Source organism: Shinella fusca (assembly GCF_014203155.1).
Lineage (GTDB): Bacteria > Pseudomonadota > Alphaproteobacteria > Rhizobiales > Rhizobiaceae > Shinella > Shinella fusca.
The window spans coordinates 387468-442056 of record NZ_JACHIK010000003.1; the positions used below are offsets into that span (position 1 = coordinate 387468).

Annotated in this window: 65 protein-coding genes and 1 tRNA gene (2 of these 66 only partly in view); 18 read left to right on the plus strand and 48 right to left on the minus strand. The window is 62.1% G+C overall.

Annotated features, from left to right (window positions below; all coding sequences use genetic code 11):
• The 12 genes from HNQ66_RS06490 to HNQ66_RS06545 form a co-directional block, all read right to left on the minus strand.
• Positions 1-193 carry the 5' portion of a hypothetical protein gene (locus HNQ66_RS06490; protein WP_184142027.1) on the minus strand. The gene continues 152 nt to the left of window position 1, outside the view, so the window shows 193 of its 345 coding nt (coding positions 1-193); the start codon lies at positions 191-193; its stop codon lies beyond the left edge, outside the window.
• The gene (locus HNQ66_RS06495) at positions 190-600 is read right to left on the minus strand and encodes a hypothetical protein (RefSeq protein WP_184142265.1); all 411 of its coding nucleotides are present in this window, start codon (positions 598-600) and stop codon (positions 190-192) included. Before HNQ66_RS06495 ends, HNQ66_RS06490 begins: the two co-directional genes overlap by 4 nt.
• A complete protein-coding gene (locus HNQ66_RS06500; RefSeq protein ID WP_184142029.1) occupies positions 597-1535 on the minus strand; it encodes a glycoside hydrolase family protein in 939 nt (312 codons plus the stop codon). The genes HNQ66_RS06495 and HNQ66_RS06500 overlap by 4 nt, the downstream gene beginning before the upstream one ends.
• 202 nt (positions 1536-1737) lie before the next feature.
• Entirely contained in the window at positions 1738-2163 is a 426-nt protein-coding gene (locus HNQ66_RS06505) for a hypothetical protein (RefSeq protein ID WP_184142031.1), read from the minus strand.
• A 2-nt stretch (positions 2164-2165) separates the two neighbouring features.
• Positions 2166-3416, minus strand: a complete 1251-nt coding sequence (locus tag HNQ66_RS06510; RefSeq protein WP_184142032.1) for a hypothetical protein — start codon at positions 3414-3416, stop codon at positions 2166-2168.
• Complete coding sequence (locus tag HNQ66_RS06515) at positions 3413-4453, minus strand: hypothetical protein (RefSeq protein ID WP_184142034.1); 1041 nt, start codon at positions 4451-4453, stop codon at positions 3413-3415. Before HNQ66_RS06515 ends, HNQ66_RS06510 begins: the two co-directional genes overlap by 4 nt.
• A gap of 27 nt (positions 4454-4480) precedes the next feature.
• A complete protein-coding gene (locus HNQ66_RS06520) occupies positions 4481-6022 on the minus strand; it encodes a hypothetical protein (RefSeq protein WP_184142036.1) in 1542 nt (513 codons plus the stop codon).
• Positions 6019-8448: a phage tail protein gene (locus HNQ66_RS06525; RefSeq protein WP_184142038.1), complete on the minus strand. Its 2430-nt coding sequence runs from the start codon at positions 8446-8448 to the stop codon at positions 6019-6021. Before HNQ66_RS06525 ends, HNQ66_RS06520 begins: the two co-directional genes overlap by 4 nt.
• Positions 8448-8852, minus strand: a complete 405-nt coding sequence (locus tag HNQ66_RS06530) for a DUF6950 family protein (RefSeq protein WP_184142040.1) — start codon at positions 8850-8852, stop codon at positions 8448-8450. The genes HNQ66_RS06525 and HNQ66_RS06530 overlap by 1 nt, the downstream gene beginning before the upstream one ends.
• Positions 8853-8857: 5 nt before the next feature.
• Entirely contained in the window at positions 8858-9508 is a 651-nt protein-coding gene (locus tag HNQ66_RS06535; RefSeq protein ID WP_184142042.1) for a DUF2163 domain-containing protein, read from the minus strand.
• Entirely contained in the window at positions 9508-10125 is a 618-nt protein-coding gene (locus tag HNQ66_RS06540) for a hypothetical protein (RefSeq protein ID WP_184142044.1), read from the minus strand. The genes HNQ66_RS06535 and HNQ66_RS06540 overlap by 1 nt, the downstream gene beginning before the upstream one ends.
• A 21-nt stretch (positions 10126-10146) precedes the next feature.
• Positions 10147-12885 carry a tape measure protein gene (locus tag HNQ66_RS06545; protein ID WP_184142046.1) on the minus strand — a complete coding sequence of 913 codons (2739 nt, stop codon included), beginning with the start codon at positions 12883-12885 and terminating at the stop codon, positions 10147-10149.
• A gap of 64 nt (positions 12886-12949) precedes the next feature.
• On the opposite strand from HNQ66_RS06545, the gene HNQ66_RS06550 reads away from it, so the two are divergent.
• Positions 12950-13303 (plus strand): zinc ribbon domain-containing protein, encoded by a 354-nt coding sequence (locus HNQ66_RS06550; protein ID WP_184142047.1) that lies wholly within the window; start codon positions 12950-12952, stop codon positions 13301-13303.
• Positions 13304-13309: 6 nt separating this feature from the next.
• Here the strand turns inward: HNQ66_RS06550 and HNQ66_RS23695 are convergent, their stop codons facing one another.
• From HNQ66_RS23695 to HNQ66_RS06630, 17 genes are all read right to left on the minus strand, one after another.
• Complete coding sequence (locus HNQ66_RS23695; protein ID WP_281396975.1) at positions 13310-13435, minus strand: hypothetical protein; 126 nt, start codon at positions 13433-13435, stop codon at positions 13310-13312.
• A 56-nt stretch (positions 13436-13491) separates the two neighbouring features.
• A complete protein-coding gene (locus HNQ66_RS06555; RefSeq protein WP_184142048.1) occupies positions 13492-13875 on the minus strand; it encodes a gene transfer agent family protein in 384 nt (127 codons plus the stop codon).
• Entirely contained in the window at positions 13875-14318 is a 444-nt protein-coding gene (locus tag HNQ66_RS06560; protein ID WP_184142049.1) for a phage tail tube protein, read from the minus strand. Before HNQ66_RS06560 ends, HNQ66_RS06555 begins: the two co-directional genes overlap by 1 nt.
• Positions 14319-14388: 70 nt before the next feature.
• Positions 14389-14790, minus strand: a complete 402-nt coding sequence (locus HNQ66_RS06565; protein ID WP_184142050.1) for a DUF3168 domain-containing protein — start codon at positions 14788-14790, stop codon at positions 14389-14391.
• A gap of 8 nt (positions 14791-14798) precedes the next feature.
• Complete coding sequence (locus HNQ66_RS06570; RefSeq protein ID WP_184142051.1) at positions 14799-15260, minus strand: HK97 gp10 family phage protein; 462 nt, start codon at positions 15258-15260, stop codon at positions 14799-14801.
• The gene (locus tag HNQ66_RS06575; protein ID WP_184142052.1) at positions 15257-15607 is read right to left on the minus strand and encodes a head-tail adaptor protein; all 351 of its coding nucleotides are present in this window, start codon (positions 15605-15607) and stop codon (positions 15257-15259) included. Before HNQ66_RS06575 ends, HNQ66_RS06570 begins: the two co-directional genes overlap by 4 nt.
• A gap of 147 nt (positions 15608-15754) precedes the next feature.
• A complete protein-coding gene (locus HNQ66_RS06580; protein ID WP_184142054.1) occupies positions 15755-16183 on the minus strand; it encodes a hypothetical protein in 429 nt (142 codons plus the stop codon).
• A gap of 15 nt (positions 16184-16198) precedes the next feature.
• Positions 16199-16771 (minus strand): head-tail connector protein, encoded by a 573-nt coding sequence (locus HNQ66_RS06585; RefSeq protein WP_210308691.1) that lies wholly within the window; start codon positions 16769-16771, stop codon positions 16199-16201.
• A 150-nt stretch (positions 16772-16921) separates the two neighbouring features.
• Positions 16922-17128 carry a hypothetical protein gene (locus HNQ66_RS06590; protein ID WP_184142056.1) on the minus strand — a complete coding sequence of 69 codons (207 nt, stop codon included), beginning with the start codon at positions 17126-17128 and terminating at the stop codon, positions 16922-16924.
• A 45-nt stretch (positions 17129-17173) separates the two neighbouring features.
• Positions 17174-18451, minus strand: a complete 1278-nt coding sequence (locus HNQ66_RS06595) for a phage major capsid protein (protein ID WP_184142058.1) — start codon at positions 18449-18451, stop codon at positions 17174-17176.
• A 73-nt stretch (positions 18452-18524) separates the two neighbouring features.
• Positions 18525-19169 (minus strand): HK97 family phage prohead protease, encoded by a 645-nt coding sequence (locus HNQ66_RS06600; RefSeq protein WP_184142060.1) that lies wholly within the window; start codon positions 19167-19169, stop codon positions 18525-18527.
• The gene (locus tag HNQ66_RS06605; RefSeq protein WP_184142062.1) at positions 19166-20437 is read right to left on the minus strand and encodes a phage portal protein; all 1272 of its coding nucleotides are present in this window, start codon (positions 20435-20437) and stop codon (positions 19166-19168) included. The genes HNQ66_RS06600 and HNQ66_RS06605 overlap by 4 nt, the downstream gene beginning before the upstream one ends.
• A complete protein-coding gene (locus tag HNQ66_RS06610; RefSeq protein WP_184142064.1) occupies positions 20437-22098 on the minus strand; it encodes a terminase large subunit in 1662 nt (553 codons plus the stop codon). The genes HNQ66_RS06605 and HNQ66_RS06610 overlap by 1 nt, the downstream gene beginning before the upstream one ends.
• Before the next feature lie 12 nt (positions 22099-22110).
• Complete coding sequence (locus tag HNQ66_RS06615) at positions 22111-22563, minus strand: terminase small subunit (RefSeq protein WP_184142066.1); 453 nt, start codon at positions 22561-22563, stop codon at positions 22111-22113.
• A gap of 116 nt (positions 22564-22679) precedes the next feature.
• Complete coding sequence (locus HNQ66_RS06620) at positions 22680-22991, minus strand: HNH endonuclease (protein ID WP_184142068.1); 312 nt, start codon at positions 22989-22991, stop codon at positions 22680-22682.
• A 91-nt stretch (positions 22992-23082) separates the two neighbouring features.
• The gene (locus HNQ66_RS06625) at positions 23083-23574 is read right to left on the minus strand and encodes a hypothetical protein (protein WP_184142070.1); all 492 of its coding nucleotides are present in this window, start codon (positions 23572-23574) and stop codon (positions 23083-23085) included.
• A complete protein-coding gene (locus HNQ66_RS06630; RefSeq protein WP_184142072.1) occupies positions 23571-24491 on the minus strand; it encodes a hypothetical protein in 921 nt (306 codons plus the stop codon). Before HNQ66_RS06630 ends, HNQ66_RS06625 begins: the two co-directional genes overlap by 4 nt.
• A 719-nt stretch (positions 24492-25210) precedes the next feature.
• On the opposite strand from HNQ66_RS06630, the gene HNQ66_RS06635 reads away from it, so the two are divergent.
• Positions 25211-25510, plus strand: coding sequence for a hypothetical protein (locus tag HNQ66_RS06635; protein ID WP_184142074.1), 300 nt, complete (start codon positions 25211-25213; stop codon positions 25508-25510).
• 145 nt (positions 25511-25655) lie between these two features.
• On the opposite strand, the gene HNQ66_RS06640 is transcribed toward HNQ66_RS06635, so the two are convergent.
• The 7 genes from HNQ66_RS06640 to HNQ66_RS23700 form a co-directional block, all read right to left on the minus strand.
• Positions 25656-26819: a hypothetical protein gene (locus tag HNQ66_RS06640; RefSeq protein ID WP_184142077.1), complete on the minus strand. Its 1164-nt coding sequence runs from the start codon at positions 26817-26819 to the stop codon at positions 25656-25658.
• Positions 26794-27192, minus strand: a complete 399-nt coding sequence (locus HNQ66_RS06645; RefSeq protein ID WP_184142079.1) for a hypothetical protein — start codon at positions 27190-27192, stop codon at positions 26794-26796. The genes HNQ66_RS06640 and HNQ66_RS06645 overlap by 26 nt, the downstream gene beginning before the upstream one ends.
• 162 nt (positions 27193-27354) lie before the next feature.
• Positions 27355-29859, minus strand: a complete 2505-nt coding sequence (locus HNQ66_RS06650) for a DUF3987 domain-containing protein (protein ID WP_184142081.1) — start codon at positions 29857-29859, stop codon at positions 27355-27357.
• 240 nt (positions 29860-30099) lie between these two features.
• Positions 30100-30546, minus strand: coding sequence for a hypothetical protein (locus HNQ66_RS06655; RefSeq protein ID WP_184142083.1), 447 nt, complete (start codon positions 30544-30546; stop codon positions 30100-30102).
• A gap of 112 nt (positions 30547-30658) precedes the next feature.
• Positions 30659-30847, minus strand: a complete 189-nt coding sequence (locus HNQ66_RS06660) for a hypothetical protein (protein ID WP_184142085.1) — start codon at positions 30845-30847, stop codon at positions 30659-30661.
• Positions 30844-31026, minus strand: coding sequence for a hypothetical protein (locus HNQ66_RS06665; protein ID WP_184142087.1), 183 nt, complete (start codon positions 31024-31026; stop codon positions 30844-30846). The genes HNQ66_RS06660 and HNQ66_RS06665 overlap by 4 nt, the downstream gene beginning before the upstream one ends.
• 429 nt (positions 31027-31455) lie before the next feature.
• Complete coding sequence (locus tag HNQ66_RS23700) at positions 31456-31680, minus strand: helix-turn-helix transcriptional regulator (RefSeq protein ID WP_343059445.1); 225 nt, start codon at positions 31678-31680, stop codon at positions 31456-31458.
• Positions 31681-31803: 123 nt separating this feature from the next.
• Here HNQ66_RS23700 and HNQ66_RS06675 point away from each other — a divergent pair, with 123 nt between their 5' ends.
• Positions 31804-32370, plus strand: coding sequence for a hypothetical protein (locus HNQ66_RS06675; RefSeq protein WP_184142091.1), 567 nt, complete (start codon positions 31804-31806; stop codon positions 32368-32370).
• Here the strand turns inward: HNQ66_RS06675 and HNQ66_RS06680 are convergent.
• Positions 32316-33503, minus strand: coding sequence for a tyrosine-type recombinase/integrase (locus HNQ66_RS06680; protein WP_343059447.1), 1188 nt, complete (start codon positions 33501-33503; stop codon positions 32316-32318). The genes HNQ66_RS06675 and HNQ66_RS06680 overlap by 55 nt on opposite strands.
• 442 nt (positions 33504-33945) lie before the next feature.
• Here HNQ66_RS06680 and HNQ66_RS06685 point away from each other — a divergent pair, with 442 nt between their 5' ends.
• On the plus strand, positions 33946-34320 hold the full coding sequence (locus HNQ66_RS06685; protein ID WP_184142095.1) for a hypothetical protein: 375 nt from the start codon (positions 33946-33948) through the stop codon (positions 34318-34320).
• 4 nt (positions 34321-34324) lie between these two features.
• Here HNQ66_RS06685 and HNQ66_RS06690 read toward each other — a convergent pair whose 3' ends face one another.
• The 4 genes from HNQ66_RS06690 to HNQ66_RS06705 form a co-directional block, all read right to left on the minus strand.
• A complete protein-coding gene (locus HNQ66_RS06690; protein ID WP_184142097.1) occupies positions 34325-34501 on the minus strand; it encodes a DUF2934 domain-containing protein in 177 nt (58 codons plus the stop codon).
• A 9-nt stretch (positions 34502-34510) separates the two neighbouring features.
• Positions 34511-34777, minus strand: coding sequence for a PepSY domain-containing protein (locus HNQ66_RS06695; RefSeq protein ID WP_184142099.1), 267 nt, complete (start codon positions 34775-34777; stop codon positions 34511-34513).
• A 128-nt stretch (positions 34778-34905) separates the two neighbouring features.
• Positions 34906-35100 (minus strand): hypothetical protein, encoded by a 195-nt coding sequence (locus tag HNQ66_RS06700; RefSeq protein ID WP_184142101.1) that lies wholly within the window; start codon positions 35098-35100, stop codon positions 34906-34908.
• A 68-nt stretch (positions 35101-35168) separates the two neighbouring features.
• Entirely contained in the window at positions 35169-35378 is a 210-nt protein-coding gene (locus tag HNQ66_RS06705) for a hypothetical protein (protein WP_184142103.1), read from the minus strand.
• Positions 35379-35650: 272 nt separating this feature from the next.
• Here HNQ66_RS06705 and HNQ66_RS06710 point away from each other — a divergent pair, with 272 nt between their 5' ends.
• From HNQ66_RS06710 to HNQ66_RS06730, 5 genes are all read left to right on the plus strand, one after another.
• Entirely contained in the window at positions 35651-36691 is a 1041-nt protein-coding gene (locus tag HNQ66_RS06710; protein WP_184142105.1) for a cysteine synthase A, read from the plus strand.
• 5 nt (positions 36692-36696) lie between these two features.
• Positions 36697-37440, plus strand: a complete 744-nt coding sequence (locus HNQ66_RS06715) for an alanyl-tRNA editing protein (RefSeq protein ID WP_184142107.1) — start codon at positions 36697-36699, stop codon at positions 37438-37440.
• Between the two features lie 12 nt (positions 37441-37452).
• Positions 37453-38307, plus strand: coding sequence for a 3-mercaptopyruvate sulfurtransferase (gene sseA / locus HNQ66_RS06720; protein ID WP_184142109.1), 855 nt, complete (start codon positions 37453-37455; stop codon positions 38305-38307).
• Between the two features lie 5 nt (positions 38308-38312).
• The gene (locus HNQ66_RS06725) at positions 38313-38903 is read left to right on the plus strand and encodes a GNAT family N-acetyltransferase (protein WP_184142111.1); all 591 of its coding nucleotides are present in this window, start codon (positions 38313-38315) and stop codon (positions 38901-38903) included.
• A 92-nt stretch (positions 38904-38995) separates the two neighbouring features.
• Positions 38996-39559, plus strand: coding sequence for an OmpA family protein (locus HNQ66_RS06730; RefSeq protein ID WP_184142113.1), 564 nt, complete (start codon positions 38996-38998; stop codon positions 39557-39559).
• A gap of 216 nt (positions 39560-39775) precedes the next feature.
• On the opposite strand, the gene ald is transcribed toward HNQ66_RS06730, so the two are convergent.
• Positions 39776-40894, minus strand: a complete 1119-nt coding sequence (gene ald, locus HNQ66_RS06735) for an alanine dehydrogenase (RefSeq protein WP_184142115.1) — start codon at positions 40892-40894, stop codon at positions 39776-39778.
• Between the two features lie 163 nt (positions 40895-41057).
• Between ald and HNQ66_RS06740 the strand changes: the two genes are divergently transcribed.
• Positions 41058-41519, plus strand: coding sequence for an Lrp/AsnC family transcriptional regulator (locus HNQ66_RS06740; RefSeq protein ID WP_184142117.1), 462 nt, complete (start codon positions 41058-41060; stop codon positions 41517-41519).
• Here the strand turns inward: HNQ66_RS06740 and HNQ66_RS06745 are convergent.
• From HNQ66_RS06745 to ilvA, 3 genes are all read right to left on the minus strand, one after another.
• Positions 41516-42763, minus strand: a complete 1248-nt coding sequence (locus tag HNQ66_RS06745) for a GGDEF domain-containing protein (protein ID WP_184142119.1) — start codon at positions 42761-42763, stop codon at positions 41516-41518. The two genes, HNQ66_RS06740 and HNQ66_RS06745, sit on opposite strands and share 4 nt — an antisense overlap.
• Before the next feature lie 157 nt (positions 42764-42920).
• Entirely contained in the window at positions 42921-43235 is a 315-nt protein-coding gene (locus HNQ66_RS06750; RefSeq protein ID WP_184142121.1) for an HlyU family transcriptional regulator, read from the minus strand.
• Positions 43236-43478: 243 nt separating this feature from the next.
• Positions 43479-44723 (minus strand): threonine ammonia-lyase, encoded by a 1245-nt coding sequence (gene ilvA, locus HNQ66_RS06755; RefSeq protein ID WP_184142123.1) that lies wholly within the window; start codon positions 44721-44723, stop codon positions 43479-43481.
• 149 nt (positions 44724-44872) lie between these two features.
• On the opposite strand from ilvA, the gene HNQ66_RS06760 reads away from it, so the two are divergent.
• The 4 genes from HNQ66_RS06760 (at position 44873) to HNQ66_RS06775 (ending at position 48750) form a co-directional block, all read left to right on the plus strand.
• Positions 44873-46327 carry a TrkH family potassium uptake protein gene (locus tag HNQ66_RS06760; protein ID WP_184142125.1) on the plus strand — a complete coding sequence of 485 codons (1455 nt, stop codon included), beginning with the start codon at positions 44873-44875 and terminating at the stop codon, positions 46325-46327.
• Between the two features lie 74 nt (positions 46328-46401).
• Positions 46402-46974 (plus strand): hypothetical protein, encoded by a 573-nt coding sequence (locus tag HNQ66_RS06765; RefSeq protein WP_184142261.1) that lies wholly within the window; start codon positions 46402-46404, stop codon positions 46972-46974.
• A gap of 124 nt (positions 46975-47098) precedes the next feature.
• Entirely contained in the window at positions 47099-47743 is a 645-nt protein-coding gene (locus tag HNQ66_RS06770; protein ID WP_184142127.1) for a DUF47 domain-containing protein, read from the plus strand.
• The gene (locus HNQ66_RS06775) at positions 47743-48750 is read left to right on the plus strand and encodes an inorganic phosphate transporter (protein ID WP_184142130.1); all 1008 of its coding nucleotides are present in this window, start codon (positions 47743-47745) and stop codon (positions 48748-48750) included. Before HNQ66_RS06770 ends, HNQ66_RS06775 begins: the two co-directional genes overlap by 1 nt.
• Positions 48751-48754: 4 nt before the next feature.
• Here HNQ66_RS06775 and HNQ66_RS06780 read toward each other — a convergent pair whose 3' ends face one another.
• The 3 genes from HNQ66_RS06780 to wrbA form a co-directional block, all read right to left on the minus strand.
• Positions 48755-49441: a YoaK family protein gene (locus HNQ66_RS06780; protein ID WP_184142132.1), complete on the minus strand. Its 687-nt coding sequence runs from the start codon at positions 49439-49441 to the stop codon at positions 48755-48757.
• 115 nt (positions 49442-49556) lie between these two features.
• Positions 49557-49641 (minus strand) — tRNA-Leu (locus HNQ66_RS06785).
• A 122-nt stretch (positions 49642-49763) separates the two neighbouring features.
• On the minus strand, positions 49764-50363 hold the full coding sequence (gene wrbA, locus HNQ66_RS06790; protein ID WP_184142134.1) for an NAD(P)H:quinone oxidoreductase: 600 nt from the start codon (positions 50361-50363) through the stop codon (positions 49764-49766).
• A 169-nt stretch (positions 50364-50532) separates the two neighbouring features.
• On the opposite strand from wrbA, the gene HNQ66_RS06795 reads away from it, so the two are divergent.
• The 4 genes from HNQ66_RS06795 to HNQ66_RS06810 form a co-directional block, all read left to right on the plus strand.
• The gene (locus HNQ66_RS06795) at positions 50533-51291 is read left to right on the plus strand and encodes a competence/damage-inducible protein A (protein WP_184142136.1); all 759 of its coding nucleotides are present in this window, start codon (positions 50533-50535) and stop codon (positions 51289-51291) included.
• A gap of 64 nt (positions 51292-51355) precedes the next feature.
• Positions 51356-52198 carry a universal stress protein gene (locus HNQ66_RS06800; RefSeq protein WP_184142138.1) on the plus strand — a complete coding sequence of 281 codons (843 nt, stop codon included), beginning with the start codon at positions 51356-51358 and terminating at the stop codon, positions 52196-52198.
• Positions 52199-52309: 111 nt separating this feature from the next.
• Positions 52310-52807: a xanthine phosphoribosyltransferase gene (gene gpt, locus HNQ66_RS06805; RefSeq protein WP_184142140.1), complete on the plus strand. Its 498-nt coding sequence runs from the start codon at positions 52310-52312 to the stop codon at positions 52805-52807.
• A gap of 769 nt (positions 52808-53576) precedes the next feature.
• On the plus strand, positions 53577-54589 hold the 5' portion of the coding sequence (locus HNQ66_RS06810) for a vitamin B12-dependent ribonucleotide reductase (RefSeq protein ID WP_184142143.1). 2806 nt of this gene lie beyond the right edge of the window; the window shows 1013 of its 3819 coding nt (coding positions 1-1013); its start codon is at positions 53577-53579; its stop codon lies beyond the right edge, outside the window.

Genomic DNA, 54589 nt, shown 5'->3' on the forward strand with positions numbered 1-54589 from the left:
GCAGCTTGTGGTCGGCGAGCTCCTGTCGCGTCAGCGCGGCAAGAGCGTTTGCAGCGGCGGCCATGCCGGAGGCTTCCGTTTTGGCCTTATCCACCTTGCCCTCGATCCGCCACCAGATGCCCCAGAGCGTACCGGACACGATAATGAAGAAACCGATGCCGCCGACCAGTTGCGCCCATAGTTCTGAGGTCATTTCTTGCCCCCAATCGCCTTCGCGATCAACTGTGCGCCGGCAACGCCACCGCCTACATAGAAGATGTTCGCGAACACGATGTCCGCATATTCCTTGAGTTGCGGCGGGAGGGCCGAAACGTCCGGCAGGGTGCCGTTGAACAGCGAGTCCGTCATGCCCCAGCCGAACCACGCCGCGGTCGGCACGGCGGCAATGAGCCACGGAATCCAGAACGCCTTGTGCTGCATGCCCTCGCGCACGACCACCGCGTTGTTCGCCTGCGCCGCCATCTGCGCCTCGATGGCCTTGATGGACACGTCCGCCTTGATGCGGTCGGCATCATTCGCGGCATTGAGCTTGAGCTCGTAGGCACGCGTGAGGGCGGTGGCGAGATCGCCACCGAGCCATTTCAGGATAAGCTGGATCAAACCGCCACCTCCTTACCACGCCAGGTGTTGACCCACCGTGCAATGATGTCCCGCTTGCGGTAGACGACGTAGCCGACCACGGCGACAGTCACGCCCGCGGCGATCCAGCCCCAAGGCAAGCCAGCGGCGAGCGCAAGGGCGCCGGAACCAAGGGCGGAGCCCGCACCCTTGGTGACGACCTCGCGCACCGTGGCGGCGTCGCGCCGCAGCTGAGAAAGCGTTGCCGGCCCGATAACGCCGTCCGCCACAAGATGCGGGTGCGCTTTCTGGTAGGCTATCACCGCAGCGCGCGTCTTCTCTCCCATCCAGCCGTCGATGGCGCCAGGATTGAAGCCCTTGCTGGTCAGGATTTCCTGCGCTTCCTTGACGATCGGGTCGGGCTTGGTCTTGGTGGGTGTCGCCGTGCGCGGCTCGCCTTCCGGCTTGCTCGACGTGACGCCGGCATAGTTGCCGTTCAGGAAGAGATTGGCCTCCTCCTTGCGACGACGAACGAGACCGGCAGGCTTCTTGCCGCCAGCCGTGTTGTAGTGGCTGCCGAGGTATGCGGCGGCTTCCTTGATCTTGCCTGCCCGCCAGAGCGTCGCCCACTGCCAATCCATGGCCCCTGTGCCGAGATTGTAGATCGCGCTGACCGATGCATCCATCTGATGCTGCTTGCGGTCGGCTGGACTGTTGGCGACGACGGCGGGCTCGAATTCGGCGGCGAGAACCTCGAGCAGGATTTCGTCGGACTGCTCCGCGGTAATCTTCGTCTTGCCGGGCACGAGCTTGGTGATGCCGCGTTTGCCCAGAGCAGCGCGCACGGCCTTAGAGCGCATGGTGAAGCCCTGCCCGATCGTCGGCTCGTTGACCGAATCCAGATAGCAGGTCAGCGGATTGCCTTCGTGGCCACGCAGAAACGCGCGGCCACGCTGGGACGTGGTCGTGATGGTCATTGGGGTGTCCTAAATTAAACGCCCAAGATCGCCGCGCCATTCGGGATGGTGCGGTTCATGGTTCTGTCCTTGGTTGGTGACGCTAGGCCTGCCGGGCGGATTGCCCGCTTAACTATTGCTGGTACAAGGTGGGCTGCTCACGGTGGGTACTGCGTAAGATCGTGAGGGGACCCGGTTGAGCGATACGAGGCGTTCCCGGGTCTCAATCGGGCCAGACGATGGGCGGCAGTTCTGTCAGGAAGTCTTCTGCTGTTGGCTGATCCCGCTGGCCGGCCTGCACCTTGGCAAGCTCTGAATAGGCATAGGCCCATACTTCATCGCGCCATGCGATGAAGGCGACAGATTCAGCCGCCCACCGTGGGTTCGTGGACGCGGTGTAGGAGGCGAGCGTCACGCCGTCGCGGAAGAGCTTCTCCTTCGCGGTGGCGTCGATCATGCCTTGGATGGCGTTCTCGTAGTCGGTGAGGCTTGGCGCTGGCGGCTGATATGGCGGGATGGTGTTGCCTTCCGCCTCCCATTCGGCGATCATCTGCCGATGGCGGTTGGTCAGGTCATCTGGGACGCTCCATCGCTCACCGTCAATCGTGATTTCAACACCGCCAGTAGAATTAAATCCGTGAACAATCATAATTAAAGCCTCGCGTCTGCGGATGAACCTTCTAATATTACCGCGACGGCACTCGCGTTGTTTGTCACTCTGGCACCATCCACTGTGGCTTGCCGCAACTGAGTAGAAGATGCTCCTGCCCAAAACATGCTTGGTGTTGCGCGCTTCCTCACCTTGAATAGCCATGTTGCACCGGAGTTGTCTGCCGCAGCCACAACGGTGCCCAGAACTCTTATTTCAAGCACCTCAAAAAATCTCTGGCAGCACACCAATTCCTGCGAGAAGTCCCGCTCTCCATAAGGCCACTTTTCAGCTGTCGCGTCTCCCTGGACCAGCCCCCAAACCATATCCAGTGTGACGTTCTGTGCGGCCGTGCCTTCGGTCCACAAGAATACGATCAGGTTGTTGCATGACCCGCTGATGTTCGCAGTCAGCGACCAGTCGGTGAGCGTATTCGCAGCCGGCGTGATGGTGCCGACTGCTGCAACGGTCAGGTTCGAGCCAAGAAAGAAGTTGCCCGCCGTGAAGGAGCCGGACGTCCAATTCGCAACCACGTCGGAGGTGACGACGTCTGCCGTGCCCGTCCATTCGAGAACAGCATAACGGATCGCCTGAGAGGACGAGCACCGCAGCTTTCCGCCGAGCGTAACCTGCTCGCCGCGAAGACGCTTCGAAACCTGCGCCTCTACGATCTGAGCGTTACCCATGCGTTGCGCCGTGGCCTGAGACTGCGAGAGCCGCATCATGAACGGCAGGCCGTTGGCGACGTCCGTCAGGATCGTCGGCGTGATTGCTGCCGCCTGCGTCAACACATAGTGCATATCACACCAGTAGGTGTCGTCATTAACCGTCGTATAGGTTGCCTGGCTTATCCGTCCATCGCCGTTGATGAGTCTGTCCCGATCGCCAGACAGACTGCCTGCGCCTAAGTTGGCGAGACCCTGACCCTTTTCCGCATCGGAAAAATTCTGCGCTTCGTCCACGCGGACACATTTCTCAACATCAGAATTACTGGCCTTTTCTCCGGCAAGTTCGTCTATTGCGTCCTGTACGTTTTCTGCGCCCAGGCCAGAACCAGAATTGTCATAGTCGATTTCTCCGGCAGTGCCGCCTCCCACCTCATCAAGACGCGCCATCTCTATGCCGCCTGGGGTGGCGCCGTCACCCAACACAATACGACCGGTTTCGTCGTCGCTACCGATCTGCCCCAGCGCGGGCGTCGTCGCCATGCGCTGCGCGGTGGTCCCATGAATAAGTATGCGCTCGGTGCTCATGCGCCCCATACTCCGTCGTTTGCAGTTTCAGAAATTGTTTCGCCCCAGACTCCATCGTTGATGGCCGCGGGGATGGAGCCGGGGAAGAACGCCCAGTCGGAAGGGTTGTCCCTCGGCTTGCTGTTCGTGTTCGTCGTATTGGAGATGTACGAGGCCGGGGCACCTTCGGCGTCTTCGTCAACCACGAGATCGCCAAGTGTGTAGTTCTCCGATGAGGACCAGTTACCGCGGAACTGGACCCCGCGCGGCCCCAAAGGACCCTGCATGCCGCGGATGTTGACGGCATCGGCAATGTTCGCGACCAGGCCGCCGTGTCCGACGTAGTGGCCGATGCCCGAGGGCTTCGCACCCTCGCCACCGATGAAGTCAGCAACCCGCATGACGGAGCGAAGTTCGTCGGCGACGATCTCTGTCTCAATAGTCCAGCCCTTGAAGCCCTGGATGCCGGCCGGGACGGTGAAAGCGAGATCGTAGGGTCCGGCGCCGGTCACTTCGAGACTTGCCGGCGTTCCCGGTGCGCCCGTGACGACAGGAGAGAAGGTGAGATTTGGCGCCGGGCCCTGCGGCCCCACCCCATACGAAAACGGCCCCACCCAGTCCGCCTCGTCATTGGACGCCTTGATCCAGAGTGCCGGCTGCTCGCCTGACACATCCAGATACGAAAACCCCTTCGGCCGCGTATCGTAAAATGCGCGACCCGCCGTATCGCCGGACGCGTCGTATTTCCAAATCGTGCCAGCCTCAAGCTCGGCAACGAGCCGGGCGAAGATCTCGGCGTTCTTCGCAACCTGCTCGTCATAGGTCGTGCTGCGGCGAAGGACGTAATTATATGTGCCCGTCGCGCCAGCCCATGCGATAGCGGCCGTGATTTGCGTGTCGCTATCGACGCTGTCGATGGGCAAGGGATTGCCGGCGGCCTCGACGTAGATCGTGCCGCCAACGATGAGGGCGATTTGCCACGCGGTGCCAACGCCCGTGACCACGGCGCTGCCGTTCGTCAGGGAGACGGTCCCCGCCGTATAGTTGAGTGCAGTCATGTGCTGGATTTCCCTTTGGCCGCGGCGTCAGGCCGGAATACCGAGGATGTAGTAGCGAATGCCGACGATGGGCGACGGGTCATAGTCGTAGGACACGACGTTGTTGTTGTAGTCCTCAAAGTCATCGTAATAACGCCGGATCGGCTGCCCCCGGAACGTGTAGAATGTCGCTTGAGAGTTTGTCAGAGTGCAGTACGTACTGTCTCCACCCTGCCCCCCGCTCCATCCGACTTTGTAGACGCCACAAAGATTGAGGAATGGCGCGCGGACGCGGCTGCTCCACGAGGGAACGAAATATTCCGGGCCGCCTGAGCCGGAGCCACCTCCGTGGACGGTCATATATTTGACCATCGGAAAGCAGCCGGCGCCGTCGAAATTGACCGTATGCGTGAGGATGCCGGTCCCGACGGAAATATACCCTTCCTTCAGGATCTGGATGCAGGGCCACCGGCTATCCACGACGATATCGGCAAAGGTCGGATTTGCGCCCGCACCAGGCCGCAGGATCTGGACAACGTTCTCTCCGCCCGACGTAAACTGTCGAATGACGTCATTGTCGCCGCTGGTCGTGCCCTGCGTGCTGACGGCGTAGATTATGAAGCGTGCGCGGCAGGCCGTGTACGGATTATTGAATTGGATCGTGGACCCGCTGAACCAGTATTCCGCGCCGTATTTTACCTCGAAGCCCACGGGCTCCATTGGGTAATAGATCGTGCTCCCCTGGTAGAAATGGACGTCCGCAACCGCGTTCGGCGGGATCGTCACACCTATGTCGTAGGAGGACGCCCCCGGCGGGCAGTAAATATCCGCCGCCCCGATGATCTTGGTGGGGTGATTGGCGGTATCGAAAGCCAGTTGCGTCGGACGCGAGATAGAGTTGAGGTTGAAGCCCGGCTTTGCCACCCGCATTCCGGCACTGTCCAACTGTATCACCGTGGCACCGCCCACCGGGGGCGGCGGGGTGCCATCGAGGATGGCGGTGGAGTCCCCCGGCAGATTCCAGACGACAATGTTGTTGTAAAACGGCTCGTTCAACTGGCCGGACGGCCAAACGAAGTCGTTGGTGACAACCGTACCCGTGCCGAGGTATCCACTGCCGGCGTTGTAGTAGACGGTCATACCTGTACCCCAGCCAAACCATTCCCTGGCCGGGGTTCTCCAGTTGCCCGCACGTCGATCATATCCGGTCAGAACCTCGGTTATAACTGAGCCGAAAAACCTGCCGTTACTGATGCGCTTTGTCTTCACTTCGCAGAGCGGAAGATCGTACGCAAGGTTTGGAAAGTACGAGTTCCTAAAGTAGGAGTTCTGGCGGTTGATGTTGAAGCTTCCGACAGGCTCGGTGTACTTCGTATAGTTGGAAAGCCCTGACCCAGAAGGCGTGAACGTCGCCGCGCCAACCTGCGGCATCAGGTCGATGCCGGCGATCTTGTAGTCCTTCGTCCACTTGCTGTTATACAAGAAGGAGCCGACATTATCGTCCGGCTCCTCCGCAGGATCAATGGAACCCTTTGTGATCTTTACCGCCGGCACGCCTTCGTAGTCGAGCCCGATGAGCGTCTGCGTCATGACTTGATGATGATCCGCCCGTTGTTGAGGTCGATGTCCATTTTCTCGTTCTGCGAGAGCATGCGTCCAGCCCGCACGAGACCGATATTGGCAATCTGAAGCTTCAACTCGCCGTCCTCGAAGACGAGCGGCAGGAAATTGCTGTTGAGGTCGCCCGGGTTGATGACGACGAACCGATCCGCCATGACGGCGAATTCGGATCGCACGTCTTCGCCGTCATCGACGACCTGGAGGTAGAAGCCGGAATCAGTCCAGGCATCCTCCTCGCCGACGCGAAGCTGCACGGCGAACCGTGCGAGCGCCCCGGTCTGGTCAGCCGCTGCGGTAAACCGGACACGACCCTGCGCAAAGCGGTCATCCACAGCGACCGTGACGTCGGTGATCTGCTCGGCCAAGGCCTCCAGTTCGCTGGCGACGACCACGATCTGCTCATCGAAGGCCGCCCGGTTGCGTCCGACCTCCACCGCCAGGCGGCGGCGCGCCGATTCCGAGACCGCGCCATGAAGCTGCTGGTTCGTCAGGATTTGTTCCAGCAGCGGGCGGGTGTCGTCGAGCCCCTGTTGCAGTTGCTTGAAGACGTCGGTGACCTCGTCTTTCAGGTTACCGAGCCCAACTTCAAGGTCCGCATTGCCGCCGTCGAGCGACGTTATGCTGACCCATGCGACATAGCCAGGTGCTGGCCGTCCTTCGACGATGACGCGATAGCGGAACTCGTATTCCGTCAGGCTGAGAATGCCCTCCTGAACGAAGGCGATCTGCGCGTCAGCCGGAACCGTCCGGGTGAAGATGTTCGTCGGCTCGGTCTTGATGCGCCACTGGAATTCAACGGAAACCACGGTCGGGTCGACAATCGACGACCACGACAACCGGAACGCGGCATAGGAGCGGCCATCGGCGCCGGTCGCGATAACCGGGATGATGGCATAATCCGGCAGTTCGTTGACATAGGTCGGCTCGCCAGGCGGAATCGGAACGACAGGCGGCAAGACGCCGACGCTGTCGTAGATGGCCCCGTCGCGCTCGACGAGCGAAAGCGCCACGTTGCGCGGCCCGTCACTGGTGAGCGCCTTGATGGAGCGGCTGGAGACCATCCATACGCGGTCGCCGTAGCGTGCCGAATTCCACCGAATCCAGTCGCCCGCCTTGATCGTCTGGAAGCGCGGCCGCACGACGATCTCCGCCGTCGCCTCGTATCGGTTCTCCTTATAGTAGATCGACGCAAGCTGATTGGCCTGCGCCTTGTAAGGCACCGTCGGCAGGTCAAGCTTGAAATCACGCGTGCGGCGGTCGAGCGACACCTGGGATGTGTTCGTCTGCGTGTCGTAGCCGACCGGAGACCAGATGTTCGATGGCTCCGGATAGGTGCCCTGCACCGAGTTCACGATGTCGGCCTGCGACTTGTACTTCTGGAAGCGTATCGGCTCCGTGCTGATCAGGTCCGCGTCGGTGATTGTCTCCACGATGGGCTGGTTCGTTCCGATCAGCGGCCAGGAGCCGTCCACGCTGTCGACCACGATACCGCCGCAGGACTGCATGACGGCGTCGATATTGTCGCCGTGCTCCAGGTCCGCGTCGAAGATCACCGAGCAGCGGTAGCGCTTGCCGTAGCTGGCGATCTCGTCACAAATATTGGCGGCGATGGCGTACCGATCAACTGGCAGATCAGCCGGCGACATGCCCATGCCGAGGAAAACGTCGCCGTTGACCGAAAAGCCCCGGCGATAATTGTAGTCCATCACGACAGGATTTTCGGTCCACTCATAGGTCGAGTAATCGCCCCAGCGATGCGGGCCGACGCCGCCGGCCGTGGAATCCTTGCGAACGTCGTAGAGGCGAGCGCCACGTATCTCGAAAAAGAATTGCGGCGGCTGCGCAAGCCTCTCCTGATCATAGGTCAGGTAGGCGACCAGATAGCAGATTCCCGTGCCGACGTGGTTTGCCGTCCATCGGCCGGATGGATTCGAGCCGCTGATAAGCGTGGCGTCAGCGCTAACCTGGGTGCCGTCGTAAAAACGAAAGGACATGAGCCCGGCATAATCACCACTGTCGACGGTGTAGTATCCGCCGCCCTGGTGCGTCAGCGGCAGTTCCTTGCCGCCAGCCCAGATGCGCGAAAGGCCATCGCACGGGAAGTCCGAGAGGGCATAGACCTGCTGCAGGCGTTTGTTGGCATCGCCGTAAGTGTTGACGTAGCAGTCGTGACCGGCAATGCCGACACGCCCGCAAGCCACCTGGCGCGAGACGTTCTCGCCGTATTGGCGCTCGAACTGCACCCCGCCGGCCTGCTGCTCAACCTTCTTGGCGCGGTTCTTTTGCAGCTTGGCGCTGATGAGCTGCAAGCCGATGCCGAGCACAAGCTTGCCAACGATGCCAAGGCTGCCAATAAACGTAGATACGGCGCCAAATACCGGAGCGAGAAAAGGCATTATTCCACCCTGAAGGCGGCGAGGGCTGCGGTGGGCGGCAGGAAGACAATCCCCTGCTCACCGCGAACCATGAAACCGACCGACGTGAAGATGCCGCCGGAAATCTCGCCATTGTTGTCGTAGACGCCGATGTCGCCGCGCTGGGCGAGTAGGACAGGAATTTCCGTGAACCGGGCAGCGAAGGCATCCCGCACGCTTTTGAAGCCGCGCTTGCGCAGCTGCTTTGCCGCTCCGGCCGGCGAGGTGTAGCGGCGGGCTGCCTCGCCATGCATAAAGCTGCCGGTGACAGCCTCTACTGCGTCGTCGGCGATGAGATAGCAGTCGGACACGCCATACTGCGCGGGCAATGCCTGATGCTTCGCCACAACGTCGTTGAGGCGTTTCAACCAATCTGGGTGTCGCATAACACCTACCTGAACAACCCAAGGAAGCCGCGCGAGACCGCTCCGGCCCACGCGCCTCGATTAGGGGACGTTTGCGCGCCAGACGGCCCCGCCCTGCCCCAGATCAACTCAACCCGGCCGGCAGTCGCGGCGTGCTCGAAGAACATGTCGCCCTCGTCGCGCCGCTTCTGATCTGCAATCGACCGATACCGGCCGTTCTTTCGGCTGTAGTCGAGTTGTCGGCCTTCACATGTCGCCTCGATGTAGGCGCCACCGTCCGTGCCGAAGTGATGCTGGATCGTGTCGACATAGCCGCGCGCAACCGTCTCGACCTGAATCAGCGCGCCCGTATCGGGATGGAAATGCGCATCCATCACGCGTACCGGCCGGTCGCGATAGTCCTCGTCCTCGATCGCGGTCAGCATCGCGGGAGTGAGACCGAAATCCTTACTCTCCGCCAAGCGAAGCGTGAAATTGCCGTCGGCCGATGTGCCAAGCCCGCCGCCCAAGTCTGAAACCTCTATGAGGCCGAACGGCTGATAGGTCACTCCGCTGTAAGTCAGAGCGTCCTTGTCGGCGATGAAGCCATAGGTGCCCGTTCCGAAGTCGAACCGGATCATCTGCCGGGTGGCAATCCGGCCGGCGTCGTAGAGGTCTTTGACGTCATTCGAGAGCATTACGCACTCTCCACCAACTTGAACGAAACGGTATAGAACCGCCCACTACGCGGCGCCTGGAAGCTATCCGGCACGGGACGCATGAGAATGGCCGGCTTGGCGAAACGCACCACAGCGCCAGCCTGTGCAACCGTGGCGAACGGCGGCGGCTCGACCGTGATCGTGCGTGTCGTGTCTGTGCCCGCCACCTCAGTGACGCGGCCGACGTAGTAGCGGCTCGATCGCTCAAGGCCGATACGATCGCCCGGGGTCAGGACCAAGGCAGCATCGACGCTACTGACGGACAGGACGTTGCCGTCGGTGACGCTCACCAGGTTGCCAGGATCATCGGCCGGACCGTGGTCCTGCCAATGTGCCTTCGGATAGCAAACGTGCGGATGCCGAAACAGCACCGAGCGCAGGCCACCACGCAGGGAAAGCCACCATGCTTCGACCTCGGCGAACTGCGACAGAAGCAGAGGCCGGGTCGTAAGCGTGGCTTCCCATGCCGTCGGCGCGACCTGCGTATAGTTGATCAGGCCGCTTGCCGCCGGGGAAGCCGTGACGCCTTCGCGCAGCACTACGTCTGCCGTGACGTAGCCGACGTCCGGCAACTCGCGGGGGAATGTGATTGGCATCTGGAATCCTTGCTGCTGGCGCTAGAGGCCGCGCCGCTGCTGCGCATCCTTGACCGTCTTGACGATCGTGCCGGGGAGCTCGCGCTGGAGAGCGGCGAGCCGTTGCTCCACGCGGGCAAGACCGGCGGCGTCTGCGCCCGTGGCATCAATGTTGATGCTGATGGGGGCGGTGATGGCGGATTGGGCCGTTCGAGGCGCTACTCTCGGCAGGGTCGGTGCCCGAACGCCAACCGGGCCGCCATCCGCATATCCACGCCGCAGCGCCTCCACAGCAGCCACGCCGCCCATACGGGCAACGTCGGCCTGCGAGAAGACGACTTCACCCTTATGGACGATGCCGGCCGGCTGGTTTTTACCGCCTGGTCCGGTGTAGCCGCCGGAGGCGTAAAGCCCTATGCCGCCGCCGCTAGCGATACCGAACTGGCCTCCACCAAAAAGGCTGAACAGGCCACCTAACAGGCCGCCACTACCGCCTGCGTTCTGCACCTTGAAGATGCTGGATAAAACGTCGTCGATCAGCGCCTTGCCGATCTTTTTGAGCGAATTGGCGAAGATGTCCGCGGCCTTCTCACCCTCGATGAAGCCATCGATCATACCGCTGACGACGTCTTTGGCGGTATTGAGCGCGTCCTCGGCCTTCTTCTTGATCTCTTCCTGCTTTTCCTCGAAGCGCTGGGAGGCTTCAGTCGCCACGCCGTAATTGGTCGCCAGCTGCAACATGGACTCTGCCTGCTTCCGTGCAGCCGGAGATAAGCCGTCGAACTCACCGCGCAGCAACTGCTGAACGTCCTTCAGCTCCTTGCCGGCAGCGGTGCCCGCCTTCTGAGCGGCGCTGAGCAAATCTTGCGCCGCCTTTGCGCGGGCCGTCGAATAGCCGTAGTCATTGATCAGCGGGTTCAGGCCTGCCTGCGCAGCCGTCTCCGCCTGCAAAGCGGCAGTCCGGTCCTTGATTTGCTGGACTTCGCGCTCGTACTCGTTCTTGCGCTTCTTCTTGCCTGAGCCGCCGTCTGCGCCGGCTATGCCGCCGCCGAAGCCATCCGTGTTACGGGTTGGCTTTTTCCTGCCAGAGGCAACATCTTCGAAGTCCTTCTGGACCTTCTCGAGATCAGCAACCTGCTTCTCAATGGTGTCGATGAGGTCCTGGCGATCCTTGACAGCCGGACTGTTATCGACCGTGTTCTGCACATCCGTCGCGTCTGGCGACGGATAGAGTTTCATCTCAGGTTCTACCGCGTCCTTAACGATAGACGCCGCAAGCTCCCGTTCGGCCTTGGCACGAGCAAGTGCGACTTTCGCCGCATCGATATCAGCGGCGATCTTCTGCCGCGTCGAGTCAACCGCTGTCTTGTTCGCCCAGTCCAAAGTCTCAATCTGGAAAGTAAGCTCCTTGAGCGACTTCCCATGGACCTCCGCAGCCTCCTGAGCGTCAGTTTGGCTGGACGAAAACTGGTATATTGCATAAGCAGCAAGAAGCGCTGCGCCACCTGGACCGCCAACGAGAGCAAGGGCTCCATTCAAAACCGAAACAGCGCCAGCAGTCGCCGTGGCCACCACGCCAACTCGCGCCATTGCAGCGGTCGTCGCCGTGGACGCTGCCGTCACGGCAGTGGTTGACCTCGCCATGGCAGTTTGCGCGACAACCATGTCACGCGAAGCCTTTGCAACGCTCAGACCAAGAGCTGTGCCGTTCCGCGCCGCAACGAGTGCGGTCTCGGCGTAACGGAGATTTGCCGCTGCGGCAGCTTGCTTTGTCTGCGCAGCTTCCAGCGCAGCCCGCGCACTAGCGACGGTAGCCGCGCGCTCTGCAACATTCGCCGCAATCAGGCCGTAGGTTGCAGAGATGGCCCCGCCTACCGCTCTGCCGGCGTAGTTGACCAGAAGGGCGCCGGAAAGGACCAGAACGGCGTCCGCAACGATCCCGATATTGTCGGCGAGGAGCCCAAGCGCCTGCCCGAGGCGAACAGAGACGCCGCTCGAAGAGTCCGCCGTGCCAACGTACTGAATGACATTGTTACGGAGGCGCGTGAAGCTGTCAGCTATGGTGGCGTTCGTCTTGGCGAACTGCGCCTCAATCGGCTTCTGCGCGTTGATGATCGCCCGGAAGACGCGATCAGAGGTGAGCTTGCCTTCTGAGCCCAGTTGTTTCAGGCCTGCAATCGTCACTCCGAACTCATCGGCAATGGCTTTGGCGACAATCGGCGCATTTTCGCGCAGGGACCGAAGTTCATCGCCCTGAAGGACACCGGAGCCAAGAGCCTGACCGAGCTGTAGAATGCTCGCAGCCTGTTCCTGCGTGCTTGCGCCACCAGCCTTCATCGCCTTGGAGACCAGCGACGTGGCGAGCGCAATCTCCTCTTCGGACTTCGCCACGCCAGATGCCGACCGGATAAGTCGAGCATACAGGTCGACGTAGGTTTCAAGCGAGGTCCGCGCTTCGTCTGCGCCCTTACGCAGATCCTCTAGAGAGCGCGTCTGTACGCCAGCCGACTGTGCGGCGGCAGCAATCATGTTGCCGGCCTGCGTCCAGGCGTCGGCGTACTGCATCACCTCTCGGGCGCTGAAGGCCCCAGCACCGACAGCCGCACCAGCCTTCAGCGTGTTCGCGAAACTCGCGTTGATGTTCTTGTTCATACGCTCGAACCGAGACTCGATAGCCTTCGTTCTCTGGTTCGTCACGCCCATTGCGCGGTTCAGGGCGTTCTCGTAGCTCTTGATGTTGGCGGACAGCTGGACGACCAGCCGCTCGATGTCGGTTGCCATGGCTACATGTTCCCTGTTGACTTTGGCGTGCGCGCTGCCACTCTGCGTTGTCGCGGAGGGCTAAATGGATAAATTTCTTGAAATCGCAGGGATTCTTACGGTCCTGCTCGCATTGCTCGCAGCACTCATCATCGTTGGATCGAGCGGCAATGCCACGACCCTGCTCTTCATATTGCCGTGGGTAGTCACGTCCGTTATTGGCGGCGTTGTTTTGGCTGCCTTCGGTTCAATGCTCACGCAATTGAAGGCAATACGGATCGCTGTGGAAACTCAGGTTCTCCGAAACGGCGCGGCTAGCTACCGCCCGAACGAAACTAGCAGCACACTGCTGGCCCACATGAAAAAATGCAGGGAATGCGCCAGCCCAATTCGCGCTGACGCAAATGTTTGCTCATACTGCGGCGCGAAACAGACGTAAGCACCACTACCCCTTCCCCTGCAGCCACTCCCAGATTTCATCGACCTCGCCGCCGTCAAGCTTTCCGGGTTCGTCAGTGCTGTTGGCCTTGATGTAGCCGTCGACCGCAGCCATAAACTGCCACATGGTCATGTCATTGACCTGCTGCGGCGTGAAGCCAATAGCCGCTCCGGTGCCGTAGATAGAGGCTAGCCTGATTTTTCCGTTGGGGAGGTCGTCGATGCGTTCTCCGCCTCCCCTTCGTCCTCCCCCACTTTTTCCTCTGGCGCGCCCTGCAGACCAGCGGCCAAGACCGCCTGCGCGATGAGTACGTTGTCCAGCGGCGGATAGGTCTCAACATAAGCGCGGGTCAGGCGCAACGCGTCGGCCGGCTTCGTGCCGCCACCGATGAGGCCGAGGCGGATGACGTTCGCGATGTCTTCCATTTTCCACTGCCCGCCATAGAGACGGTTCAGCACAACATACGGCCCAGCGTCACATTTCTCCTGGAGCTCGACCAGTTGCCCCCACGCCAGGCGGAAGGCATAGGTGCCGTCCGCCCAGTCGAGTTCAATTCGTGCATCACGAGCCATTACGTGGCCTCGCTAGTCCGGACCATTTCGCCGTCGGACTGCATGCTGATGGAGATGGTCGCGCGCTCGCCGTTGTTGGCACCGATTTCAAGCGACTCCACCTGCATCTTGCCGGTGTAGATGTAGGTAGTCGCGGGGAACTCGATCTCGACTTTCACATCAACGGAGTCGATGCTCTCGGCAGCGTCAAGCCACGCCACAATCGATTCCGAAGCAAGCACGCCCTCGCCACTGATCGACATGGAGAGCGATGCGGCGTCGCGACCGATCCAGTCCACCTTGTCCGGGTCCAAGCAGTCCGGAATCGAGACTTCGTTCAGGTTCTTGCTGAGCGTCACACTGCGCTGCGTGAGGCCGCACGGCGCGGTATAGACGGCAGGGGATGCGCCGTCGGAAAGCATGACGCGGATTTTTCCGCCCTTGATCGTGGTGGCCGATGCCATTCATAACTCCATATGAAAAAGGCCGCTCAAGGCGGCCAGATGTTCGGATTTTGTGGGTGGTGGAGACGCGCTAGATGGCGTCGATGATCGCTGTGAAGCGGACCGACGCCTGATTGATTGGGGGATTGCGAATGTAGTCCGTTCGCCAATGGGAGAACGACACAACACGATTTGTCGCGAGCGCCGGCACCCAATCTCGCGTTGCAACGCGCAAAGCGTCCGCGATAGCTCGCACCGTAGCGAGGCCCGTCACCGACCAGCAATCGAACTGGATCATTACCTCGCCGCCATCTACGCAATCGTAGTCGTCAGGCATGAAGTTAGACGGGCCAACGCTGATGTAGTCGACGTTCGTCCATGTTGCGTTCGGTATATCGCGGATGCGTTCGGCTGGAACCAAAGCCGTTACGGCAGGCGTCGCCCGTAGGCGCGTGATAATCGCGCCCTGAAGCTCAAAAACAGGATCGGCCATACGCGCTCCTACCGGCCCGCAGCAACAGCCTTGGCCGACTTCGTAATTGCTCGTGTGATGCGGGATTTCGTGCGCCGACGCAGGGCCCGCCAAGAGACGAAGAAGAACGGTTGCGCCTTCGTTCCGGGGTGCATGGTGCCGGCATAGATGCCGCCATTCTCGTGCGCCGCGGTGGCGAACTCGACGAGATGGGCGTAACGAACCTTGCTGTTGCCAGCGAAGATAGTCAGCGCCAACTTTCCGTCCGCAGACTTCACGCTGGCAATGGCTTGGCTGTATTTCGGGCGCTCTCCCCACGTCCAGCCTATGCTGTCACGTAGATCGCCACTATCAACGGCGACCAACGACTTCATGAGCGCGACGATCTCGTTGGCGCCCTGCTCCATTGCGGCACGGATGGCCGCTTCAGCAGCGGCAGGCAGTTTCTGTAGCTTCTTGTTCAAGCGGGCGAGGCCCAAGACTTTGGTCACCCCGCCTCCCCCTCAACAACCAGCATCTCCAGATAAGCGTTCCGCTCATCAACATTGACCGACGTCTTGATGTTGTACTCGCGGCCCGTCCGAACATTCCGCACACGCCAGGCCGGCGTTACTGAACGCGTCCTCGCGCTAGACCGCACGGTCAGCAGATACGGCTGGATGCCCTGTAGACGGCCAGCCACGACGGGTTCGCTGCCAAGCTTGGGGGAAAGCCGTGCAGGTTCTTGGAACTGCTCCTGCCAGCCGACCACAACGCCGCCGTAGCCGTCGTCGCCCTCAACCTGCTGGAGGAAGGCTACGCGTTCGCTGAGGGAGCCTGATCCACTACGCTTTACCATCGCGCTCCTCCTTGCTTGCAGCTACTGCCTTGTCGCCAGCGGCAGCAGCGCAGGCACGGGTTACGTTGAGGACCATCCCAGCCTTATAGGCCACGGTGAACCCTGGCTGACGCCAGTCGAAGTCCTCAACGAACTGGACCCACGGCATTACTCAGAAGCCGCCACGCCTGGGAACTGGATATTGATGTCCAGCACCGTTGCCGACTTCGCCAGACCGAGCAGGACGTAGTATTCGCCGCCCGAAACGTCCGCCAGCGGGCAAATCTTGCCGGCCGTTCCCGAGAGGTAATAGGCGGTTCCCGCCGTGAGGACGGAGCCAAGCGTAATGGGACCGCTGGTCTGGACGACCAACGGCTGATTGGCAGCAGCGCTGTTGAGCGCGATACCCGTGTTCGCCGTGCCACCGCGAGCAGCAGCCGAGGCGGCATCGCTGTCTGCGAGCTGCCATTTCCCGGTGGTGGTCGTGTCGAGATAAACAACGTCGCCGGCCGCGATTGTTGCGCCAGCCGTTCCGGTCTTTGTCGGCGCACCGGCGCCTCCAACCACGTTGGAGGCTGTTACGGAAATGTCTGCCATGTGTTCTCCTGCGGCTCAGCGCCGATAGTTGACCAGAAGGGCGTCGAACGCCGTCCACGGTGGTGTCTCGCCGTTCTCGCGATGTTCGTAAGCGTCCGAGATCCACAAAAGCATGGCGTGCCGCACGGAAGGCGGCGGGGCCTCATAGCCGACGACCGCAGTCACCGTGATCCGCGACCCGGTGCGGTGCGCCGGCCAGGTCTTGCCATAAGTTGGCACGACAGAGGCCTCGAGACCGTCAGCGCGAAGTTCATAGTTTGTATCCGGCAGCGTCTGCGTGGTGCCATCCGGCGCGACATATTCGATTTCCACGTCACTGACCGGCGCCACGGGCAGCCGCGACATATCGCAGAAGCCGTCGCATTTCATTTCGACGGTCTGCAGTGCAATCGGCGTGCCGCAATACTTCTCGACATAGTCGCGCGCCGCGGCGATCAGACTGGCGAAAAGCTCGTCATCGTCGTCGTGCAGAACATTGCACTGGCGCTTCGCCTCAGCGATCGTTACCGGCTCGGCCGGAGGCGTCGTTACCTTCGCCGGATACCACATCCCTGCCCCGCTTTCCGCGCCGCTCCTGCGCATCTGCATTCACGGCCCGCTCGACGGGGTCGACAACCACCGGCACGGCGTATCCCGCCTCGATGAGGCGGATAGCCTCGTCATCGGGAAAGTGAAACTCGTCGCCGGGATCGAGCACGTATGCTGGCCCGGCGATCGCCACGTTCATACGGACAAGCATTATGCGCCCGCGCTGATGGTCAGAACGCCACTGTTATTCCAGAGGGCACCCGCAACGTTCGGGTTGGCCGTCGGAAGGCCCGTCACGATCACACCGCCGTTGGCATCTACGGTGAACACCGCGTTGCCAAGCTTAAGCACGCCGCCAGCGGAAACAACCTGCCGATTGCCGTTGGCATCCTTGTAGACTTTCGATTCGTAGCTCATCGCCACCTCCAAATTGGAGGGCGGACCGAAGCCCGCCCGTTATTGTCAGGCCTGGATGAGGTGCTTGACGGCAGCGGTGTCGCCGAGCTCGCCGTCGAAGTAGATCAGGCCGGCGATGCCGAGATCCGGCCAGAAGCGTTCGCGCAGGACGCCGATGAGCGGCGAGCCGACCTTACGGACGAAGTACTTGCCGAAGTCACCGAACAGCAGCGTCTTGTTGCCGGTGGCGATGTTCGCCATGGCCTGGTTGATGCTGTAGTTGTAACCGAGCAGCACGTTCGGAACGCCCTGCTGGACGTTACCCATCGTCCAGATGTAACGGCCCTCGCCGTCCTTCAGCTTGCGGATGGCCGAAAGCGTCAGGTCGTTGAACATGAACCGGACCTTCGGCGACTGGCGGTAGGCCGGGTCCACCGAGTGGATGAGGTCGATGATTTCGTCGTACGTGATTGCGCCGGCGGCTGCCGCGGTCTTGCCGAGCGAGGATGCCGTCACAATACCGTTCGGATCGCCCGTGCCGTCGCCGACAGTCAGCTCCTGGTTGGCAATGCGGCCAAGGCGCTCACCGAGAAGCTGACCGAGCAGCGACTCCATGTTGAAGATGGAGTCGCGGGCAAGCTCCAGCGAGAACTTCACGAACTCGGTGTCGTAGCCGTAGGAATCCAGCGACTTCTGGCCGAACGTGACGTCCTTGCCGCCATCATCCGTCAGCGCCGTGCCTTCCGTGTGCTTTTCAGCTGTAACAGCGGTGTCGTCGACCGTCGGAACCTTGATCGGATTGCCGGTCGCCGTATTGAGCGTGGTGCAGATGTCCTCGTCATACATCGGACCCCAAGCCTTCATGGACTTGATGATCGTGTTGGCGAGTTCCGTCGGGACGGTGAAACCGCCTGCGGTCGTGGTGCCGACGGACTGGATACGCTTCTCGGCTTCCTTCGGGGCTGCGCCAGCGCGGAGGATCTTGCGCTCTTCCGGCTCAAGGAACGACGGGTCCGCGCCGCCCGCAAGGAACTTGTAGAACACCTGACGGTATTCGATAGCCGCGCCCTCTTCCTGACCGCGCGTGTCCGTGTCCTCGCCCTTGGGCCGCTTCCTGGCGCGCTCTTCTTCCTGGCGAGCCGCAAAACGCGCCTCAACGTCTGCCATCTTCTGCTCGCGCTCGATAGTGCGCTCGATTTTATCGAACTCCGCCATGATGTCGTCATGGCGCTTGTCAAGCTCGGCCGCGCGGGCTTCGTCGGTGTTCTTCTTGATTTCATCAAGAGCCTCGCGAGCCTGCGTCATAAGACGGCCGCGCTTCTCCTGCAGTTCCGTAAGGGACATACTGGTCTCCAGTCTTCGATTGTTGGGGAAAATGGCAGGACGTTCGTCCTTGCCCTCCGGCAGCGCCGGGTGACTACGAGGCGCCCTGCCCGTCGCTCTGCGACTGGATGCCCCGAAACTTCTGCTCCATGGCGGCACGCTTTTCAGCGATACGCCGCTCTGCGGCCGCTCTGTTTTCTGCTTTCCTCTGCTCGACAGCCGTTGCGTCCTCCGCACCTGCGCGGAAAGCCTCCAGCGAACGAACGCCGATGGTCGTATCCTCGTATGCGGGCCACGCGACCGCCGACACCTCGTGCAACTCCACCTTCTCGATGGTGCGCATGGGTGGCGACACAGTCTCGTCCCAGGTTTCCTTCTTCACGCGGAAACCGAAGGACATTCCGGAAATGTCGCCACGGGACACGAGCTCCCACAGGTCGTTGCCGTCGCTGGTGTTCGGCACATCGATCTCGACGCGAAGGCCGACGCCGTCCTCCGAGAGCCGCAGCGTGCCAGACTTGGTTCTTCCGACCACGCGGCCGGGATCGTGATCGACGAGCGCCCGAACGTCCCCGTCCAGCGCGTCGGAAAACGCGCCCGGGGACAGCTTCTCCTGAAAATAGGATCCGATATTGGTCAGCCGCTCGAAAACGGCCGCATAGCCAACCAGCGTGCGCTTGTCGTTGTCCGCCCGCACCTCAAGCCCGAGGCCGGCGGAACGGCGTTCAATGTCAATCATGCGGCTTCAGCCTCACCCTCGTTGCCGTCTTGCGGCTGGTTGTCATTCGCCGGAGCCGGCTGCTTGCCCGCCTTATCGAGCGGGATCGTGGCCCCCTGAATCAGGAGCCGGTCGCCACCGTTCAAAGGCTCTCTGTTGTCGAGAGCGCGCGCTTCATTCGGCGTCAGTTGCCCCGTCTGGATAGCGCGGGCATTGCCTTCCATGCGGGTCTTGTAGTCGCCGCGCAGCAGTCCATCGAGATTGTGCTCAAGATACCGCCCGCGCGACGTTCGTCCGAACACCTTGAGGTTCAACTCACCCTCAAACGCCTTGGCCCACTGCCCGACGAGGTGCTTTACGAGGTGCAAGTCCTGCTGCTCTGCGTTGCTGAACGTCGCCCGCGTCAGATCCTGCAGGAATGCCGGCGGCATCTGGTAGGCCCGCGCGATTTCTTCGACCTGGAAACGCCGCGCCTCGATCATCTGACCCTTTGCAGGGTCCAGGCCGACCGGGTTCAACTTGTATCCAGGCGGAATCGGGAAGACCGATTCCCCAGCGCCCTTCGCGCCGTCGATCGCCCGCTTGATGTCGGCCTTGGCGCGGTTCATCGCGTCATTGTTGGCCGGCAACGGCCCCTCAAGCACCAGCGGCGGCACCCCGCCACCGGCAAAGAAGTTGCTGCCGTAGTCGTTCATCGCCAGGGCAAGCTGGATAGCCTTCGATGCCTGAACGATCGGGCCGTAGTGCTTAAGGCCATCAGCCTTAAGCATGAACGGCACGTCGATCACGTCTTCGGCGGGATACTCGACGCCATCGTGGGTATAGAATACCTTGCCGCCACGGCGTGAAATCGTCGTCTTGCCGGGGTCAAGAGGCCAAATCGCCTCTACCCCCTGTGGGGTGCGCTCGATCCACGCCAGGCCCCGTCCGCCGGTAAACACCTGCGCCCAAAACCACTGCCGGAACTTGAAGCTGTCCTGCGACGGGTTCGGAGCGTCGTGCACCACCGTCGCCAGCATTCCAGTTATGCGCTCCGACCCCGTTTTTGTCTTCCGGTACGGGTGCAGTGGCAACGCCGCGAGCGTGCGGGACAGAAAGTTCACCGCCGCCCACACCGCAGGCACGGTAAGCGCGGTGTCGATCGTAACCGCTGGTAGGTTCGCCGACTGCACCCCAAAGAACGCCAGGAAATTCTCTGCGCTCACGGGGACAGTCGGATTTTCTATGCTGGCCCGCGTTTCCGCAGGCTTTCCCGCGTTTCGGCGGCTAAACCAGTCTTTCACAGCCATTATGCCGCCTTTGCGATACTGAATTCAGGATTGTCCCACGGCGACGAAGCCTCGGAGGCTCCCTCGTACGTCCCAGCCATTGCCGCCGCCTGCGCCAGAGCAACAGCGCCGTCGATACGACCGCGTGACTTTTTCTTTTCGAGCTTCCTGTTGCCGCTCGGATCCTGCTTCACGGTGGCATTCATCATGCACATCGTCAGGACCGGGTGACCGCCATGGGCTATCCGCCTGTTCAGGATCAGGCTCTCCAGGTCCCTGAGGGCTGGAGACATGGACGCAAACCCCTGACCGAACGGCTCGAATACAGCGTTATCGCCGTCCAGCTGCTCGTCGGTGAAGCCGGCCGCCTGGAGCCACGGTTTCAAGTGCCGCCAGTTCCAGCGGTCAAATCCGATCTTCCGAATGTCCATTCGGTCAAACAGCCCGCGCAGGTGATGCGCCACGAATTCATATTCGACCGTCGGCCCCGGCGTCGTCTCAAGAAACCGCCTTCCGTCTTCATCCGGCGTGTTCCACACGTCATATGGCACGCGGTCTGCCTTGGCCTTCTCGCGCAATCCATCGCCGGGCAGCCAGAACGTCGGCTTCACGTGCCAGACAGTCTTGCCATCCACGTCCTTCGGCGCCATCAGCACCAAGGCCGTCAGGTCGCTCACCTCCGACAAATCGAGCCCGCCGAATACCGGCAGACCGTCAAAATCAGAAACCGGCCCATCACAAGCCCGCCATACTGCAGGAGACACGAACGGCGCCGATGCGTCGATGCGTTGGTTCAGGTGAAGCCAGCGAAAACTAGCCTCCTCGGTCGGCATGCGGGCAGCGCGTTCCGCATCGTCCCGAATGGACGACACGGACTTGAACACGCCCAACGCCGGGTTGGCGGCCTTCCACGCGTCCTCGTCGAGGACATCGCAATCTGCTGGAGCCGCATAGAGATGCGACACGGTGCGGGGTGCCTTGGACGTCTCAGCGTCATCCAGCCAGCGAGAAAACAGGTCGTTGTCCGTGGCCGCCTGCGTCGAGATGGCGAAGATCATCGCCTTGTCGCCGTAAGCTCCCTGAGACGTGACGATCGCCTCCACGAAATCGTCGTGCGGGCCCTTGATCTGGCCGACTTCATCGAGGATGGCGACAAGCGGCGAACCGCCGTGCGCGCTCTTTGCTTCAGCCGAACTGGCGCGATAGACGACGTTCTTTTTCAGTCCGACTATCATCTTGCCGGACGGCACGATGCGGTACTTGCCCTTCAGGCGCTCCGACATCATCAGCATCTTGCTGGCGTAATTGAACACCTCAGCGGCCTGGTCGCGAGACCGGGCGCCGGACATGATGCGGCTGTTCGGAAACGCCTCAGGACCGACAACATGCCCGAGAAGCAGGCAGGCAATCGTGGCCGTCTTGGAGTTCTTACGGGCAATCGAGAGATACGCTCGAGATGTACCCGCCGGATTGTCGTAAACCGCGAGGATAAACGCGACCTGGAAATCCAGCAACCGGATCGGCTGGCCGACAAGTTCGCCCTCAGGGACGACAAGGTAGGTCTCAATGAACCTGCACATCCGCTCGCCGCGGGTCAGCTTCTCGGTGGGAAGTTTGCGCCAGTCACGCAGGACTGGAGTCGGGCCGCACTTGATGGCGCCAACCACAGCCTCAGAGAGCATTTTCAACCTCGACTAGGCCAGAAGCAGATCGTCGTCGCTCGCCGCCGCCCCCTCGATTTCCTTCGCCGCCTCACGTCGTTTCGCGACGTCCCGCGCTTCGCCACCCTGCGCCCGCGCATGCAGGGACAACGACCGGCGGAATGACAGGATCGATGAGGCGTGCATCTGAACGACAGCCTTGCGCGGATTGGCGAGCGGAGAGCCTTTTTCGGAGTAGGCAACAGCACCTTCCGTGCGCAGCAAATCCTGCTCGCGCACTAGATCCGCCATGGTGCGAGCCAGCATCGCGGCAATCTCAAGCTGGTGTGCCGACCACTCGGCGCGGGCGTATTCGGCGATCACATTCCGGAAAAATGGAATGTCACCGTCGGACAACGGCACGTTTGCAGGCATTTGGATGTCGTCAGCGGAAGCGATCCGTACCGCTTCGGTGACGCTGTCGACGCGACCGCGCTTGCGAGCCATGGCGCTCCTCCTCGCGCACGCGCGCTTGCGCACGCGAGGCAAAAATCTGTGTTTGCATTAACGTTCTTGGTCCGCGCCGCTCCTGCGGCCGACAGTCGGAAGGGCCGACCCTCCCCCTACCCAATCTCGATGGGATACCCATCCACGCCGTAGGTGACGACCTTCACGCCGCGCTCCATTGCCTGCTTTGCGCTGTCATGGTGATGCCGGCAAAGGGACTGAAGATTTTCAGGGTCGAAGAACAAGGCCTCATCGCCTTTGTGTTCCTTGATGTGGTCGACCACCTCGGCAGCCGTCACGTCCTCGGTGATAAGGCAGAACCGGCACAGCGGCTCACGGGACAACTGCTGCTCACGCAGATTCAGCCAGCGCGATCGCTTATAAAGGTGCTGCCATGCAGCGCTTTCGCCGCGACGTTTGGTTGCCATCGCCTACCTATAAGCGCACCACGAACGCCCGGTGCCGGGGGAGCGCCGATGGCGCTGAAACAAAAGCGGTTGGAGAATGCTGTCCGCTGACTTACCGAGTGAACTTTCCCCGCAAGAGGATGTGCATACGCTTCAACACCATGAGCATCGTGAGAAGAAAGTTCAATCCAACAAAATAGATAACAGCCTCGATTATGATTTGCCCTATTCCACCCACAAAAAGAAGAACCACTAGAAGCATAACGGCCAACAACGAGGACATGACCGCGAAAGAGATATTTGCAAACGACTGCTGTACGAGCTCTTCTCGCACCGGATCAGGCTCTTCTTCTCCCGAAGAGAAACTGTAGATCAGGACGAGCACGTTAAAGAGAAGCCCGCCAAAGATAGCGAAAGCCGAGATGAGAGTGCCTACGTGTCCATCCGGTATGTGGAATCCAGCGACGGCGGAGCCAACTGCCACCGCAATAGGGAATCCAACCATCACGGCAAAGTCGAGGGCACTAAACTTACCGGTTGCTTCGTCTTTGAACGTTGCAAAATGATCTTGAACAATGGCACGGAGATCGATCTTCGACGTCACAACTTGATCCCTCCTCGTTTCGCCAAGTCGGCCGCAACTTTATCAAACTCGCTCTTAAGGCTTGCCCTTGTCGGGTGCCCATCGGCTCCGAACTTCACGTCATCAGTGATATCCACCGACATCGAGATCGAATCCGGCTTGGTCAAGTTTACGGACTTTAGCTCGTCGCCTATCCTAATCTTGGCCTTAACGACATCGAAGCCGTGATCGTCAAACTCAAACACATCCTCAAGCTTCTTCTGCCCCTTGGCGAAGGCGATTAGACCGCTCTTTTTAAAGAGACCCGCGCTTGACTTAATGATCTGCGTAAAAGTTCCGGGGTAAACCTTCTTCTGGCCACCGTACAGATCCGCGATGTCGGCTGGAATCTCGTGTTTTTCAACTATAAGCTCCTCAACATTCCCGCCCTTAAGGTACTGCGCAAGAGTGTCTGCGATAGTCAATTGCCGAACGTGCAGGCGGTAATCCGGGTATTGAGATTCAAAAACGCCAACGACTGCTGTCTCAAACAACCCCTTTACACCCTGCAGACCAGTTTGCTGCAAGACTACAATCCCTCTAGTTTCGTTATCCGGGACCGCAATGTAGAAATAGAACGGCTCAGCCAGGGATTCCGTCTTCTTCTTTTTGTACGATACGTTGCCGCTCGCAGAATCGATAATGTCTCCGGCCTGCCCATAATCCCCCGACATGATTAATCCAGTTAGAGGGCCGGCATTTGCCTTGTCTAAATCGACTTTGAATATCTTGTCGTGCAGCTTCAGAGCGACATATTTGGGGTACTTTTGCAGTATCTTTTGCAGCGCTATTCTCAGCGCCTGAGATCCGTCAAATTTCCCAAATTTCAGGTTGTCGCTCGACCGTGCATTGAGCTTACGCACCTCAATTAGATACGCTACCGCCTTACATCGTCTCATTCGATCCCCCATACTTAGACGTGTGGGGACGCTAGCAAAACATCACAACCCAGTCTAAGGTTGCAACCGCTTTTAAACCGATTTCTTTCCTGTACCTAGCGCATGAAAACAAAAGCGGCCGCTCGACACCGCCAAGCAGTGGAGCAGCCGCACGATTGTCTGTCGCTAGAGGAGGAGCGCCAGACAATTGGAATTCGGCAAGCCAGCGCCTCCTCTCTGGGTTACGGCGCGCGAAGTGGCTGACCTGCCGAATGGGGGTCGGGAAGGCGAAGGGACCGCAGCGCTTCGCTCTTATTCCAGCCTGGGCCTTTCAGCCGAGGACTTCCCGATAAAGAGCCCGCCAGGGTACGCCGAAGCGTGGCAGGCCTTGTCGACTAATTAGCAGGCGGCGCCCTCCTGTTGCTTCAGGACGTTGGGCATATGACCGACACCGCCACGGTGCGAACCCCGGTGCGAAGCCAGCCACAGAGGCTCAGGATGCTCATGAAGTCGGCAAGGAACGGCCATGAACGAACCACGACCTTCTCGGCTTGCGCCGCCTTGCCTGTTTGGTTGCGCCCGGCTCGCACGCGGCCGAGCGTCCGTCGCAAACATAGGTGCGCCCGGAAAGGTGTGGGGCGCGCAACGTAGTTGCAGTTCACTCTCACCGATCGGGCCAATGTAAACCTAGACAACTCGCGACCGACGTGCAGGAATGCGATCACCGTTCGGAGTTACCCATGCGCACATTCTTGCTTAGCATTCTTCTCGCCCTGGCCACTCCGCTATCGACATACGCCTGCTCAGAGCCGTCTGCTCCAAGCTGCGCTACGCGGTACGGTTCGTTTGACGATGAATGGGAATTTGACCGCTGCAAAGACGAAATGGAATCCTACAAATCGGAGGTCGAGGACTATATGACCTGCCGAAATCGCGAAGCCCAGGAAGCAATCGACGACGCCAATCGGGACAACCGCCAAGCAGAATCTGACTACAGTGATGCGGTAGATAGTTTCAACCGCCGGGCGCGCAGCAACTAGATTGGATTCGGGGCAGTCCCGGTTTCACTCGCGAGTTTAAAACGTCCGCGGCTTGCCGGCGCCCCAAAGAAAAGGGGCCGCGCAAGGCGACCCCCGGAACTATCCCTTCATAATGATACGATGCGACGACCGAATTGACCGGACATTACGCCGCGATCTTCTTCTTTTTTTCGTCGACAACCCACCGGGCCGTCTCATCTGCCGCAATCAGCGCGTCAATCGCGGCGTCGATCAGCCACGGGCCGACTTTTTCCGCATAGGATCGCCCCTTCCCCATAGCGCTGCCAATCTCCTGCGCGGTCGCGTCGCCAATAGCCAGGTCGAGCACCTTCGCATGATCGCCGAGGATTCTCCGTAGGTGGTCGACATAGTCGCCAGTTTCGATGCGTCGTGAAAGATCACATTCTGGCCCGGCAGCCGCGGATATCTCGCCCAGTGGTTTCGGCTTCTTGATGCCGCCCACCCATTGCGGGCCCACGACGAGGGCGTCCTTGCACTGCGTCGCGGCGACCGGGAGATCTGCGAACGCCACCGAGCCGTCTACGCCGTGGTCGCGTAGGACGGCGCGCGCCTCTTCGACGCCAAAGCGACCGAGCTTATCGTTAGCGCTGGGTGCCTCTCTGCGGAGCGGATCGTACAAATCCGGGATCGCCCGCTCGCCGGAAAACGGACGCCTAAGCGACACGGCAGTGAACGGCGACGGCGTTGTTGCTGGCGCCCGCAGATACGCCAGGATGGCGGCCTCTGTTCGCTCCTTAGGTGATGCCCCCTTCACGCCTCGAGCACGCTCAACCGGCCGAAGCGCCCTGCCCCGTTTCGTGCGGCCCCATTCGATCAGCGCGCCATCGCGGAAGACCAGATCGCCGAGCTCGATGTCGACAGTGCCGTTTCGATGGCGCTTGACCGACGGTGATAGGTCGGCAGATGCATAGGTGTTCACCAATTTGCCTGTATGCTCCCATCGCTCTCTCCCCGTCACGGTCCAGCCGACCGCGCGGAGGAGCTCGGCTTCGGAGGGGCGAACCTCTACCTGCGGTTCGTCAGTATCGTCGTCGGTCGGTTCTGGCGGGATGTAGGAGGAACCTGGGAAGCAAAGGTTTCGCCAATGGCGCAGTGCATAGACCCGCGCTTCATCGCCACGATGAGCGAGACGTTCCAGGGTCGGCCAGGCTAGGACGTCGGGTGCGCGGTTGTCGTTGGCGGGAGCCGGCGTTGGCTTCTTCGGCTTGGGCGGTGCGGGCGCGTGGGAAGCGACCGCGAGGAGCGCCGAGAGTTGACTAAGATCACGATTGCTGGGCGAGTCGCTCATCGAGTTGCTCCTGTGTGCAAAATTTTGGCTTCGGGTTTGGAATGCAGTCGATTGCATAGGACATAACCGTCGGGATGCCCTCGTCTCCCTCAACAATGCTCGCGGCCTTCTCGCGCATCCAGGCTGCCGCTCGCTGCCTCTCTTCCTCCGCGGCGGTGCGAGTGACGCACAGGCTGAGCCGGTAGTCGCAGTCGCGTTTCAGCCGTTCCAGCGAGTCCTCGAGTTCCGTAATCCTAAGCCGGAACGCTTCGATGATCGTGTGAGCTTCCGCGAGGCACGAGCGATAATGCCGGCCTTGGTACTTGGGGTTGGTGGGCGCCATCCGATCCGCCACCTCGAGGGAAAGCTGACCGGGACCGGTGCGACGTTTCATGCCTGTATCCAGTGTTGCGTCATGGGTTTCCTCCTATTGGCGAACTGGCCGCGACTGGCCCTTGCGCATGCGCGGGGAACAGACTGCGAAAAATGAAGAAAAGAGTTGGATTCCTATCGTGTTGCTGCGCGCGCAAGGGACATTTGGTGACACTTGCACTTATCACGGCAACGCAACCAGTTCGCGAACTCGCTCGCGCCGCGCTTTTTCCTTCTCCGCTCGGTGCGCAAAATCATCGAAGACCGCCGGATTGACGATGTAAGTCGTGGAATCTTTTCGCGCCGTCGGGACTGGCTCCACCCATGAGAGCGCATCGAGCTTTCGAAGCACCTCCTCGGCCTGGTCAACATCCATCTCCCGCATGGTCCGGTCGCCTCGGCGCACGTCTCGCACTGTGATCTTCTCCGGTCGGTGAGACAGTATCCATCCGGCAGTCGCTAGAACCGCGTCGTGCCGATCTGAAAGCCCCAAGACGTTCTGGTAAAACGCCAAAGCATGGGGGAACAAAAACTCGTGCAGGAACTCCGCGACCCGCTGTGCCACATCAATCGAAACCGTGGTGGATGGCCTCGTGCTCTCGGCTTCAATGCAGTGAAAGAGCACGCAAAGCCTGGCGTATAGGCCGTCATACTTCCCGATGTGCGCGGCAAGCTTCTTGTTGAGTATCTCCCAACTCGTCTGCATTTCGTGATGCTTTTCAGATAGTTCATGCCGCAAGTCCTGAGCCGCCGCGTCAAACTTCAGCGACACCTCAAGCATTTTGCCCTGTAGGGGGCGCTGCATCTGATGGAGGCGATGCACCAGCCCCGCGTACTGACCGACGGCGGCGGAGGGCGGCACATCAAGGCCTACCGACGACGGCCCCAAGCAGATTGGGAAAAGACGTTGGAGCAAGCCGTCATCCGCAGTATCGGCAGCAATCCTCCGGATTGGTTCCGGCTGGATGCCACCGAGCATGGACACAGACAGATTATCTATCGCGACGACGCCACGCCCCACGCGGTTGACGCTATAGCTCCCCCCGTTGAACGCCTGAAGCCAAAAACTGCGGTCGGCAGCCGCTCCCTTCCCTGTCCCATATTTCTCCATCGAGCCGAACCAGCCAGAGAGTTCGTCGCGGATGAGCAGGACGCCCTCTGTTGTATCGCGCAGGATTTCCTGCGCAGCCTCAACCGTCACATCCTCCATACGGGCACGGATCTGCTTCGGCGCCGGCTTGTCGCTTTTCCCGGCTTTGTCGAGCCCGTCGTATAAGCGCTTCTCATTGAGGTAGGCTCGCACCAATTCGTCATCGATCGACCGCAACGGCCGGGTCGCGGCGCTGATGATAGGAGATTTCTTGGCGCTCGGATTGCCAATGAGCGCCACCCATATACGCGCGGACTCCTCCCATTCGTCGTGCCGCTTTACCCTCAACGTGATCCTGTCTGGAAGCGCCGCGGCACAGACCGCGAGTGCCGCGGCCGCTAACCCTCCGGCGTCGACGCCCATAATCTCCGCCTGCGAGCGCGCGAAGTCCTCAATCCCGGCCGGGAGCAGTCCGAACGGCAAGGTCGGATGAGACCGCTGTGCCCAAGGGTCTACCGGCCGAGGGATTTCCTTCTCGGGAGCGGCCGGCATTTTGTTGTTGTCGTTGGCGGGGACTGGCGTGGTTTTCATACGGTTGCCCGAGAAAATCTCCGCCACGCTGGCTGCATGCGCCCGCTCCTCGGCATGGTGTACCGCGTATTTTCCCCAAAGCCGTTTGAAATCAGCAACGGGGTCCTTTCCTTCGTATCGCGCAAACCAGTTGCCAGTCGCCGAAAGAAATGCCGCACAAGCCTGCTCCGCTGTAAGCCCATCGAAACCCAACTGCTCGACCACCCGCGCCGCGTGTTCGGAGCGCTTTTCAACATCATCCGCCGCCAGCATTTCCGCAGCAACGGGGCTGATCTCGATGCCATCGACCATAGGAAGCTCGCCCAGTGCCACTGGCCCCGTGGGTACCGCGGCAGACGACCAAGGCTCGAGCTCGTTTCGAAGATTCTCAATGCTAGTCAGCGACCCGTCCCATGCTTCGGCAACCGTTACCGGGACGGGCTCTGGATCTCGACCGCGGGCAAGCTTAGTGGCGCCAGGCCAGTTTAGAGTGCCACTGACGCGCCAGACGTGACAAATATCAGCGGTTCCCGCATCGCTACCTGTAGCGCGACGGAGAGCTGCTGCAAGCGGCCTCGCTTCTGCCGGCGGCAAGGCGCGATCAAACAGCCAAAACGGCTGTCCATTCCCGGGACTGGTCTCGATGGTGTAGTTGGGCTCGACTGGCAGTTCGCCGGCCGCCTTACCCGTGTCCCCGTCCATGTCGGCGACGAGGCCAAGAACCGCGACGATATCGGCCTCGGTCCCGCGCTTGCCGCGGGCAAGTCCAGGACGCATAACCTGAAGGCCCGCGTAGACGTTGGCGCCCCGTGTGACGCCGTGAGCCATGATCGATTCCACCATACCGTCGACGTCGCCGACGCGGTGGTGTGTGATGATACCCTTGTCTGTCGGCAGGGCGGCGTTGAAAACCGAGACGACGAGAACGCCATCAATTCCATTAGCAAGCTCGTGCAACATTTGCACGTGCTCTCGGATCGCTGGCTCATCGAAGAGGATCGAGGGGCTAAGCTGCGTGGCTGCGGTCATGGCGGGCGATATCTCCGATGGATTGGTTGGCGAGGCGGACCAGTGTAGCCGCGAGGTCAGGCGTGAGGGTCGCAACAGACGAGCCGTACGCGGAGGGCGCATGAATCCGCCGCCCGGAGGGGCCATCGACCAGCTTCAAATTGAACAGCCGCAGTCCATTGAGTTGGACATCGACGAACGCGATGGCCCGACCAGCGCCAGGAGGCGCCGGTCTGACTGCAATGATTGAAGGGTGAACCATCAGGCAGCCCTGGCCCCGCGGGCAGCGATCTCGTTTTGCTCCGCCTCGTACTCTTTCCGCCAGTCCTCAAGTGAGGCGAACAGATTGTGGTCAGAATCGTAGACACCGCCAGCGGGATCTATGATCACTACATAGTCGTCGTCACCTTCATTGTAGCCCTCGAAGAGTGGGTAATTGCCCGATGCGCGGAGTTGCCATGCGATTACTGAGCGGCGACGGTAGTGAAAAGTACCGTCGCTCAAGCGGTCGACAAACACCGCAACGAACCCAGAATTGGCCTTGATGACCGGGATGAACAAGTCGCGGAGGTCGTCACTGCACGTATCCACATATTGCTCTCCGCCCGTCGACAGCAGGATTTTTGTTTGGCCGCTCCGCAATGTGGTGAACTGCACGACGTGCGCAGGATTGATGTTCAGGCCTTCCTCGGTAGTAATTAGACGCAAGGTTCCTCCTCTCCGGCGCGAGGCCGGTTCAATTTTTTAGTGCTGGTGGGTGTTGGCGCGCGCTAAGCGGGCGCTATTTCAATAACCTATTGACAACGAAAATCGTCAAGGCTTACGCGGCCAGAAGGCCTTCACGAGCATCGTCGACCGCGATTTCCTCCGCAATTGCGAACCCGCGCATGAACGCCTCGTGGGAGATGCTCGGAAAACGGTCGCGGACTACAGATGCGCGATGCCGTTCTGGAATGTCGCGATACTCGTCAATGAGGAAAGCGGCGAAGTCCGCGGCCTGATCGGTCATGCTGCGGCCCTCAAAAGCGAAACCCTGTCCCGCAGTTTGTCGAGCCGGTGCAACGTGGTGAAATCAGCCTCATTGAGATACGCGTCGGGTGGGCCGTCCGGATTAAGGCCGATCCGGTGCCAAAGCTCCGCCTCGAAGGCGTCGAGCTCAGCTTCGGCTTGCACAAGTTCTTTTGTCATTTCTTCCTCCTTGATTGCGCACGAAGGCGCGGCCCGCCGGCACGCGGCCGGCGGGTGGTTGAAATCATTGGGTGCAAAATTGCGTTGGTTAGGCGGAGCGAGCCGCAGACTTGGCGTCATGATAAATGGCGCCAATGGGAATGACGTCTTGGCCGTCCAGTGGAAGTATCAACTCACCATTGCAGGCGAGTGAGGCTACCCAGCTCTGCGGGGTTAATCCTGTTGCCGCAAACGATCCAGCGGCCTGAGCGGCGTTATATGGCGAGAGACCCCGCTCATGCAGGCTTTTAGCAAGTGCGACGACTGCCACATCGTCGGCAGTGTAAGAATTCTCTTTGACGCTAGGACCGCCCCGCGAGCGCGCGCAGGTCAGTACTTTGTGGAAGTCTGATACCTGCAACAGTGAGATTGCTTGTTCTAAAGATAGGCTCATGCTGCTGCCCTCGCCGAGATCTTTGCCTTGACCCAGTCGGCAACTTCAGACCGGACGAAGGCCACGCGTCTGTCTCCGAGTTCCACGGCAATCGGAAAGCGCCCTTCCGCGCGATATCGGTTCAGCATGCTTCTGGACATCGAGGTCATCCGGCATGCGGCGTTTAGGCTTATGAGTGTGGGCACGTTGTCGTTGGCAGGGGTCATAACATCTCCTCTCATGAACGGCGGAAGCGGCGCGCCTCCATAAATGTAATATGCGCATTATTGATAAAAAAGTCAATACCGTCTTGCGTACATTATTGATTTATGCGATGTAGATTACTGGCACATGGAGGCAACGCATTGGCAACGCAGAAAGAATTGATCGCGGTGGTCGCCGAAAATATGGGTGTGCCTATAGAGACAGTGACGGTGATTGATCGTTATCTGGCAGAAGCTGGGCTCCGCACCAGGGCCTTACGGGGGCGAGGAACCACGCCCATGACATATGCTGATGCCGCGAACATGATCATCGCGACGGCCTGGGACGCAAACCCGAAGGACGCGGTTAATCTGGTAAAGGCCTTTCGTGACCTGCTGGCGAACCGAGTAAGAGAGACGGTTTATGTGGCTAAAGATGCGCTAGGCTCGACGTTCGGCGAAGCCCTATCGAACATGATCGAATCAATTCCAGAGGAGCGTGCGGCCTTCAGCGCGCCTGATGACGCACCGGGGCATATGTCCGTAAGGGTAATTATGTATGGGCCGGAGCCAAGGGCAGATGTTATCTTAGTAAAAGACGGCGAGCCGAACACGTTTGAATTCGGCCCGATGTTCAGCCGCTCCATTGATCTCCGTAGGACTGTAGAGTTTTCTCAGATCACGCTCGGATTCGTCGGCGAAGCCATTGCAGACGGATTCTCCAAATAATCAGCCCAGGTCTGCATCAGCTCCCTCCTCCGCTCCAAAGCATCAGAGCGGGCGTACGAACGCTCGACGGCGTCGCCGACCGCGTGCGCGAGTGCGGCCTCGGCAATCTCACGAGGTGCATGGGCGACCTCTGTTGACCAGTCCCTGAATGTGCTTCGAAAGCCGTGCACAGTATGGGCGCCATTATCCACGGCCTTGAGCACTGCCCCAAGCGTCGCGTCGGCAAGCATCTTCCCATCTCGGACACTAGGGAAAACAAAGTCATTGACCGACTTCTTCACCATCTGCTTAAGCAGAGTAATAGCTTGGCTAGAGAGTGGCACGCGATGAATTTTCCCGGGCTTCGTCCGGATGGCCGGGATGGTCCATACCTTTTTCTGGAGATCAATTTCGGACCATACGGCGCCGCGTGCTTCTCCGCTCCGCACCACGGTCAAAACTGTAAATTCGAGCGCACGCGCCTCGACGGTTTTGATCTGGCGCAGCTTCTTCATGAAATCTGCAGCGGCCGCGTGAGGCATTGCTGAGTGGTGCTTTTTGCTCGTTAGTGCGTTCGGCTTGTGAAGGGCGAATTCCAGGACGCCTCTCCACCGAGCTGGGTTGTCGCCCGTCCTGTGCCCCTCCACCTTCGCAGCATCAAGCACTCGCTCGATTGCCTCCCTCAATTTTTCCGCGGTTTCCTGACGGACGCCCCAAATCGGGCGTAGCACATCCAGAACGTCGGGCACGCCAATGGCGTTCAGAGCCTTCGGCCGTAGACCTGCAGCGTGGTTCTCCAAGAGGTTTCGCCACCGCGCCTCCGTCTTCGCACCGCGCCACCGACCAGCCTTCACCGCGTCGTCAATGAAGCCGTCGGCGTATTGCCCGAAGGTTGTCGACTTGACCTCAGAGACGTGGCGTCGCGCGATGGGATCGATACCGCTTCGAACAAGCTTGCGGGCCTCGTCGGCCTTCGCCCTGGCCTCCGCCAGACCCACACTCAGCAAAGGACCGAGGCCGAGTTGCCGGCGCTTTCCCCCGAGGGTAAAGTCGAACACCCAGTACCTGGCGTCACCTTTCGTCACGAGCCAAAGGCCACCGCCGTCGCGCAGCTTCTTCGCGGAGCTGGCCGCAATTGCTTTGACGGTGAGCACATTTCGAGTATGGCTCCCCATTTTCCTTCCCCGCAATTTTCCCCACTTTTTGGGTCGTTGCTAGTATTAGGCACAATGGTCACAATGGGCAAGGAAATCCCGAAACCACAGCACATCAATGGCTTAGAAGGATCAGTATGGTCGCTATGGATGGCTCAGCTTTTCCGGCCCGGGGAGCCAGTTTAAAAGCAAAGCGCCTGTTATCGTCGAGAAATCCGATAACAGGCGCTTTCTTTTCCACAAATCCTCTCCGCTTCTGAAATTTGCCCTGTCTCCGCTACCAGGGCAACGCCGACGCCTTGGAGCCTGTTCCAGGAAGAATCCGGCTCTACGGCCGGGCGGATAGCACCCAGCCGTCACTCACCACCGGCTCCCTTCCTGCGCGATACTGACAAGTGTCAAAAAACATGTTTCCATCCGCAAAAATCATATGGAGGGGTCCATGCCAGCTATATCTCGCTTCTACTTCATGACGGCGATCTGTTTCCTCACCGCCGGTATCGTGCTCGGCCTGAAAATGGGAAGCACCCACGACTACGCAGCGGTCGGCGCGCATGCGCACATAAACCTGCTCGGCTGGGTGACGATGTCGATCTTCGGCATTTATCACGCCCTCAACCCATCCGGCGCCTCTTCCAGGCTCGCGAAGCTGCAGGCATATATCTATGTGCCGGGTGTGCTGGTCATGGCGATAGGGCTTTACCTTCTTCTGACAGGTACACAGGCCGCAGAACCGGTCGTCGCCGTCGCGTCGCTTGCCGTCTTCGTCGGCGTGTTGATGTTCGGGGCGATTATTTATCGAACCAAGACCGCATAAACGTCTATTGGAGCGATAGCCCCGTGGTGTCGGCCCGGTCTTCCGGCACCTGCTCGCTTTCATCGTCGACTTCCTTCTCGGCCTGCAGCCAATGGCTGAGGCTCCGCCCGTCCAGAGAGCCTTCCTGCTGCCACAGCTCGAAAGCCCGCTCGCGGATCCGGTCCTCGCGGTCGTCGGTCATGGTCGTCTCCTATTCCTCGCTGACGGGCTGGCCGCTCTTCGAATCGATATTGATCTCGACCTTCGCCTTGTCGCCGGTGCGGTACTCGATCTCGTAATAGCCCCGGTCGTTCCAGGACATCTCGATCAGGCGCAGGAAATCAGGCCGGCTCTCGATCATGGCCAGGATCTCGGAGGGTTTCTTGCCCTCCTCGGGCTTCGGTTTGGCGTCCTGTGCCGAAGCTGCCGTCATGGAAAGCGCGAGAACGCTGGCTGCAACGACGATTTTCCTGATCATGGTGGCCTCCGTCAAAATGGTGAAGCCCAAACGGAACACGCAGCGACAAGTTCCCTCCCGGAAACAGGAAAAGGCCGCGCTCAGCAGCGCGGCCTTCCTGCTTTTCAGGCTCTCACATCCATTCCGGTTCAGCGCAACGCCGTCGGCAGGCGGCGGATGTTCATCTGGAGTTCGTGGCGGCTGGCGAAGCGGCCGAAGAGAAGGAGGAGCTTGCGTTCCTGCGCCTTGTCGAGGCCGTTCTTGCGGCAATGCTCGGCGACATCGAGAACGTGCCGGGTGATCTTCCTGGTACTGAACTGGCGATTGTCGATGTGATGGGTCATGGCGGCCTCCTCCGTTGATGAGGGAGAAATCCGCCGAGGTTCCCAATGTTCCCGGCGCGCCGCGCTTTTTAAGGCACCATGCCGGCGCCCGCCTGGCCGGCGGCGCGGACCGTGCCGTAGTCGCGCTCATGGGCGCTGCGGCGGAAGGCCGTGCTGCGCTCGCGAGGGCGGGCGGAGGGGTCGCAGAGCGGCGTGCCGATCATTCCGTCCGCATAGGTGCCGGTGGCGATATCGTCGTCCCGCTCGGCCGGGCCCTGCTGGAAAAATCCGAAAAGCATCTTGGTGTCTCCGTTTGCCGTTCAACGGGCGGCCGAGGTTTCCGTTCCCTGCCGCACGCCGGATAGACGCAAAATTAACCATGTTTGCTAACAGCCCGTTAAAGGCCGGCCATTTTCCGGCCTCGAACCGGGCGGCTCCTTGCCTTGCCGTCGCGCATTGGAAAAAATCGCTCTCGAAGCCCCCGCTCTCGAAACGACATTCCTTGCAAAGCGGCGCTCACAGGCCGAAAACCCCTTATATTCCCGATACCAACCCGAAAGGCTCGCCTGCCATGTCCATTCTCCCGTCCGTCCTTGACGCAATCGGCAACACGCCGCTGATCCGCCTCAAGGGAGCCTCCGAGGCGACCGGCTGCGAGATCCTCGGCAAGGCGGAGTTCCTCAACCCCGGACAGTCGGTGAAGGACCGCGCGGCGCTCTCGATCATCCGGGCGGCCGAGCGCTCCGGCGCGTTGCGGCCGGGCGGCGTCATCGTGGAAGGCACGGCGGGCAATACCGGCATCGGCCTTGCGCTGGTCGCGCAGGCGCTCGGCTACCGCACCGTCATCGTCATTCCCGAGACGCAGAGCCAGGAGAAGAAGGACGCGCTGCGCCTGCTGGGCGCGGAACTGGTGGAAGTGCCGGCGGTTCCCTACAGGAACCCGAACAACTACGTGAAGCTCTCCGGCCGCCTTGCCGAACAGCTCGCCAGGACCGAGCCGAACGGCGCGATCTGGGCCAACCAGTTCGACAACGTCGCCAACCGCGACGCCCATATCGAAACGACGGCGCCGGAAATCTGGCGCGACACGAACGGCAAGGTGGACGGCTTCGTCTCGGCCGTCGGCTCCGGCGGAACGCTCGCCGGCGTTGCCGCGGGCCTGCGCGCGAAGAACCCGGACATCAAGATCGCCCTTGCCGACCCGCAGGGCGCCGCGCTCTACAACTATTACGCCCATGGCGAACTGAAGGCCGAGGGCAGCTCCATCACCGAGGGCATCGGCCAGGGCCGCATCACGGCCAACCTCGAGGGCTTCACGCCGGACTATTCCTACCAGATCCCGGATTCCGAGGCGATTCCGCTGGTCTTCGACCTCATCGAGGAGGAAGGCATCGCCGTCGGCGGCTCCTCCGGCATCAACATCGCCGGTGCGATCCGCCTCGCCAGGGACCTCGGCCCCGGCCATACGATCGTGACGATCCTCTGCGACTATGCTAACCGCTACCAGTCGAAACTCTTCAACCCGGACTTCCTCGATTCGAAGGGCCTGCCCGTTCCCGGATGGCTGACGGCGAAATCGGGGATCAAGGTCCCCTATCAGCCGGTCGAATAGGTCTCATGTCTCTTCCCACCACCGCCCTCTTTCGCGACGATTTCTATCTTTCGACAAACGAGGCGGTGGTGACGGCGGTGCACGAGGACGGCGGCATCGAGCTGGACCAGACCTGTTTCTACGCGACGTCCGGCGGCCAGCCGGGCGATACAGGCTTTCTGGAGCGCGCCGACGGCGGGCGCATCGCGCTCGGCCCGGCCGTCACCGGCGCCACCAAGGAGATCATCATCCACCGGCCGCTGGAGGGCGAGGCCCTGCCGATCGTCGGCGAGACGGTCATCGCCCATATCGACTGGGCGCGCCGCTACAGGCTGATGCGCATGCACACGGCCTGCCACCTCCTTTCCGTCGTCTGCCCCTACCCGATCACCGGCGCTGCCGTCGGCGAGGACGACAGCCGCGTCGACTTCGACATGAGCGAGACCATCGACAAGGACGAGGTGACGGAAAAGCTGATGAGGCTCGTCGCGGAGAACCACCCGGTCTTCGTGCAATGGATAACCGACGCGGAACTCGCCGCCAATCCCGGCATCGTCAAATCGAAGAACGTCCGCCCGCCGATGGGCCTCGGCCGCGTCAGCCTCGTGTGCATCGGCGAGAATTCATCCGTCGACAGCCAGCCCTGCGGCGGCACGCATGTGTCGGAAACGCAGGAAGTCGGCGCCATCCACATCGCCAAGATCGAGAAGAAGGGCAAGGAGAACCGCCGGTTCCGCATCCGCTTCGGTGCGCCGGGTTCCGAGGCCTGAGAGGAGGATCACATGTCCATAGACAAGAGCAGGTTCGTCGTTTCGCCGGATTGGGTGGAAAAGCAGCTTGGCGCCCCGGCCTTCCGCGTGGTCGACGCCTCCTGGTATCTGCCTGCGCAGAACCGCAACGGCGCGGCCGAATATGCGGCCGGCCATATTCCCGGCGCCGTCTTCTTCGACCAGGACGTGATCGCCGACCATGCGAGCGGGCTGCCGCACACCATCCCCTCGCCGGAATTCTTCGCCACCGAAGTCGGCAAGCTCGGCATTTCGGATACGGACACGATCGTCGTCTGCGACGGCCCCGGCATCTTCACCGCGCCGCGCGCCTGGTGGCTGTTCCGCACGATGGGCGCGAAGACCGTCTTCGTCATGGACGGCGGCATCGACGGCTGGAAGAAGGAGGGACGCCCGCTTTCGACCGACCTGCCGGAACCGGCGCCCGCCGTCTTCCACACCAATTTCAATCCCTATGCCGTGACCTCCTTCGAGGAGATGCGCGGCATCGTCACCACCGGGTCGAAGCAGATCGCCGATGCGCGCGGCGCCGGCCGCTTCACCGGCGAGGAGGCCGAGCCGCGCGCCGGCATGCGCTCCGGCCATATGCCGGGGGCGAAAAGCATGCCCTCCGGCACCTTCTCCGAGGGCGGGAAGTTCAAGGATCTCGACAGCCTCCGCCGGCATTTCGAGGCCTCGGGCATCGACCTTTCGAGACCAGTCGTCACGAGCTGCGGCTCGGGCGTCACGGCCGCGATCATCTCGCTGGCGCTCGCCTCGCTCGGCCATAAGGACAACACGCTCTACGACGGCTCCTGGTCCGAATGGGGCGGACGCGACGACACGCCCGTCGTGACCGGGAAAGGCTGATTCCCATGGCCAGGAAGGTCCAGCCCGCACCGATCGCCGTGCACATCACGGCGCTCGAGATGACCGCGCCGCCGAAACAGAGCCTGCCGGTGCCGGTCAACGTGCACACGGCCATCCTCAGCGCGCCGGAAATCCCGCCTGCCTTCTACCGCTTCCTCTACCGGCAGGTCGGCAGCCGCTGGCACTGGGTCGACCGGCTGCGCATGGACGACGAAACGCTGGCCGCAACGCTCTCCGACAAGCGCAACAGCGTGACGGTGCTCTATGTCAACGGCGCGCCGGCCGGCTTCTTCGAGCTGTGGCAGGAGAACGAGGACGTCGTCGAGCTCTCCCATTTCGGCCTCTTCGAGCGGGCGCTGGGGCTCGGCATCGGCAAATGGTTCCTGCTACAGACGCTCTATGCCGCCTGGTCGTCCGGACCGAAGCGGGTGCGCGTCACCACCAACAATCTCGACCACCCGCGCGCGCTCCAGCTCTACCAGATGTTCGGCTTCTCGCCGGTCGGCACGCAGGATGCCGAGCTCGTGCCGCTCTCCGACGCCGAGCTGCTGGAACTTGCCAAGCGCGACTGTCTGATGCCGGCCGAGCGCCGTTAAGCATTCTGAACGCAACCTGCAAGGCGGGTTCAGGCTCGCTTCAGGCGGCGCATGGCAACTTCCGGCCGAACAGACAGACAAGGAGTACCGCCATGCAACGCCGCGCTTTCCTCACCGCCTTCGCCACCGCCCTTGCCGTTCCGGCCTTCTCCGGCTTCGCGCAGGCGCAGGAAACCCCGTCGGAAGACATGATCCTGCGCCGCCTCGACGCCGCTCCCGCGCGGCGCATGCGCGAGAACGAGCGCGTGACGATCCGCGAGTTCAAGCGCCGGCCGGACCTGCGCGGCGCGGCGCCCTCGATCAACATCCAGTCGATCAACTTCGCCTTCGCCTCCGCGGAAATCCCGCATTCGGAATACCGCAAGGTGCGCCAGATCGCCCGCGCGATGAGCCGCATCATCGACCGGCGCCGGCGCGCCGTCTTCCTCATCGAGGGCCATACGGACGCCGTCGGCTCGGCCTCCTCCAACCAGATCCTCTCCGAACGCCGGGCCGAATCGCTGAAGCGCGTGCTCGTGCAGGAATTTGGCATCCCCTACCGGGCGCTGGAGACCGTCGGCTACGGCGAGGAATACCTGCTGGTGCCGACCCAGAACGAGGAATGGCGCAACCGCCGCGTGACGCTCCGCCGCATCGACGAGTTCGTGCGCGACTAACGTTTCCACTGGCATATTTTCCAGCGGTTTCGTTCATTGGGCAGGAAACCGATATCCCTCCCCTCCGTCATGCTCGGGCTTGACCCGAGCATCCACCAGCCGCGGATGCCGCGTGGATCCTCGGGTCAAGCCCGAGGATGACGGCAGAGGGTGGGCGATGGCCGGTATTCCCAAAAGGCCCGGATCGCTCCGGGCCCTTCTTTCATCCCGCCGCCATCAAGCGACGTTCAGCACAGCCTCGGGCGCGTAGGACTCGTAGCCGAGCGCTTCGGCGACCGCGTGGTTCGTCACCCGGCCCTTGTGCACGTTAAGGCCGGCGCGCAGGTGCCGGTCTTCGGCGATGGCCTTGAGGCCCTTGTCGGCAAGCTGGAGGCCGTAGTGCAGCGTCGCGTTGTTGAGCGCGTGCGCGGAGGTCACCGGCACGGCGCCCGGCATGTTGGCGACGCAATAGTGCACCACGCCGTCGACCTCGAAGGTCGGATCGGAATGGGTCGTCGCATGCGAGGTCTCGAAGCAGCCGCCCTGGTCGATGGCGACGTCGACGATGACCGCCCCCTTCTTCATGCCCGAGAGCATTTCGCGGGTGACGAGCTTCGGCGCGGCGGCACCGGGGATCAGCACGGCGCCGATGACGAGGTCGGCCGAGAAGACCTCCTCCTCCAGCGCGTCGATCGTCGAATAGCGCGTGTGGACGCGGCCGCCGAAAAGATCGTCGAGCTGGCGCAGCCGCGGGATCGAGCGGTCGAGGATCGAAACGTCCGCGCCGAGGCCGGCGGCCATGCGCGCGGCGTGAAGGCCGACGACGCCGCCGCCGATGACGGCGACCTTGGCCGGCGGTACACCCGGCACGCCGCCGAGCAGGATGCCGCGCCCGCCGTTCGCCTTCTGGAGCGCGGTGGCGCCCGCCTGGATGGAAAGCCGCCCGGCAACCTCGGACATGGGAGCGAGGAGCGGCAGGCCGCCGCGCTCGTCCGTCACCGTCTCGTAGGCGATGGCGGTGACGCCGGAGGCGAGCAGGCCCTTGGTCTGCTCCGGATCGGGCGCAAGATGCAGGTAAGTGTAGAGAATCTGTCCGTCGCGCAGTTGCGCCCATTCGGCGGGCTGCGGCTCCTTGACCTTCACCACCATGTCGGACCTGCCGAAGATATCGGCAGCGGTGGGAACGATCTTCGCGCCGGCGGCGCGGTAGGCGTCGTCGTCTGCGCCGATGCCGGCGCCGGCCTTGGTCTCGACGAGGACCTCGTGGCCGTGGGCGACATATTCCCGCACGGCCCCGGGCGTCAGACCGACCCGGTACTCGTGATTCTTGATTTCCTTCGGACAACCGACACGCATGCGCGTTCCTTCCCTGTCTTCAAGTTCCCGATTGATTGCCGCCGCATCGGCGGGTGATCATGGAAGCAGAGGAAACGCGCAATGTCCTTGCAAAGCCGGTTTGCGAAAGGGCGGCTTGTCGAATATTCTTCGAATATCAGCGGAAATTTCGTAGGAAATTCGAATGGCGCAAATGGATGCAATCGATGCTGCGATTCTGAGAACCGTTCAGCAGAACGGCCGCATTTCCAACGCGGAGCTTGCCGAGCGGGTCGGCCTGTCGCCCTCGGCCTGTTCGCGCCGCCTCGATATCCTGGAGAAATCCGGCGTCATCAACGGCTATTACGCCCGCGTCTCGCCGAAGGCGCTCGACTACAAGATGATCGCCATCGTGCACATCTCGCTGTCCGGCCAGTTCGCCAAGACGCTCGCCGAATTCGAGGCCGCGGTGAAGCTCTGCCCCAACGTTTTGGTCTGCTACCTCATGTCCGGCGAATACGACTATATCCTGCGGGTCGCCGCCAAGGACCTTGCCGACTACGAGCGCATCCATCGCGACTGGCTTTCGGCGCTTCCCCATGTGGTGAAGATCAATTCGAGCTTCGCGCTGCGCGAGATCATCGACCGGCCGAATGTCGGCGTCTAGCGGGAGACCACGCGGTTGCGGCCGGCATTCTTGGCCGCGTAGAGCCGGGCATCGGCGGTGGAAAGCAGGGCATTCAGCGTCGTGCCGTCGTGATAGCTGTTGGCGACGCCGATGCTGACGGTCACCGGCTCGCCGTCCGGCCGGCGGATATCCGCCGCGACGGCCCGCCGCAGCATTTCGGCATGGTCGGCGCCGGCATCCGGCAGGATATCCTCGCTGATCACCACGAACTCCTCGCCACCGAAGCGGAAGAGATGGTCGCCGCTGCGCAGCACCCGCTTGAGGCAGGCGGCCGTCTCCTTGAGCACGCCGTCGCCGGCAAGATGGCCGAAACGGTCGTTGACGTCTTTAAAATGGTCGGCGTCGATGATCATCAGCCCCAGCGGCTTGCCCTCGACCAGCATGGCCGACAGCAGGCGCGGCGCCTCGAATTCCAGCCGGCTGCGGTCGTAGACGCCGGTCAGCGCGTCGCGGCCGGAGCGGTCGAGCAGGTCCTCGTAGCGTTCGCGGAAGGTGAGGTCGGCGAAGATATCCGAGATCGGCCGCGGCGAGACGGGAATGGCCGAGAGGCGGGAATAAGAGAGGTAGACCGTGATCAGCACGGCATAGGCGCAGGCCGCCATCATCTTGGCGATCCAGCCGCCCCAGAAAACCTCGATCGGTGCGCCATTGAGGAAATGCAGCGCCGAGAAGAAGCCGATCTGGTCGAAGGTCAGGACGACGACGCCGACGACGAAGAAGCGCATCGCGGTTCGGTGCCTGAAGACGCGGCCCAGCCGCTCGTAGAGCAGGATGATGGCGAGCGAATCGACATAGAGCATCATCGTGCCCCAGAGCATCAGCCAGCCCATCTCGTCGATGAAGGCGAGATCGGCGATACGGCCCGGCACCGCGCCCACCGTCTGGTGGTGGCGCAGGAAGAAGCTGAGGCCGACCGTCAGGAAGTTGCCGGCAAGCAGGCCGTAGATCGGCGCGCGCACGACCGCGGCGTCCTCCTTCACATAGAGCAGGAGGATCATCATCAGCTTGCCGGAGAAGAGCACGGACGAGCCGGGCGAAATGACGCCGAAGGGCAATTCGATATAGAAGACGGCGGCAAGATACGTCTCGAGGAAATGCATGACGCCGAGCGCGGCAACGAAGACGCCGATGCCGAGCTGATGGCGCAGGTGCAGCAGACCCACCATGAAGACGAAATAGAACCCCGCCTCGATCAGGAGCAGGATCAGGTTTTCAGTGCCCATGCGCAGTCCGCAGATCTTGCGATGCCCGGCGGCCGCCGCCGGGAGAGTCGCATCCCATCGTCTTCTGCGGATACAGCCAATCGCGCCGGTTCTCCAGCGTCTTCATGGAAAAAGCACGACTTTTCGTTGCGGCGCGGCAGATTTGCCGCGTTCTGCGTCAGACCTGCCGGCTCTCCGTGCCGTCGCTGAAGAGCGAGGAACCGTGCTGGTCGGCGATCTGCCGCGCCTTGCGGAAGGTCGCGCCCACGGTGTCGTCGCGCGAGGAAAAGAGGTCCGCCCGGATGAAGCTGCGCACCAGCACGCGCTCGCCATCCCGCTTCTCGATGCGGCCGGCCAGACGATACTGCCCGCCCTCCGCAATGGGCGCGGCGACGAGAAGAAGGTCGTTATAGGCCTCGGTTTCCTCGGCGATCTTCGCCGGAGAAGCCGGTTCGCCGCCGCGACCGAAAAGTTTTGAAAAGAACGATGCCATAGGCGATTGCTAGCACAGGCGGAAGCGGGCTCCAAGGGGCGGGTGTGGATGGAGAGCATTGTGCGTGCAATACCCCCCTCTGGCCTGCCGGCCATCTCCCCCTCAAGGGGGGAGATTGGATGGGGCGATGCCTTGCCCGCTACAAACGTTGCGGTTGAGACGAGGGGCTTGCCATTTACCGATCTCCCCCCTTGAGGGGGAGATGGCCGGCAGGCCAGAGGGGGGTGCCACGACACCGCGCCCTCAGATGATAAGGTTGGCCAGGATCTCGTTCTCCGTGATGTCCTGGTAGCGCATCCCAGCCGCATCGAAGGCCTTTTTCAGGGCCGCGAAATTCTCCGGTGCCTTCGTTTCGATGCCGATCAGGATGGAGCCGAAGTTGCGGGCGGATTTCTTCAGGTATTCGAAGCGGGCGATGTCGTCGTCCGGGCCGAGCATGTTGAGGAAGTCCTTCAGCGCGCCGGGCCGCTGGGCAAGGCGCAGGATGAAGTATTTCTTCAGCCCCGCATGACGCATCGCCCGCTCCTTGACGTCCGGCAGGCGCTCGAAGTCGAAATTGCCGCCGGAGACGACGGCGACCACCGTCTTGCCCTCCAGCCCCTCGCGGCCGAGCGCTTCCAGCGCCGTCAGCGACAGCGCGCCGGCCGGCTCCAGCACCACGCCCTCGACATTCAGCATCTCGACCATGGTCACGCAGATCGCGTTTTCCGACAGCAGCATCACCTGGTCGGCGGAAAAGCGGCTGAGGGCGGCGAAATTCAGCGCACCGATCTGGCCGACGGCCGCCCCGTCGACGAAATTGTCGACCTGGTCGAGCGTCACCACGGCACCGCTCTCAAGGCTCCGCTTGAGGCTCGGCGCGCCGGCGGGCTCGCAGAAGAGGAAGCTCGACGGGCCGACCATGCCGTCGAGATAGCCGGTGACGCCGGAGGCAAGCCCCCCGCCCCCGACAGGCAGGACGACGAGGTCCGGCAGCCTGCCGTCAAGCTGGGCGACGATCTCCGCCGCCACCGTCGCCTGCCCCTCGATGATATCCGCATGGTCGAAGGGCGGCACCATCAGCGCGCCGGTTTCCGCCGCATGGTCGCGCGCGGCCTTGTAGCACTGGTCGAAGAAGTCGCCGACGAGCCTGATCGTCACGAACTCGCCGCCGAAGATGCGCGTCTTGTCGATCTTCTGCTGCGGCGTCGTCACCGGCATGAAGACGACGCCCGGCACGCCGAAATGGCGGCAGACGAAGGCAAAACCCTGTGCATGGTTGCCGGCCGAGGCGCAGACGAAGCTGCGCGCGCCGTCGTCCCTCGCCAGCACCTTGCGGAAGAAATTGAAGGCGCCCCGGATCTTGTAGGAGCGCACGGGCGAAAGGTCTTCGCGCTTCAGGTAGATATCCGCGCCGTAACGGGCGGAAAGATGCTCGTTGAGCTGGAGCGGTGTTTCGGGAAAGAGCCCGCGCAGGGCCTCGCAGGCCGCGTCTACGTCCGGTTTCATGCCGTTCGTGCCATCCTTGAGTTTGATCGATGCAAAGGCTATAGCATCGAGCCGGGACGTGGGCAGCGGTTTTCGGCAAAATCGATGCGAAAAACAACAGGCTGCCTATCGCTGAGACGGACACCAGCCGCCATTGAGGACGACCTTCCTTGAACGCGACGATCTTCCGCTCCGCCATCAACATCGCCGCCATCGCAGGCATCTATCTTTCGCTGGCCATGCTCGTCCCGGCGTTCATCGACGTCTACTACGGGCATCCGGATTCGGAGATATTCTTCCTCTCGGCCTTCGTGACGGGCGGGCTCTCGCTTGCGACGGCCGCCGCCACGCGCGCCGGCCCGCCGCCGTTCAACAAGCGGATGGGCTTCCTCGTCGTCAACATGCTGTGGCTTTCCGCCTGCGTGATCGGCGCCATTCCGCTGTGGCTCTCCTCGCTGAAGCTCACCTTCGCGCAGGCCTTCTTCGAATCGGTCTCGGCGATCAGCACCACGGGCTCCACGGTGATCGTCGGCCTCGACCAGGCGCCGCCCGGCGTCCTCATGTGGCGCTCGCTGCTCCACTGGCTCGGCGGCGTCGGCATCCTCGCACTCGGCCTCTTCATCATGCCGTATCTGCGCGTCGGCGGCATGTCGTTCTTCAAGCTGGAATCCTCCGATACCGCCGACAAGCCGTTCGCCCGCATCGCCAGCTATACGCGCGCCTTCCTCGCCATCTACGTGGCGATCACCCTTCTTTGCGCCGTCGTCTACGCCATGCTCGGCATGAGCCGCTTCGACGCGCTGAACCATGCCATGTCGACGGTCGCCACCGGCGGGCTTTCCACGCACGACGCCTCCTTCGGCTACTACAAGAGCCTGCCGCTGCTGTGGGCCGGCACCTTCTTCATGACGCTCAGCAGCCTGCCCTTCTCGGTCTTGATCCTCTTCGTCGTCCGCCGCCGGCTCGATGCCTGGCGCGACCCGCAGATCCGCGTCTTCCTCGGCTATCTCGTGCTCTTCTCCGTCGCGGCAAGCGTGTTCATGCGCCTGCACAACGGCGTCGATTTCCACCAGGCGCTGGCCCATTCCTTCTTCACCGTCTCCTCCATCCTCTCCACGACCGGCTTTGCCAGCGACGACTATACCCAATGGGGCCATTTCATCGTGGCGCTCGCCTTCGTCGCCACCTTCATGGGCGGCTGCTCGGGCTCGACGGCGGGCGGCCTGAAAGCCTACCGCCTCATCATTCTCTTCAACTTCATCCGCACGGGCCTCTACCGCCTCATCTATCCCGACGGCATCCATGCGGTGCGCTACGGGCCGATGACGGTGGATGCCGACCTCCAGCGAAGCGTCTTCCTCTTCTTCATCACCTATGTCGCCATCTCGGCCATGGGCGCGATCCTGCTCGGCCTGATGGGCTACGACGTGCTGACGGCCTTTTCGGCGGCCGCCACCTCGCTTTCCAACGTCGGGCCCGGCGTCACCGACACGATCGGCCCGGCCGGCACCTTCGCGGGTTTCCACGATGCGGCGCTCTATCTCCTCTCCTTCCTGATGCTGCTCGGCCGTCTCGAAATCCTCACCGTCCTCGTCATCCTGACGCCGCTCTTCTGGAAGGGCTGACCCGACCGTCCTTGACTGTTGTCACGCTTCTTCGCATCCTGCCGCCCATCCGGCTGGAGGAAGACTGAATGTTGGTGCCGAAGTTCCTGTTGCGCTTGACCTTTATCGCCGCGCTCACGCCGGCGTTCGCGCTTGCCGGCCCGCTCGCCGATGCGGCGAAGAAGGCGGAGGAACAGGCGGCGGCGGGCGATACGGTCGGCGCGCACGACACGATCCGCGATGCCTACGGCGCCTTCGCCGCCACGCTCCCCTTCTCCATCGGCAAGTCCGTCTTCGTTTCCGCACCGCCGCAGGGCTACGGCATGTATGCGGCGCGGCCGGATGCGACCTTCAAGCCGGGCGAGGCGCTGATCTCCTATGTCGAGCCGGTAGGCCTCACCTGGCGGCCGGCCGATGGCGGACTGCTGGAATCCCACTTCACCGTCGACCTCGAACTCATGGATGCCAAGGGCGCCAGGCTTGCCGAGCAGAAGGCCTTCGGCTCCTTCGACTTCAAGGGCAGCGTGCGCAACCAGGAGGTCTTTGCCAAGCTGACGCTGAACCTGACGAGCCCGCCGGCCGGCGACTACGTGCTACGCTACCGTTTCCGCGACAGCGCGAGCGGCGCCGTCGCCATCAGCGAGCAGCCCTTCAAGATCGCGCCCTGATCCCTCCCCGGCCCGTTTACCGCGTGCCAAGAGAATTGTGACAAGCCGAAAATCAAGGCTTTTCACCGGCGGGACGCTCAATTATGACAGCCGCATGACAAGCCCAGCCGCAGAGGGGCCATCCATGCTTTCGCTGTTTCGTAAACTCATGCCGCGTGAAGACCGCTTCTTCGATCTCTTCGCGCAGCATTCCCGCACCGTCGTCGGCGCCGCCGAAGCCCTGAAATCAGCCCTTGCCGGCGGCCCCGACATGGCCGCCCACTGCGACCGCATCGTCGCGCTGGAGGACGAGGCCGACGAGATCACCCGCGAGGTGCTGCTGGCCGTGCGCCGCAGCTTCATCACGCCCTTCGACCGCGGCGACATCAAGGACCTGATCCAGTCGATGGACGACGCCATCGACATGATGCACAAGACGGTCAAGACCATCCGCCTCTACGAGCAGACGAGCTTCCAGCCCGGCATGCAGGAAATGGGCGAGGCCATCGTCAAGGCCGCCCATCTCGTCGCCGAGGCCGTTCCGCTGCTCGACAAGATCGGCGTCCATGCCGGCCGGCTCAGCGCCATCGCCGAGGAGGTCACCCGCGTGGAAGGTCGCTCGGACGAGCTGCACGACCAGGGCCTCAAGAACCTCTTCCGCGATTTCGGCAAGTCCGATCCGATGGCCTATATCATCGGCAGCGAGATCTACGGGCAGCTGGAGAAGGTCGTCGACCGCTTCGAGGACGTCGCCGACGAGATCAGCGGCATCGTGATCGAGAACGTCTGATGGAGGCCACGCTCGCCCTTCCGCTGCTGATCGGCCTCGTCGGCGTCGCGCTGGTGTTCGACTTCCTGAACGGGCTGCACGATGCGGCCAATTCGATCGCCACGATCGTCTCCACGCGCGTGCTGCGTCCGCAATATGCGGTGTTCTGGGCAGCCTTCTTCAATTTCATCGCCTTCCTGTTCTTCGGCCTGCATGTCGCCGAGACGCTCGGCAAGGGCATCATCGATCCGGCCATCGTCAGCCCGCTCGTCATCTTCGCGGCCCTGATGGGCGCGATCGTGTGGAACGTCGTCACCTGGGTCTTCGGCATCCCGTCGAGCTCCTCGCACGCGCTCATCGGCGGCCTCGTCGGCGCGGGCCTTGCCAAGTCCGGCTTCGACGCGGTCGTCTGGAGCGGCCTCATCAAGACGGCGAGCGCCATCGTGCTCTCGCCGGCCTTCGGCTTCTTCCTGGCGCTGGTGCTCGTGCTGATCGTTTCCTGGTTCTTCGTGCGCCAGACGCCCTTTGCCGTCGACCGTACCTTCCGCATCCTGCAGTTCGTCTCGGCCTCGCTCTATTCGCTCGGCCACGGCGGCAACGACGCGCAGAAGACGATGGGCATCATCGCGGTGCTGCTCTATTCGCAGGGGTATGGCGGCGGGGAGTTCCACGTTCCCTTCTGGGTCGTCATCTCCTGCCAGACGGCGATGGCGCTCGGCACGCTGATGGGCGGCTGGCGCATCGTCCACACGATGGGCTCCAAGATCACCCGCCTCAACCCCATGCAGGGTTTCTGCGCGGAAACCGGCGGGGCCATCACCCTCTTCGGCGCGACCTGGCTCGGCATTCCCGTCTCCACGACGCACACGATCACCGGCGCCATCATCGGCGTCGGCGCGGCCCGGCGCGTCTCGGCAGTACGCTGGGGCATCGCCGGCAACATCGTCGTCGCCTGGGTGATCACGCTGCCGTCCGCTGCCGTGATCTCGGCCCTCTTCTACTACGCCTCCGCCGCGCTGACGGGCTGAGCCGTCAGGCCATGTAGCGGGCGCTGAGGCCGAAGAGGAAAAGCGCCATCAGGCAGAACACCCCGCCGCCCAGCGCCTGGAACCCCAGGACGCCGAGGACGCCGCCGAGCGCGAAGGAAACGATCGTGACGAGGTGCAGCCACAGCCGCTGCACGATCTCGGGCCGGCCGGCGGCGGGATCGGCGCCGGCAAGGATCGCAAGGCCGATGCCGATGTCGGTCGCGATGCCCGACACATGGGTCGTGCGCACGCGGCTGCCCGAAATGCGCGTCGACGCCGCGTTCTGGAGGCCCATCGCCAGGCTGAGGAGGCCGACGACGAGGATGCCGCTGGAGGCGAACATCCGCATGCCGAGCGCAACGCCGATCAGGAGCAGGAGGGCGGCCTCCGCCGCAAGGGTCAGCGCATAGACGTTGCGAAGCTGCCGGCGCTTGCCCGCCTGGATGAAGAGCGAGGCGATGAAGGCGCCGAGGATGAACATCGCGATGATGACGAGGAAGGCGAGCGCCGCATTGGTGTGCCAGACCGAGAGCATGTCCGACAGCATCGAGACATTGCCCGTCATGTTCGCCGAGAAATAGCCGTAGGCGAGGAAGCCCGCGCTGTTCACCGCGCCCGCGACGAGGGTCAGCGTCGCCGCCAGCAGGATATCGATGGACGCCGTTCTGGTGTCGCCTTCCCGAATGAGCATGTCACATGCCGTCCTTTCCAAACGATACGCCATATCGCGACGATTCACGCGGATTGGCAATGGCCGTCACGGCAGGGCGACAAGACATCGCGGGAAGGAAGGCATCCGGAAAGTCTGGTGCGGGCGGCGGGGATCGAACCCGCACAGCCAAGGCCGAGGGATTTTAAGTCCCTTGCGTCTACCAGTTTCGCCACGCCCGCTTGGCTTGCTTTTCGATTTCCCGGAGCAAAACGTCAAGGACGTTTTCAGGGCGGCAAACAAAAAAGGGCGCGGCCCCTGACGCTGGCCGCACCCTCTTTTTCAGCGACGTCTCAGGAAAACGTCAGGCCGAAAGCTTGCCGGCGATCTTGGCGACATGGGCGCCCTGGTAGCGGGCGGCTTCCAGCTCGACCTCGGAAGGCTGGCGCGAGCCGTCGCCGCCGGTGATGGTGGAGGCGCCGTAGGGCGAGCCGCCCTTGACTTCCTCAACGCCCATCTGGCCCTGGAAGGCATAGGGAAGGCCGACGACGACGAGGCCGTGGTGCAGGAGCGTGGGAATGAAGCCGAGGATGGTCGATTCCTGGCCGCCGTGCTGCGTGGCCGTGGAGGTGAAGACGGAGCCGACCTTGCCGACCAGCTTGCCCTGCGCCCACAGGCCGCCTGTCTGATCCCAGAAATTGCGCATCTGCGAGGCGACCGTGCCGTAGCGCGTGCCGGCGCCGACGATGATGGCGTCGTAGTTTTCGAGTTCGGCAACGGTGGCGATCTCGGCCTTCTGGTCCATCTTGTAGTAGGAGGCCTTGGCGACGTCGTCCGGCACCAGCTCGGGAACGCGCTTGACCGTCACCTCGGCACCGGCCGATTTCGCGCCTTCCGCCACGGCATAGGCCATGGTCTCGATGTGGCCGTAGGCCGAATAATAAAGAACCAGAACTTTCGCCATCGTCGTCTCCTGTCTGCAAAGGTCTTTCCGCTTGATCGCGGCGTCGGCTTGGATGTAGCACTTTGAAGACCCGTCGACCCAGAAGCCCTAAGGTCGACAGACTGTTCACCCGCCATTGACAATGCCGTCCGTTCCGGCCGGCATTCCTGCACGAACATCAGAGAACGCCATGAGCTCCAGCACCATCGCCACCGCCGCCATGCTCGCCATCGGCGACGAGCTTCTTTCCGGGCGCACCAAGGACAAGAATATCGGCCAGCTCGCCGACATGCTCTTCCTCGCCGGCATCGACCTCAAGGAGGTGCGCATCGTCGGCGACGAGGAGGACGCCATCGTCGAGGCGCTGAATGCGCTTCGGGCGCGCTACACCTATGTCTTCACCTCCGGCGGCATCGGCCCGACCCATGACGACATCACGGCGGATGCCGTCTCGAAGGCCTTTGGCGTGCCCTGCCTGCACGATCCGCTGGCGATGGAACTGCTCGGCGCCATGTATGCGCGGCGCGGCGTGGAGTTCAACGAGGCGCGCAAGCGCATGGCCCGCATGCCCGAAGGCGCCACCCATATCGAGAACGCCGTCTCGACGGCACCGGGCTTCCAGATCGGCAATGTCTACGTCATGGCCGGCGTGCCGCAGGTCTTCACCGCCATGCTCGGCACCGTGGTGCCGAGGCTCGAAGGCGGCAGGCCCATGCTCTCGCGCTCCGTCGCCTCCCCCTTCGGCGAGGGCGATATCGGCAGCGCACTCGCGCAGATCCAGAAGGACCATCCCGAGACGAGCATCGGTTCCTATCCGCGCTTTTCGGAGAACCGCTTCTCGACCGAAATCGTCATCCGCAGCCGCGAGGAAGCACCGGCGGAAGCCGCCGAACGTGATATACTCGCGATGATTGCCGACATCGCCGCGGCCAAGGCCGCCTCTTCTTGATCCGGATCAAGGTTTTGGCGGTGCGGCAGGCGCAGGTTTCGTTTGAACCACACAGGAGGCAGACATGACCTACAAGACCATCGTGGCGGTGCTCAGCGCCGCGGAGGATGCCGGCAAGGTGACGGACCATGTGCTGGCGCTCGCGCGCAGCACGGGCGGCCATGTCATCGGCATCCATGCCGAAGCCCCGGTCGTGGTGACGCTGATCGCGCCCATGGAATATCCCGATCCGAACGCCGTGCTCGACCTGCAGGAGCGCGCCCAGCGCCAGTCGCGCGAGGTGGAGGCCGCCTTCCGCTCGCGCTGCGAGCGCGACGACATCTCCTATGAATGGCGCCTCTTCACCGGCGCCGCCGGCTATGCCTCGGCGGGCGTCATCGAGAGCGCCCGCGGCGCCGACCTCGTCATCGCCGGCCAGTTCGACCCGGATTTCGACGGCCCGGCGCGCGAGGACATCGAGGATCTGCTCTATGAGAGCGGGCGCCCGGTCTACCTCATCTCCAACGCGCCGGCCGGGCCGGAGCCGATCCGCAAGGTGCTGCTCGCCTGGAACGGCTCGCGCGAATCGGCACGCGCCGCCTTCGACGCCCTGCCCTTCCTGACGGCGGCCGAGAGCGTCGAGATCTTCACCGTCGATCCGCCGGACGATTCCACCCAGTCGCACGATTTCTGCGGCGCCGAGCTTGCCGCGTCCCTTGCGCGCCATGGCGTGACCGTCACCGTCGCCTCCGGCGCCTCGCACGGGCATTCGGTGGCCGAGGCGCTGAACCGGCGCGCGACCGAGATCGACGCCAGCCTCATCGTCATGGGCGCCTACAGCCATTCGCGGCTGCGCCAGCGCCTCTTCGGCGGCGTGACGAGCGCGATGATGCGCAGCGCCCGCGTGCCCACGCTGATGTCGCGCTAGGGCCAATGGCCTGTGGATCGCCGGGCGTTGATGGCCCGGCGACGATTTCCTTGGCGGGCAAACTGCATTAGAGAGGGGGAATCTTCATTTTCCGCCTATCAGGAGCCCGTCATGTCGCTGCCCGACAAAGCCTTCCCCGTATCCTGGGACCAGTTCCACCGCGACGCCCGCGCGCTTGCCTGGCGGCTGGCGGACGGCGGACGGGAATGGCGGGCCATCGTCTGCATCACCCGCGGCGGCCTCGTGCCGGCCGCCATCGTCTCGCGCGAATTGAATATCCGCCTCATCGAGACGGTCTGCGTCGCCTCCTATCACGACTATGTCTCGCAGGGCGAAATGCATGTGCTGAAGGGCATCGCGCCGGAGCTGACGCAGGAAGGCGGCGAAGGCATTCTCATCGTCGACGACCTGACGGACACCGGCAAGACGGCCGCCGAGGTGCGCGCCATGCTGCCCAAGGCGCATTTCGCCGCCGTCTACGCCAAGCCGAAGGGCCGCCCGCTGGTCGACACCTTCATCACCGAGGTCAGCCAGGACACCTGGATCTATTTCCCCTGGGACATGGGTTTCACCTACCAGGAGCCGATCGCCAAGGGCACGCGCGGCTAAGCGCTTCCCCCAATTTCGCAAGACGTGATTCGAGCCGGCGGATGGCCTCGTCCGCCGGCTTCGCCTTTCCGCGTTTCCCGCTGCAGCCTGCCTGCGGCACGGCGCGTTCCGCCGCCGTCGGCGGCAATCGCGGCGCTTCGGCGCAGCATCGGGAGAATCACTTTATCCACGGATCACAACTCGCCGCGGATGGCTATTCCCGGAAGTCGGGGGGTGGAAAAACCCTCTCTTTTCACCCGTGATTTTTTTCGCTTTTCCACAGCCGCCTGCCGCGCGGACCCGTCTTTCGGCACGAAGCTGCTGATTTTTCAGGGCTTGGACGATGTCCCCATTTTCCACAGCCCGAAGGCACAAGATATAGGGTTCAAACTTCAGTCACAAACCAGCCCTTGACGGGAATCGGCCACATGAGGTTAATGAAAACCTAGTTGCGGCGGCGACTGGACCGTGTTGTTACGAGGTCGGTTCTCATCACGAATTCGCGTTCCCATGCGCATGTGGCCGGGTGGATGATCCGCTCGCCGCACGGGTGCTTTCGCGCCCGGCTTCCGGATGTGCCGCAGCGACTGCCGGGTCTGGAAAAAAGAACCTGTTGATACTATATTTAGTATTTGCAGCCAAACTCAGCGCAAGATACAGGATGCTCGAGATCGATCGGGCTTCCCGCAAGGACTGGACGATTTGGGCTGGCTGCAAGAGGATTGCGGCCGGACGGGGATAATTGCGCCCTGCTTTCGGAGCAGGATGCGGCAGCAGAGGACAACGGAAGATGCGCATAGAACGTCGTTTCACCAAACCCGGCCAGTCGGCCTATGCGGAGATCGAATTCCGCAAGGCCGTCAGCGAGATCAAGAACCCGGACGGTTCCATCGTCTTCCGGCTCGCCGATATCGATGTGCCCGCACAGTTCTCCCAGGTCGCCGCCGATATCCTCGCGCAGAAATATTTCCGCAAGGCCGGCGTGCCCGCGCGCCTGAAGAAGGTGGAGGAGAACGACGTTCCCTCCTTCCTGTGGCGCTCCGTGCCCGACACCGAAGCCCTCAAGGCGCTCCCCGAGGGTGAGCGCTACGGCTCGGAAACCGATGCCCGCCAGGTCTTCGACCGTCTCGCCGGCACCTGGACCTACTGGGGCTGGAAGGGCAAGTATTTCGCTTCCGAGGAAGACGCTGCCGCCTTCAAGGACGAACTTGCCTACATGCTCGCCACGCAGCGCGTTGCCCCGAACTCGCCGCAGTGGTTCAACACGGGCCTTCACTGGGCCTACGGCATCGACGGCCCCGGCCAGGGCCATTTCTATGTCGATCCCTTCACCGGCAAGCTGACCAAGTCCAAGTCCGCCTACGAGCATCCCCAGCCGCACGCCTGCTTCATCCAGTCCGTCGAGGACGACCTCGTCAACGAGAACGGCATCATGGACCTGTGGGTGCGTGAAGCGCGCCTCTTCAAGTACGGCTCCGGCACCGGCTCCAACTTCTCGCACCTTCGCGGCGAAGGCGAAAAGCTTTCGGGCGGCGGGCGCTCCTCCGGCCTCATGAGCTTCCTGAAGATCGGCGACCGCGCCGCCGGCGCCATCAAGTCGGGCGGCACGACGCGACGCGCCGCCAAGATGGTCGTGGTCGACATCGACCATCCGGACATCGAGGAATACATCAACTGGAAGGTCAAGGAAGAGCAGAAGGTGGCGGCCCTCGTCACCGGCTCCAAGATCGTCGCCGGCCACCTCAAGGCCATCATGAAGGCCTGCGTCAATTGTTCGGCCGAAGGCGACCGCTGCTACGACCC

Bases quoted from the DNA above. Each gene is read 5' to 3' on its own strand.
- HNQ66_RS06795 (WP_184142136.1), top strand. From the start codon at position 50,533: ATGAGCTCCAGCACCATCGCCACCGCCGCCATGCTCGCCATCGGCGAC.
- ilvA (WP_184142123.1), bottom strand. From the start codon at position 44,723: ATGAAACCGGACGTAGACGCGGCCTGCGAGGCCCTGCGCGGGCTCTTT.
- HNQ66_RS06710 (WP_184142105.1), top strand. From the start codon at position 35,651: ATGTCCATTCTCCCGTCCGTCCTTGACGCAATCGGCAACACGCCGCTG.
- HNQ66_RS06685 (WP_184142095.1), top strand. From the start codon at position 33,946: ATGCCAGCTATATCTCGCTTCTACTTCATGACGGCGATCTGTTTCCTC.
- HNQ66_RS06590 (WP_184142056.1), bottom strand. From the start codon at position 17,128: ATGAGCTACGAATCGAAAGTCTACAAGGATGCCAACGGCAATCGGCAG.
- HNQ66_RS06740 (WP_184142117.1), top strand. From the start codon at position 41,058: ATGGCGCAAATGGATGCAATCGATGCTGCGATTCTGAGAACCGTTCAG.
- HNQ66_RS06560 (WP_184142049.1), bottom strand. From the start codon at position 14,318: ATGGCATCGGCCACCACGATCAAGGGCGGAAAAATCCGCGTCATGCTT.
- HNQ66_RS06730 (WP_184142113.1), top strand. From the start codon at position 38,996: ATGCAACGCCGCGCTTTCCTCACCGCCTTCGCCACCGCCCTTGCCGTT.
- HNQ66_RS06580 (WP_184142054.1), bottom strand. From the start codon at position 16,183: ATGGCAGACATTTCCGTAACAGCCTCCAACGTGGTTGGAGGCGCCGGT.
- HNQ66_RS06525 (WP_184142038.1), bottom strand. From the start codon at position 8,448: ATGCCTTTTCTCGCTCCGGTATTTGGCGCCGTATCTACGTTTATTGGC.
- HNQ66_RS06695 (WP_184142099.1), bottom strand. From the start codon at position 34,777: ATGATCAGGAAAATCGTCGTTGCAGCCAGCGTTCTCGCGCTTTCCATG.
- HNQ66_RS06800 (WP_184142138.1), top strand. From the start codon at position 51,356: ATGACCTACAAGACCATCGTGGCGGTGCTCAGCGCCGCGGAGGATGCC.
- HNQ66_RS06595 (WP_184142058.1), bottom strand. From the start codon at position 18,451: ATGTCCCTTACGGAACTGCAGGAGAAGCGCGGCCGTCTTATGACGCAG.
- HNQ66_RS06715 (WP_184142107.1), top strand. From the start codon at position 36,697: ATGTCTCTTCCCACCACCGCCCTCTTTCGCGACGATTTCTATCTTTCG.
- gpt (WP_184142140.1), top strand. From the start codon at position 52,310: ATGTCGCTGCCCGACAAAGCCTTCCCCGTATCCTGGGACCAGTTCCAC.
- HNQ66_RS06565 (WP_184142050.1), bottom strand. From the start codon at position 14,790: ATGGCCGATCCTGTTTTTGAGCTTCAGGGCGCGATTATCACGCGCCTA.
- HNQ66_RS06780 (WP_184142132.1), bottom strand. From the start codon at position 49,441: ATGCTCATTCGGGAAGGCGACACCAGAACGGCGTCCATCGATATCCTG.
- HNQ66_RS06770 (WP_184142127.1), top strand. From the start codon at position 47,099: ATGCTTTCGCTGTTTCGTAAACTCATGCCGCGTGAAGACCGCTTCTTC.
- HNQ66_RS06630 (WP_184142072.1), bottom strand. From the start codon at position 24,491: ATGAGACGATGTAAGGCGGTAGCGTATCTAATTGAGGTGCGTAAGCTC.
- sseA (WP_184142109.1), top strand. From the start codon at position 37,453: ATGTCCATAGACAAGAGCAGGTTCGTCGTTTCGCCGGATTGGGTGGAA.
- HNQ66_RS06660 (WP_184142085.1), bottom strand. From the start codon at position 30,847: ATGACCGATCAGGCCGCGGACTTCGCCGCTTTCCTCATTGACGAGTAT.
- HNQ66_RS06520 (WP_184142036.1), bottom strand. From the start codon at position 6,022: ATGACGCAGACGCTCATCGGGCTCGACTACGAAGGCGTGCCGGCGGTA.
- ald (WP_184142115.1), bottom strand. From the start codon at position 40,894: ATGCGTGTCGGTTGTCCGAAGGAAATCAAGAATCACGAGTACCGGGTC.
- HNQ66_RS06705 (WP_184142103.1), bottom strand. From the start codon at position 35,378: ATGCTTTTCGGATTTTTCCAGCAGGGCCCGGCCGAGCGGGACGACGAT.
- HNQ66_RS06645 (WP_184142079.1), bottom strand. From the start codon at position 27,192: ATGAAACGTCGCACCGGTCCCGGTCAGCTTTCCCTCGAGGTGGCGGAT.
- HNQ66_RS06550 (WP_184142047.1), top strand. From the start codon at position 12,950: ATGGATAAATTTCTTGAAATCGCAGGGATTCTTACGGTCCTGCTCGCA.
- HNQ66_RS06510 (WP_184142032.1), bottom strand. From the start codon at position 3,416: ATGAGCACCGAGCGCATACTTATTCATGGGACCACCGCGCAGCGCATG.
- HNQ66_RS06605 (WP_184142062.1), bottom strand. From the start codon at position 20,437: ATGGCTGTGAAAGACTGGTTTAGCCGCCGAAACGCGGGAAAGCCTGCG.
- HNQ66_RS06665 (WP_184142087.1), bottom strand. From the start codon at position 31,026: ATGACAAAAGAACTTGTGCAAGCCGAAGCTGAGCTCGACGCCTTCGAG.
- HNQ66_RS06700 (WP_184142101.1), bottom strand. From the start codon at position 35,100: ATGACCCATCACATCGACAATCGCCAGTTCAGTACCAGGAAGATCACC.
- HNQ66_RS06505 (WP_184142031.1), bottom strand. From the start codon at position 2,163: ATGATTGTTCACGGATTTAATTCTACTGGCGGTGTTGAAATCACGATT.
- HNQ66_RS06535 (WP_184142042.1), bottom strand. From the start codon at position 9,508: ATGCTCTCGAATGACGTCAAAGACCTCTACGACGCCGGCCGGATTGCC.
- HNQ66_RS06640 (WP_184142077.1), bottom strand. From the start codon at position 26,819: ATGAGCGACTCGCCCAGCAATCGTGATCTTAGTCAACTCTCGGCGCTC.
- HNQ66_RS06540 (WP_184142044.1), bottom strand. From the start codon at position 10,125: ATGCCAATCACATTCCCCCGCGAGTTGCCGGACGTCGGCTACGTCACG.
- HNQ66_RS23695 (WP_281396975.1), bottom strand. From the start codon at position 13,435: ATGACCATGTGGCAGTTTATGGCTGCGGTCGACGGCTACATCAAGGCC.
- HNQ66_RS06620 (WP_184142068.1), bottom strand. From the start codon at position 22,991: ATGGCAACCAAACGTCGCGGCGAAAGCGCTGCATGGCAGCACCTTTAT.
- HNQ66_RS06515 (WP_184142034.1), bottom strand. From the start codon at position 4,453: ATGACTGCACTCAACTATACGGCGGGGACCGTCTCCCTGACGAACGGC.
- wrbA (WP_184142134.1), bottom strand. From the start codon at position 50,363: ATGGCGAAAGTTCTGGTTCTTTATTATTCGGCCTACGGCCACATCGAG.
- HNQ66_RS06750 (WP_184142121.1), bottom strand. From the start codon at position 43,235: ATGGCATCGTTCTTTTCAAAACTTTTCGGTCGCGGCGGCGAACCGGCT.
- HNQ66_RS23700 (WP_343059445.1), bottom strand. From the start codon at position 31,680: ATGAGAGGAGATGTTATGACCCCTGCCAACGACAACGTGCCCACACTC.
- HNQ66_RS06600 (WP_184142060.1), bottom strand. From the start codon at position 19,169: ATGATTGACATTGAACGCCGTTCCGCCGGCCTCGGGCTTGAGGTGCGG.
- HNQ66_RS06775 (WP_184142130.1), top strand. From the start codon at position 47,743: ATGGAGGCCACGCTCGCCCTTCCGCTGCTGATCGGCCTCGTCGGCGTC.
- HNQ66_RS06610 (WP_184142064.1), bottom strand. From the start codon at position 22,098: ATGCTCTCTGAGGCTGTGGTTGGCGCCATCAAGTGCGGCCCGACTCCA.
- HNQ66_RS06585 (WP_210308691.1), bottom strand. From the start codon at position 16,771: ATGCAGATGCGCAGGAGCGGCGCGGAAAGCGGGGCAGGGATGTGGTAT.
- HNQ66_RS06555 (WP_184142048.1), bottom strand. From the start codon at position 13,875: ATGGCTCGTGATGCACGAATTGAACTCGACTGGGCGGACGGCACCTAT.
- HNQ66_RS06745 (WP_184142119.1), bottom strand. From the start codon at position 42,763: ATGGGCACTGAAAACCTGATCCTGCTCCTGATCGAGGCGGGGTTCTAT.
- HNQ66_RS06530 (WP_184142040.1), bottom strand. From the start codon at position 8,852: ATGCGACACCCAGATTGGTTGAAACGCCTCAACGACGTTGTGGCGAAG.
- HNQ66_RS06690 (WP_184142097.1), bottom strand. From the start codon at position 34,501: ATGACCGACGACCGCGAGGACCGGATCCGCGAGCGGGCTTTCGAGCTG.
- HNQ66_RS06635 (WP_184142074.1), top strand. From the start codon at position 25,211: ATGCGCACATTCTTGCTTAGCATTCTTCTCGCCCTGGCCACTCCGCTA.
- HNQ66_RS06650 (WP_184142081.1), bottom strand. From the start codon at position 29,859: ATGACCGCAGCCACGCAGCTTAGCCCCTCGATCCTCTTCGATGAGCCA.
- HNQ66_RS06725 (WP_184142111.1), top strand. From the start codon at position 38,313: ATGGCCAGGAAGGTCCAGCCCGCACCGATCGCCGTGCACATCACGGCG.
- HNQ66_RS06615 (WP_184142066.1), bottom strand. From the start codon at position 22,563: ATGGCTCGCAAGCGCGGTCGCGTCGACAGCGTCACCGAAGCGGTACGG.
- HNQ66_RS06545 (WP_184142046.1), bottom strand. From the start codon at position 12,885: ATGGCAACCGACATCGAGCGGCTGGTCGTCCAGCTGTCCGCCAACATC.
- HNQ66_RS06575 (WP_184142052.1), bottom strand. From the start codon at position 15,607: ATGGTAAAGCGTAGTGGATCAGGCTCCCTCAGCGAACGCGTAGCCTTC.
- HNQ66_RS06500 (WP_184142029.1), bottom strand. From the start codon at position 1,535: ATGACCATCACGACCACGTCCCAGCGTGGCCGCGCGTTTCTGCGTGGC.